The following is a 57,264-nucleotide window of genomic DNA, read 5'->3' as shown; positions in this document are numbered from 1 at the left end:
CTCGATGCTGATCTACTCACTGCTGCACCTGACCGGCTACGACCTGTCGATCGATGACCTGAAGAACTTCCGCCAGCTGCACAGCAAGACGCCGGGCCACCCCGAGTTCGGCTACACCGCCGGCGTCGAGACCACCACCGGCCCGCTCGGCCAGGGCATTGCCAACGCCGTCGGTTTCGCGCTTGCCGAGAAGATCATGGCGGCGCAGTTCAACCGTCCGGGCCACGAGATCGTCGACCACCACACCTACGTGTTCCTCGGCGACGGCTGCATGATGGAAGGCATCAGCCACGAGGTCTGCTCGCTGGCCGGCACCCTCGGCCTGAACAAGCTGGTCGCCTTCTACGACGACAACGGCATCTCCATCGACGGTGAGGTGCATGGCTGGTTCACCGACGACACCCCGCGCCGCTTCGAGGCCTATGGCTGGCAGGTGATCCGCAACGTCAACGGCCACGACGCCGACGAGATCCAGATCGCCATCGAGACCGCGCGCAAGAGCGACCGGCCGACGCTGATCTGCTGCAAGACCATCATCGGCTTCGGCTCGCCGAACAAGCAGGGCAAGGAAGAGTCCCACGGCGCCGCCCTCGGCGATGCCGAGATCGCCCTGACCCGCGAGGCGCTGGGCTGGAACTACGGCCCGTTCGAAATCCCGGCCGAGATCTATGCCGAGTGGGACGCCAAGCAGAAGGGTGCCGACGCCGAGAACGAGTGGAACAAGCGCTTCGCCGCCTACGAGAGCGAGTTCCCGGCCCTGGCGGCCGAATTCAAGCGGCGCATGGCCGGTGAGCTGCCGGCTGACTTCGCCGAGAAGGCCAGCGAGTTCATCCGTGAAGTGGCCAACAAAGGCGAAACCATCGCCAGCCGCAAGGCCAGCCAGAACTGCCTGAATGCCTTCGGCCCGCTGCTGCCCGAACTGCTCGGCGGCTCGGCGGACCTCGCCGGTTCCAACCTGACCCTGTGGAAGGGCTGCAAGCCGGTGGTACAGGAAGATGCCTCGGGCAACTACATGTACTACGGCGTGCGCGAGTTCGGCATGGCGGCGATCATGAACGGCGTCGCCCTGCACGGTGGCCTGATTCCCTACGGCGCGACCTTCCTGATGTTCATGGAGTACGCCCGTAATGCGGTGCGCATGTCGGCGCTGATGAAGCAGCGGGTGATCTACGTGTTCACCCACGACTCCATTGGCCTGGGCGAAGACGGCCCGACCCACCAGCCGGTCGAGCAGCTGGCCAGCCTGCGCATGACGCCGAACCTGGATACCTGGCGCCCGGCCGACACCGTCGAGTCGGCGGTCGCCTGGAAGTACGCGGTCGAGCGCAAGGATGGCCCGAGCGCGCTGATCTTCTCGCGGCAGAATCTGCCGTTCCATGTGCGCGACAACGAAACCGAGGCGGCCATCGCGCGCGGCGGCTACATCCTGAAGAACTGCGTCGGCGAGCCGGAGCTGATCCTCATCGCCACCGGTTCGGAAGTCAGCCTGGCGGTGCAGGCCGCCGACAAGCTGACCGAGCAGGGCCGCAAGGTGCGCGTCGTCTCGATGCCTTGCACCAGCGTGTTCGATAGCCAGGACGCGGCCTACAAGCAACAGGTGCTGCCGGTCGAAGTTGGCGCGCGTATCGCCATCGAAGCGGCCCACGCGGACTACTGGTACAAGTATGCCGGTCTCGATGGCCGCATCATCGGCATGACCACCTACGGCGAGTCGGCCCCGGCCGGCCAGCTGTTCGAGGAATTCGGCTTCACCGTCGACAACATCCTCGCGGTGGCCGAAGAGCTGCTGGAAGACTGATTCGAGCCGCGGTGGATGACTCTGGTCATCCACCCTACGTCACTCCACCTTTCGTAGGGTGGAAAACCCGCGCAGCGGTTTTCCACCGCCAGGATCGACGACTCCCATGGCCAACGCCCGTCCCTACCGCGTCGCCCTCAACGGCTACGGCCGCATCGGCCGCTGTGTGTTGCGTGCCTTCTACGAGCGCGGCGCGGCGTCCGACTTCCAGTTCGTTGCCCTCAACGACCTGGCCGACATGGCCAGTGTGGAGTACCTCACCCGCTTCGACTCCACCCATGGTCGCTTCCCCGGCGAGGTCGGTGTGGCAGGCGATTGCCTGCATCTCAATGGCGACTGCGTGAAGGTGCTGCGCGAGTCGACGCCGGAGGCCATCGACTGGCGGGCGCTCGGCGTCGACCTGGTGCTCGAATGTTCGGGTGCCTACAACACCCGTGCCGGTGGCGAGCGCTTTCTTGCCGCCGGTGCGCCGCGCGTGCTGTTCTCGCAGCCGATGGCCAGCGCCGCCGACGTCGATGCCACGGTGGTGATGGGCATCAATCAGGGGCAGCTCCGCGGCACCGAACGGCTGGTCTCCAACGCCTCCTGCACCACCAACTGCAGTGTGCCGGTGCTCAAGCTGCTCAACGATGCGGTGGGCATCGAGTACGCCTCGATCACCACCATCCACTCGGCGATGAACGATCAGCCGGTCATCGACGCCTACCACCACGACGACCTGCGGCGTACACGTTCGGCGTTCCAGTCGGTGATACCGGTGTCCACCGGGCTGGCACGCGGCATCGAGCGCCTTCTGCCGGAACTCTCCGGGCGGATCCAGGCCAAAGCGGTGCGGGTGCCGACGGTAAACGTCTCCTGCCTGGACATCACGCTGCAGACCGCTCGGGATACCGACGCGCAGACGATCAACCGGGTGCTGCGCGAGGCGGCCGAAAGCGGCCCGCTAAAGGGATTGCTGGCCTATACCGAGCTGCCGCATGCCAGTTGCGATTTCAACCACGATCCGCATTCGGCGATCGTCGACGGCAGCCTGACGCGTGCCTCCGGGCCGCGCCTGGTGAACCTGCTGGCCTGGTTCGACAACGAGTGGGGCTTCGCCAACCGCATGCTCGACGTCACCGAACACTATCTGCGCGTCGCCCACGGAGCCTGACGGGCCGCGCTTGAGACACTGCTGCTTCGAACTTAAGGAAGATCGACATGACCGTTTTGAAGATGACCGACCTCGACCTCTCCGGCAAGCGCGTGCTGATCCGGGAGGATCTCAACGTGCCGGTGAAGGATGGCGTGGTGAAGAGCGACGCGCGCATTCTCGCTTCGCTGCCGACCATCAAGCTGGCGTTGGAGAAGGGCGCCGCGGTGATGGTCTGCTCGCACTTGGGCCGCCCGGAAGAGGGCGTCTACAGCGAGGAAGACAGCCTCAAGCCGGTCGCCGACTACCTGAGCAAGGCGCTCGGTCGTGAGGTGCCGCTGATCAAGGACTACCTGGGCGGCGTCGAGGTCCAGCCGGGCGAGCTGGTGCTGCTGGAGAACGTGCGCTTCAACAAGGGTGAGAAGAAGAACACCGATGAACTGGCGCAGCAGTACGCGGCGCTGTGCGATGTCTTCGTGATGGACGCCTTCGGCACCGCGCACCGCGCCCAGGGCTCCACCCATGGCGTGGCCAAGTTCGCCAAGGTCGCCTGCGCCGGCCCGCTGCTGGCGGCCGAGCTGGACGCGCTGGGCAAGGCGCTGGACAAGCCACAGCGGCCAATGGTGGCCATCGTTGCCGGCTCCAAGGTGTCGACCAAGCTCGATGTGCTCAACAGCCTCAGCCAGATCTGCGACCAGCTGATCGTCGGCGGCGGCATTGCCAACACCTTTCTCGCCGCCGCCGGTTACAAGGTCGGCAAGTCGCTGCACGAAGCCGATCTGCTCGACACGGCCAAGGCTATCGCGGCCAAGGTCAGCGTGCCGCTGCCGGTCGACGTGGTCGTCGCCAAGGAATTTGCCGAGAGTGCCGAAGCCACGGTCAAGGGCATCGACGAAGTCGCCGATGACGACATGATTCTCGACATCGGGCCGAAGACCGCCGCGCAATTCGCCGAGATGCTCAAGGCCTCGCAGACCATCCTCTGGAACGGCCCGGTCGGCGTATTCGAGTTCGACCAGTTCGGCAACGGCACCCAGGTGCTGGCCCAGGCCATCGCCCAGAGCCCGGCGTTCTCCATCGCTGGCGGCGGCGACACCCTGGCGGCGATCGACAAGTACGGCGTGGCCGAGCAGATCTCCTATATTTCCACTGGCGGCGGTGCCTTCCTCGAGTTCGTCGAAGGCAAGGTCCTGCCGGCGGTCGAGGTGCTGGAGCAGCGCGCCAAGTGATCGGCATGCGGGGGCTGCGCTCCCGCGTGAGGGTCGGTGCAGGCGAAACGCTGGCAACCCTGGGCGGGCGATGTGGTCAGTTGCTTAGTCGCGCACCAGGAAAAGGGGATGGTCCATGCGTTTCGCTCTAGTCACCGTATCTGTTCTGGCGCTGGCCGGCTGTGCCAGCGGCGCGCCCGGTTCGGCCTGCGAGGTCATTGACCCACCACCGGCCAGCAGCCCGACCGTGCAGGATAGCCAGCGCCTGGAGATGCAGAGCACCGGCGACCCGACCGCGCCGATAGTCGATGACGCGCAGGATTGTTGAGTGCCGCAGGGGAGCGCCATGAAAGCACTGTTGTCGATCGGCCTGGCGCTGCTGCTGAGCGCCTGCGCGCACTGGCAGTCCGGGCCGGATGCGCCCTTCGTACGCTGGAAGTGCCAAGGGGGCGAGCACATCGCCTGGCGCTATGCGGACAAGGCCCACAGCGCCGTCGACTTGCGGGTCGGCGACAGCGGCACGGTATACCGCCTGCGCAAGGAACCTGCCACGCTCGGGACTTTCTATAGCGACGGCGTGATCGGCTTTCATGACAAGGGCAGCACCGCGCTGGTGTACCGCATGGCCGATGACAAGCTGCTCGCCCAAGGCTGCAGTGCTTCGCTGATCAATTTCTAGCGAGGCCGCGAACACTTGGCGCGCGTCTGGCATTTCTCGGCGCCGCCACTACAATGCCGCGCCGCATCTGCTGCGCTTGAACAGCGTTGGCCGCTGCGGCAGGCTTTACACGATCAAACGACCCCCAAACCGGGAGAAAGGAAACCATGGCACTCATCAGCATGCGCCAGATGCTCGACCACGCCGCCGAGTTCGGCTACGGCGTGCCGGCCTTCAACGTCAACAACCTCGAGCAGATGCGCGCCATCATGGAAGCGGCCGACAAGACCGATTCCCCGGTGATCGTCCAGGCTTCGGCCGGTGCCCGCAAATACGCTGGCGCGCCGTTCCTGCGCCACCTCATCCTGGCGGCGATCGAAGAATTTCCGCACATCCCGGTGTGCATGCACCAGGATCACGGCACCAGCCCGGACGTCTGTCAGCGTTCGATCCAGCTCGGTTTCTCCTCGGTGATGATGGACGGTTCGCTGCGCGAAGACGGCAAGACCCCGGCCGATTACGAGTACAACGTGCGCGTGACCCAGCAGACCGTGGCTTTCGCGCATGCCTGCGGCGTCTCCGTCGAGGGCGAGCTGGGCTGCCTGGGCAGCCTGGAAACCGGTATGGCCGGTGAGGAAGACGGCGTTGGCGCCGAGGGCGTGCTCGATCACAGCCAGCTGCTGACCGATCCGGAAGAGGCTGCCGACTTCGTTGCCAAGACCAAGGTCGACGCGCTGGCCATCGCCATCGGCACCAGCCACGGCGCCTACAAGTTCACCAAGCCGCCGACCGGCGACACGCTGTCGATCCAGCGCATCAAGGAAATCCATGCGCGCATCCCGGACACCCATCTGGTGATGCACGGTTCCTCCTCGGTGCCGCAGGAGTGGCTGAAAGTCATCAATGAATTCGGCGGCGAGATCGGCGAGACCTACGGCGTGCCGGTCGAAGAGATCGTCGAGGGCATCAAGTACGGCGTGCGCAAGGTCAACATCGACACCGACCTGCGTCTGGCCTCCACCGGCGCGATCCGCGAATTCCTGGCGAAGAACCCCAGCGAATTCGACCCGCGCAAGTACCTGGCCAAGACCGTTGCCGCCATGCGCGACATCTGTATCGCCCGCTACGAAGCGTTCGGCACCGCCGGCAATGCCTCGAAGATCAAGCCGATCTCCCTCGAAGGCATGTTCCAGCGTTACGCCAGCGGCGAGCTTGACCCCAAGGTCAACTGAGTCGCAGAGGATAAAAGGAAGGCCCGCTCGATGCGGGCCTTCTTTTTTTCGGAAACCGTTGACCGTGCCGGCCGCGGCTGCCGCGGCTGCCGCAGCGTGGCAGCTAGTGCGCGGCTGCGTCGCCGTTGCCCATCAGCTGCTGGATCTGGCTGCGCAGCGAATCCAGTGAGAAGGGCTTGGCCAGCACCGGTGCGGTGCGCGCGATCGGGCTGCCGGTTTCGTAGATCTCGATTGGATAGCCGCTGATGAAGATCACCTTCATTTCCGGGCGCAGCTTCAACGCCGGCTCGGCAATCGCCACCCCCGACACGCCGCCCGGCAGCCGGAAATCGGTCACCAGCAGATCGAGATGCGGCTTGCTGGCGAGAATCTCGAACGCCCGGTTGGCGCAGTCGGCCTCGATGACCTGATAACCCTCGCTGGCCAGGTAATCGGAAAGCAGGCAGAGAATGTGCGGCTCATCTTCGACGAGCAGCACGACTTTGGAGGAGGTTGAGTTCATAACTGCCATGGGCGTTTCTCGAACTTCGAGCAGGGTTAGCGAACGGCGGGCATGCCAGCAACAGTTGGGCCTCTTCGCAGCGAGCAAGTTCAGCGACCCGGCCGGGCGGTACACGCAAGACCCTTGCCAGTTCGGCCAGGACAGGATGTCGGTCAGTATGCAACGTCCATGTGACAGAGGGAATCAAAGGCTGGCAGGCTGCTACTAATGTACTGTTGGTAGCCCATTCCCTCGACGGAGGCCTTCGTGAGTTCGAACGACCCCTGGATTGGCGTGGCACAGCGCACGCTGGAGCACTACCGAAGCAACGCGGAAACTTTTCGTGAAGGCACCCGCGACCATGATGTCAGCCAGAACATTCAGGCACTGCTGCGTCATCTGCCCGCCGATCGGCGCTTGAGTATTCTCGATCTGGGCTGTGGCCCGGGGCGCGACCTGAAGACGTTCACGGCGCTGGGGCATGAGGCGGTCGGTCTCGACGCGGCCGAGCCGTTCGTCGAGATGGCGCGGCGGGACTCCGGCTGCGAAGTCTGGCAGCAGAATCTCCTGCAGCTTGATCTGCCCGAGGGGCGCTTCGATGGGGTGTTCGCCAACGCGGTGCTGTTCCATGTGCCGAGCCAGGCCCTGCCGCAGGTGCTTGGTCAGCTGTACGCGACGCTGCGTCCGGGTGGCGTGCTGTTTTGCTCGAACCCGCGTGGGGGCAACGAGGAGGGCTGGCAGGGCGATCGCTACGGCGTCTGGTACGACTGGCCACGCTGGCGCAGCCTGGTCGAAGATGCCGGCTTCCTGGCCCTGGAACACTATTACCGACCGGCCGGGTTGCCGCGTGAACAGCAGCCCTGGCTCGCCAGCGTATGGCGTCGGGAAGTGTGAACCACCCCGCAGTTTGCATGCCGTTTGCCCGGACATCTTGCGTAATGCAATGTCACGTATTCAGTGACAATTTGCTAAATACTTGAAAAATAAGGGAAAGTTTTAAAGCGTCAGGCTGGCATGATCGCTGCTCTGTGCTCCCGTGCTGGAAACCAACCGGAGTACACAACAATGACCGCTGCACAGCAATTTCTCACTGCCGCCTTTCCCGAGTTCGATGTCTCGACCACTGCGCGCCCGGACGGTGGGCTGCTGCTGACGCTGAGCAATGACGATCGAGTGATCGCCAAGCGCGCCGTATCGCGAGGCCAGACGCTGTCCACCACGCAGATGCAGTGGCTGGTGAGCTCGATTCGCCGAGACCTGGCATTGGAAGCCGGAATGTCCCCAGCCGTCGCCCACCTGCAGAGCCAGAGCCGTACCGGCCTGCCGACCTACGAGTACGCCTGATGGCGCGGCCCGGGGGCGGGTGTCCCCGGGCCTAGTGAACAGCCTGGAGGATAAGAAGATGAATGCCGTTGACCTGCTGATCGAGGATCACGAACGCCTCAAGGACATCCTGACGCGCCTGACCGAGTCCACCGAGCGTGCGGTCAAGACGCGCACCGAACTGCTGCAGAAGCTGGAAATGGAGGTCACCATCCATACCCAGCTCGAGGAGCAGGTGCTGTATCCCGCCTTCAAGGAAGCCGGCGGCAAGGACGAGCTGAAGATGTATCACGAAGCCAAGGAAGAGCATCGCGCGGTGGACTCGCTGGTGCTGCCTGACCTGAAGAAGACCGATCCGGGCAGCGTCGAGTTCTCCGGCCGGATCAAGGTGTGCAAGGAGCTGCTCGAGCACCACATCGAGGAAGAGGAGTCCGAGATGTTTGCCGACGTGCGCGAACTGTTCGACGCGGCTCGCCTGGAAGAACTGGGCAAGCAGATGGCCGAGCTGCGCAACCGTCTGAAAAAGGACTTCGCATCCCGCCAGGCCGCCTGAGCCAGGCCGGGCGTGTACCGCCAGATGCGGCGCACGCCCCTGCTTGGCTGACATGAGTCAATGAGCCACAGCACCACCACTGGCACCCTTGCCTTCATTTCGCCATCAGTCCAGCGGACGGATGCTGATGGTTGCGCCAGCGCGACATTCGGGTCGCCTTGGCCTGGCAGCCACACTCTATTGGAGCAGGGGAAGCATGGAAGACCAGCTATCGGTGGTGCTGCAGCGCGTCGGCCTCGATCTCGACCGCATCCTCATACGCAAGCGGTTCCTGCAATGGCGTGCAGCCGATCGGGCGAGGCTCAACCAGGCGGCTGCCGACCCGGCCCTGGATCGCGGTCAGGCGGCGTTCGTCGAGCGACTCTACGATCACCTCGCGCAGTTCACCGAAGCCTCCGCATTGCTCGGCCCGCAAGGCAGCATCGAGCGTCTCAAACACAGCCAGACCCAGTATTACCGGCGCCTGCTGGCCGGCCCCTATGACCGAGACTACGTGCGCGACCGTCTGCTGGTCGGGCTGTTGCACGAACGGGCCGGTATCGACCTGGAGTGGTACCTGGGCGCCTATCGCCTCTACCTGTCGCACATGCTCGGCCAGATTCTCGGCGAGAGCGAGCAGGTGGCGCTGTTCGACAGCCTGCTGAAGATCGTCTTCTTCGACATGATCCTGGCGATCGACACCTATGTCGCCGCCGAACGGCAGGCGCTGGAGGACAGCGAGGCGCGCCTGGCGCGCGCCTTGCGCGGCACCGAAGATGGGATCTGGGACTGGAACGTGGAGTCAGACCGGCTCTACGTCTCCGAGCGCTGGACGCAGATGCTCGGCCTCGCGCCCCTCGGCGCGGGCAACAGCCGTGACTGGTTCGAGCGGGTCCACCCGGACGACCTGCCCGTGCTGCGCGAATCCATCAGCCGCCACCTCAATGGCGAAACCACCTCGCTGGCGCAGGAATACCGCATCCGCAGCTGGGACGACAGCTATCTCTGGGTGCTGGTGCGCGGCGTGGCCGAGCGCGATCCGCTCGGTGGCTGGCATCTGGCCGGCTCGCAGACCGACATCAGCGCGCGCAAGGCCGCCGAGGCGGGGCTGCGGCATGCCGCGCGCCACGATGCGCTGACCGGCCTGGCCAATCGGTTGCATCTCGAGGAGCTGTTGCAGGCGGTGCGGCGGCGGCCGCGCAGCCGCGAGTCGGCGCTGCTGTTCATCGACCTGGATCGCTTCAAGCTGATCAACGACAGCCTCGGCCATAACGCCGGTGATCAGGTGCTGGTGATCGTCGCGCAGCGGCTGGCATCCTGTCTGCGTGCCGGGGATCATCTGGCCCGCTTCGGCGGCGACGAGTTCGTTGCGCTGCTGGGCGACCTGGCCTGCGCCGCCGATGCCGAGCGGGTCGCCCAGCGCATGCTCACGGCGCTGCGCCAACCGTTGCAGCTGGGCGAGCGTACGCTCTCGGTCAGTGCCAGCATCGGCATTGCCCCGCTGATGCGCGACGGCCAGCCGCTCGATGCGCTGCAGGCGGCCGACCTGGCCCTGTATCGCGCGAAGTTGGCGGGCAAGGACCAGTTCGCCTTGTTTTCCGACAGCCTGCAGGTCGTCGCGACCCGCCAGCTGGAGCTGGAAAGCGCGCTCGCCCAGGCGCTCGCACGCAACGAGTTCGTCCTGCACTACCAGCCCGTCTGGGCCATTGGCGCGACCGCACCGCAGTTGGTCGGGGCCGAAGCCCTGCTGCGCTGGGAACATGATGGTGTGCTGGTGCCGCCGTCGGAGTTCATCGCGGCGCTGGAGGAATCGCGCGAGATCGTTCGCGTCGGCCACTGGGTCCTGCGTCAGGCCTGCCGCCAGTTGCGGCGCTGGCAGGAAGAAGGGCGTGCGGCGCTGCACTGCGCGGTCAACCTGTCGATCCGCCAGCTGCAGCAGTGCGACTTCTGCGCCATGCTCAACAGCGTCCTGGCCGAGACCGGTGCCGATCCCGGTTCGCTGGTGCTGGAGATCACCGAAACGCTGCTGATGCAGGACAGCGAGCTGGTACAGCGCAACCTGCGCCACGCCGCCGAACTCGGCGTGCGCCTGGCGCTGGACGATTTCGGTACGGGCTATTCCTCGCTCGGCTACCTCAAGCGCTTTCCGCTGCATATCCTCAAGGTCGATCGCAGCTTCATCGCCGGCGCGCCGGGCGATGCCGATGCCGTGGTGCTCAGCCGGGCGATCATCGGGCTCGGCCAGAGCCTCGGGTTGCAGGTGATCGCCGAAGGGGTCGAGCATGGCGAGCAGCTCGATTTCCTGCGTGAGCAGGGCTGCGATTGTGCGCAGGGCTATTTCCTCGCCCGGCCGTTGCGGGCGCAGGATCTGGAAGCGCTGCTGCCGGCGGCGGCCGAGGCGCTCGGGCACTAACCGGCGGTTTATCGGTCTACCTCCCCGTGGATCATAGGATCCAGGTATTGCCGGCTACCGCGCCGGTTCACCCGAAGGAGGTTAACGATGCGTCTGACTTATTTGCTGCCGCCGCTGCTCGGCTTGGTGCTGGTTGGCTGTGGCCAGGAAGAGGAACGCGAGCCGACCCCGCCGCCGGCTACGACTGAACAGCCCGCCACTCCGGCTCCCGCTCCGGAAACCAGCACGCCGGCCACCGGTACCGGCACCACCGGCACGGGCACTGGCACCAACAGCATGCCGTCCGACAGCACCACCGGCTCCGGCACCACCGGTGGCACCGCCGACCCGAGCGGCACCGGCACCACCAACCCGCCGACCGGCACTGGCACCGGAACTGGCAGCAGCCAGTAAGACGGGCGCCGACGCGGCCGCGAGCTTTCGCGGCCGCATGTCTTTCACTCCCAGGAGCGTCCCATGAAGCCCGTCCAGCTACTGCTCTGCGGCGCCGTCGGCGCACTGCTCGTCGCCTGCTCGCCGGAAGAGGAGAAGGATTCCTCGATCGACAATTACGAGCAGAACTCGCAGGAATATCACGACACGGCAGCCGAACCAGCCGGCCCGAACAAGCTCGTGCCGCCGGCCACCGGCACTACCGGCGACGACTGAGCCGGTTCAGACCACCTCGCCGGCGGCATGCCCGGAAGCCCAGGCCCACTGGAAGTTGAAGCCACCGAGCTGGCCGGTCACGTCGAGCACTTCGCCGATGAAGTACAGCCCCGGCGACTTCTGCGATTCCATGGTTTTCGACGACACCTCGCGCGTGTCCACCCCGCCAAGCGTGACCTCGGCGGTGCGATAGCCTTCGGTGCCGGCGGGCACCAGCCGCCAGCTGCCCAGCCGCTCGGCCACCTCGCGCAGCTCTGCCGGCGCGTATTGCTTGAGTGCGCGCGATGCGAACCAGCTGTCGCACAGCAGCACCGCCAACTTGCGCGTGAATACGTCGGCCAGCAGTGTCTTGAGCTCGATATTCGGGCGGGCGAGGGCCTGTTCCTGTAGCCAGCCGAGGGCGTCGAGCCCTGGCAGCAGGTCGATGACCAGTTCGTCACCCGGCTGCCAGTAGGACGAGATCTGCAGCATGGCCGGCCCGCTCAGGCCGCGGTGGGTGAACAGCAGGTTTTCCCGAAAGCTCTGCCCGTTGCAGCTCACCACGCAGTCAACCGAAGTACCGGACAGCTCGCTGCACAGCGCCTTGAGCGCCGGGTCGGTGACAGTGAAGGGCACCAGGCCGGCGCGGGTCGGCAGCACGGTGTGGCCGAACTGGCGTGCCACCTGATAGCCGAAGCCGGTGGCGCCAAGCGTGGGGATCGACAGGCCGCCGGTGGCGATTACCAAGGATTGGCAGTGCGCAGCACCGGCACTGGTCTGTAGCCGATAGCCGCCCTCGACGCGCTCGATCGCCTGCACGCTCGTATCCAGACGCAACTCCACGCCGGTCTCGGTGCACTCCGCGAGCAGCATGGCGAGGATGTCGCTGGACTTGTGGTCGCAGAACAACTGGCCGAGCCTTTTCTCGTGGTAGGGCACGCCATGGCGCGCGACCAGTTCGATGAAGTCCCATTGGGTGTAGCGTGCCAGCGCCGACTTGCAGAAATGCGGGTTGCCGGAGAGGAAGTTGGCCGGCTCGGTGTACAGGTTGGTGAAGTTGCAGCGCCCGCCACCGGACATGAGGATCTTCTTGCCGGCCTTGTTGGCGTGGTCGAGCAGCAGCACCTGTCGGCCGCGCGCCGCGGCGGTGGCGGCGCACATCAAGCCGGCTGCTCCGGCCCCGATGATGATCACCTCGGTCGTCAGCACCTCGTACCTCTTCGTTCACAGCGGTTGCGGGCGCGCATCTTACCCGTTGTGCGAGCTCACGGCTGCGCGTGCGGCTCGGCGGTGCGCTGGCGGATCAGGTGTGCGGCCATGCTACGCAGTGCTGCCAGTTGCCGACAGATCAAGCCGAGTTGGGTCTGCACCAGGCGGTGAGCGTCGTCGATCTCCTCCGGCAACTGCTCCAGGCGTTCGGCCAGGGCTTGCTCGGCCTCCTCGTGGAGGGCCACCGGGCGGTTATCACGCAGTGCCGTGGCGATTTCGTCGAGCGCCGCGCTCAGCCGGGCGCTGGCCTCGTCGAGCAAGGCGTCGCTGGCGTCGTCCGGCAGGGTTTCGCGGTGCGCACCGAGCGCCGAGAGGTAGTTGAGCAGGGTGTGCGAGAGCACCAGGAAACGAAAGCCGGTCTCGGCATCCTTGCGGAAGTGACCGGGCTCCAGAAGCATGTTCGACAGGGTGGTCGACAGCGCCGCATCGGCGTTGTGCGCATCGCGTCGGGCCAGGCGGTAGGCGAGGTCGTCGCGCTTGCCGCTGTCGTACTGGCGCATGATCTGGCGCAGGTACTCGCTGCTGCAGCTCAGCGTATTGGCGACCACCTGGTTGAGCCGGCGGCCCTGCCAGTCCGGCAGCACGAGAAACACGGCGGCGGCGGCGATAAGGCTGCCGAGCAAGGTATCGAACAGGCGCGGCCAGATCAGCCCGTAGCCGTCACCGACCTGGTTGAAGCAGAACAGCACCATCAGCGTGATCGCGGCGGTGGCCAGTGCGTAGCGGCTGCTGCGTGTGGCGAAGAACACCACGCCGGCGATCACCGCGAACAGTGCCTGCAGTGCCGGCCAGGGGAACAGGTCGAACAATGCCCAGCCGGCAACCAGGCCGAGCACCGTGCCGCCGATGCGCTGCACCAGCTTGGTCCGTGTGGCGCCGTAGTTCGGCTGGCAGACGAACAGGGTGGTCAGCAGTACCCAGTAGCCCTGTTCCGGGTGGATCGCGTGCAGCACCGCATAGCCGCAGACCAGTGCCAGCGCCATGCGCAGCGCGTGGCGGAACAGCAGCGAGGTGGGGGTCAGCTGCAGGCGGATACGCCCGAGTGCATCGCCGAGCGACTGTGGCTCGCGATCGAACAGCGAGCTGTCCTGTTCGCCAGCCAGCGCGTCGGGGTTGCTGGCGCTGGCCAGGCGGCTTTGCAGGGCGCCGAGGTTGCCCGATAGCGCGCGCAGCGAACGCAGCAGCCCGCGCCAGGCCGGGTTGTTCTGCTCGCGCAAGTGTTCGAGCGAGGCCTGCAGGTCGGCCAGCGCCTGGGTGTTCTGCTCGTCGTAGACGAACGGCTGGCGCAGCTGGATCGCCTCGGCCAGGGCCTGGCAGGCGCTGGCCTGCAGGCGCAGCAGGCGTTGGCAGCGGAACAGCACGTCGCTGTGGAAGAAGGCCTCGGCGAGCGCCTGGTAGGGGTAGTGCGAGGAGCTGACCCGCTCATGCAGGTCCTGGGCGAGAAAGTAGAGCTTGAGGTAGCGGCTGATCCGGCTGCCGCTGCGTGCCTGGCCCATGCGGTGCAGCAGGGTTTCCTTGGCCGCGTTGAGCGCGCCGACCACCCGGCCGTTCTGCTGCGCGAGCTCGATGCGACGCTGCTCGACGTCGAGCTGGCGCACCGGTTCGAACAGCGCAGCCTTCAGCCGGATGTAGCGCCCCAGCTCGCGATACAACCGGGCCAGGCTTTGCTGTACCGGCTGATGGGCGAACAGCAGGTTCCACAGCACCGAGAGCACGCCGTACCAGGCGGCGCCGGCGACCAGCAGCAGCGGGTCGCGCCAGAAGTCCTCGATCACGCCGTCGCGCTGATCCACCGCGATCATGCTGTAGATCGACAGGATCAGCGTGGCCTGGGCGATGGCGCCGTAGCGCTCGCCGAGCGCGCCGAGCATCACCAAGGCAAACGCCGAGGCGGCCAGGCCGGCGACAAAGGCCAGCGGGTAGGGGAACAGCAACTGCACGGAGACCGCCGCGATGCTGAAGCAGGCGAGCGTCACCAGCAGGGCGATCAGCCGGCCGCGCCAGCTGTCGTCGGTTTCGGCCAGTGCGCTGGCGATGATGCCGAGAAACAGGGGGATCACCAGCGTCGGGCGGTCCAGGCCCCAGCTCAGGGCCATGCTGCCGGCCAGGGCGATGAACACCCGCAGGCTGTAGCCGAACTTCTCCAGCGCCCAGAGGCGACGCAGGGAGTGGCGGATCGAAGGCGTCGGCATGTCGGTGCCTTTTCTGGTCTGCGGTTGCCGGCGCCGCATGGCCCGGCGTTGATTGCGGCACAGCTTATCCGACCGCTCGTCCCTTATCACCGGGCTGCCACCGCGGTGTAACCGGAGTGCCGCAATGGCTTTGCTCTACTCGTGCGCGCCTTCCCACCACACCTACAAAAGGAATACGTGCATGACTCGTGATTATGACCCCGCTCGCCGCAACCTGCTCAAGGGCAGCCTGATCGCCGCCGCCGTCGCCGGCACGCCCTTTCTCGGTGCACTGGACGCCTACGCCCAGCGCCATGCCAGCGGCCAGGGGCGCCACCTGCGTCGCAGCAGCTACGGCCCGATCCGTCCGGTCAAGGACCAGAGCACCGGGCTCGAACTGCTGCAACTGCCCGAGGGCTTCCAGTACCGGACCTTTTCCTGGGCGGGCGACCTGATGGAGAACGGCCAGCCGGTGCCCGGCTACCATGACGGCATGGGCGTCATTGGTGTGCGTCGCGGTGCCCACGGGCCGGAAATCGTCCTGGTGCGCAATCACGAGGCGGGCACCGGCGAGCTGATCCAGGCCAACGGCATCTACGACGGCGTGACCCTGGCCAACGGACAGCGCCCGGCCGGTGGCACCACCAACCTGTACTTCCCGCTTGGCCGTGGGCATGAGGTGCGCACGCTGCCAAGCCTGGGCGGCACGCGCACCAACTGTGCCGGCGGCGTGACGCCCTGGGGCACCTGGCTGTCGTGCGAGGAAACCACCGCTGACTACAGCGGCGTCGGTGGCCGGCGGCACGGCTACGTGTTCGAAGTGACCGCCGATCCGGTGCTCACCACGGGCCAGCCGATCGTGCAGATGGGACGTTTCGCCCACGAGGCGGTGGCGGTGAACCCGCGCAACAGCTACGTCTACCTGACCGAGGATGCGCGCAACGCGGCCGGCTATTACCGCTTCATTCCGGCCAACGCCAGCCAGCAACCCGGCTCGCTGGCCGCCGGCGGCATGCTTCAGGCGGCCCGCGTGCGCAACCTGGCCAATGCCGACCTGCTGACCCCGCGCCCGGGCGACAGCTATCAGCTCGAGTGGGTCGACATTGCCGACCCGGACATGGATCCGCGGCCCGGTGCCAGCGGGCCGTTCTTCCAGGCGCACAACGCCGGTGCGCTGCGCATGAGCCGCGGCGAAGGCATCTGGCACAGTGATGGGCGGCTGTTCATCGTCGACACCAGCGCCGGCGTCGACAGCCAGGGCCGCGCCGGCTATGGCCGCGGCGCGGTATGGATGCACGATCTGCGCAGCGACCGGCTGACCTGCGTGTTCGCCTCCAGCGATCCGGAGGTGGCCAACAACCCCGACAACATCACGGTCAGCCCGCGTGGCGGCGTGCTGATGTGCGAGGACGGCGGCGGCGCCAACGACGAGTTCGGTTTCGGCGAACGTCTGCTCGGGCTGACCCGCAACGGCGAGGCCTACATCTTCGCCAAGAACAACATCGTGTTCGACGATGTTCAGGCGGCGGCGGCCGGCAAGCGTGCCTCCGGCGGCGATTATCGCAATCGCGAGTTCGCCGGGGCCTGCTTCGACCCCAGCGGTCGTTTCCTCTTCGTCAACTGTCAGACGCCAGGCATCACCTTTGCCATCTGGGGGCCGTGGCAGCGCGGTTCGCTGTAACGCTCAGTCGGTCGGCACGGCCCTGCGGCGTGGAACCAGCGTCCAGCCCAGGGTCATGCCGGCCGCTGCCAGCAGTACCGCGGCGATTCCGGCCAGTTGCGCAGGCTGCAGGTGATGGCCGAAGGCGATACGGTCGACGAGGATCGCCATGACCGGATAGATGAACGAGAGGGCGCCGGTGATGTGCGTAGGCAGCCGCTGGATCGCTCCGTACATGAGGATGAAGACCACGCCGGTATGCACTACACCCAGCGTGCCGAGCAGGCTCCAGGTGTACAGGTCGCCGGGCAGCTCGGCGAGATTGGCGAACGGTGCCAGCATCAGCATGCCGACCCCGACCTGGATCAACGCGATCAGATGCGGCGGCACGCCGCGCATCGCCTTGGTCATGAGCACCACCAGCGCGTAGCAAAAGGCGGCGCCCAGCGCGAGGGCGAAGCCCAGCAGGTAGTGGTCGCCCAGATAGCTGGCGCTGGGCTTGGCCTGGACGATCGCCAGTACCCCGCCAAAGGCCAGCAGCAGCCAGCCGAACTTGTCGCGCGTCAGCCGCTCGCCGAACAGCAGCGCCGAGAGGGCGACGAGCATGAACGGTTGCGTGTTGTAGACCGCCGTGGCGATCGCGATGGATGCATGCGAGTAGGCGGCGAACAGCAGCAGCCAGTTGAGCACCAGGGCGACGCCGCCGAGCAGCGCCAGCCCCAGCAGGCGCCAGGTCAGGTAGCCGCGCAGCAGGCCGAAGGCGAGGCAGACGGTCAGCAGCACCGGGGCGCCGAGCACGCAGCGCCAGAACACCACATCGACGACCGGCTGGCCGGAGGCGACGACGAACCAGCCGATGGTCCCGGACAACACCATTGCCGCGCTCATGCGCAGCGAACCCTGCATCAGCTCGCTCATGCCTGCCTCCTCTGTCGAACCGGCACGTTAGCGGCGGCGCGGGCCGCGCTCCATGCACAGTCGGCGCTGGATGCGGCCATACAGTTGCAGGCCTAGAGGATGCGCACCTTCAGCGAGCGGCCCTTGATGCGGCCTTCGCTCAACCGGCGCAGCGCCTTGTCGGCCGCGCTGCGCTCGATGGCGACAAAGGTCTGGTAGTCGAACACGGCGATCTTGCCGACCTTGTCGCCGGCAATGCCCGCATCGCCAGTGAGGGCGCCGAGCACATCGCCCGGGCGCAGCTTTTCCTTGCGCCCGGCCGCGATGCACAAGGTGCTCATCGGCGGGCGCAACGGTTCCTCGCTACGCGGCTTCAGGCTGGACAGCGGGTGCCAGACCAGCGGTGCCTGTTGCAGGTGCTCAATGGCTTGCGCACGGTGCGCTTCGGCCGGCGCCACCAGGCTTGCCGCCATACCCTTGCGGCCCGCACGCCCGGTGCGGCCGATTCGATGCACATGTACTTCCGGGTCGCGCGCCAGTTCGACGTTGATGACCAGGTCCAGGGCGTCGATGTCCAGGCCGCGGGCGGCGACATCGGTCGCCACCAGAACCGAGAGGCTGCGGTTGGCGAACATCGCCAGCACCTGGTCACGCTCGCGTTGCTCCATGTCGCCATGCAGCGGTTGCGCGTAGATGCCACGTGCCTCGAGGTAGTCGACCAGCTCCTGGCATTGCTGGCGGGTGAAGCAGAAGGCCACGCAACTCTGCGGGCGGAAGCACTCGAGCAGGCGCATGACCGCCTCCATGCGCTGCTCCGGCGCGATCTCGTAGAAACGCTGCTCGATCTGGCTGTCGTCGTGCAGCGCCTGCACCTCCACGCGCAGGGGCTCGCGCAGAAAACGCGCGGCCAGCTGTTCGACGTCTTCGGGGTAGGTGGCGGAGAACAGCAGCGTTTGCCGGCGCTCGGGAGTCTGCGCGACGATCTCGGCGATGGCGTCGTGAAAGCCCATGTCGAGCATGCGGTCGGCCTCGTCGAGGACCAGCGTATTGAGCCCGTCGAGCCGCAGCGTGGCCTTGCGCAGATGTTCCTGGACGCGACCGGGCGTACCGACGATGACATGGGCGCCGTGCTCGAGCGAACCGATCTGCGGGCCGATCGGCACCCCGCCGCAGAGGGTCAGGATCTTGATGTTGCCCGCAGCGCGCGCCAGTCGGCGCAGCTCCTTGGCGACCTGGTCGGCGAGTTCGCGCGTCGGGCACAGCACCAGCGCCTGGCAGCCGAAGTAGCGCGGGTTCAGGGGCTCGAGCAGGGCGATGCCAAAGGCCGCCGTCTTGCCGCTGCCGGTCTTGGCCTGGGCGATCACATCCTTGCCCTGGAGCATCGGCGGCAGGCTTTGGGCCTGGATCGGCGTCATCTGGCGATAGCCGAGGGCGTCGAGGTTGGCCTGGGTGGCGGCGCGCAGCGGCAGGCTGGAGAAGGAAGAACTGGACACGGCAGGGATTCCGGGCGGAGGGCGCAGTTTAACAGGTCGGTCGGAATGGCCTGCGGCAAACATTCTGTAAAGCGCTTGGCTGAACCCTGCGCGGCAACATGCATCCGAAAGGCATCACTGGCTTTCACGGGAGACCCGTTTTGCTTCGCCTATTGCCTTTCGCTGCCCTCTTGTCTGTCGCCCCGGTCATGGCCGAAGAGCCGCGTCTCTACGGCCGCTACGAAAACATCCGTGTCGAACCGCTGAGCCAGGTGCTGCCGGCGAAGATGGACACCGGCGCCATGACCGCCTCGCTCTCGGCCACCGATATCCAGCGCTTCGAGCGCGACGGCCAGCCCTGGGTGCGTTTCCGCCTGGCCGTGGAGGGCGCCGGTGACACCTGGTACGAGCGCCCGCTGATCGGCTTCAGCGAGATCAAACAGCGCGTCGAGGAGGGCGGTGTCGCGGCCGAGGGTGAGCCGCCGAGGGCCAGGCGCCCGTTGGTGAGCCGCCGAGGGCCAGGCGCCCGTTGGTGAGCCTCGAGCTGTGCATCGGTGACGAGCGGCGTGAGGCACAGGTCAACCTCACCGACCGCTCGCATTTCGACTACCCGTTGCTGATCGGCGCCGAGACCATTCGCGATCTGCAGGCCGCCGTCGATCCGGCGCAGCGCTACACGGCCGGCCGCCCCAGCTGCTAGCCGCGCGGAATCCGTCGCCTCGCACGCAGCCGCCTCGCGCCAGCTCGGCGCGTGCGGCTGCGTGTAGCTGCGCCGACCATCTGGCGCACTGAAAGCAACACTTGTCGATAAGTATTCGCTATCCGCGGCTGCAATGCTTCGGTAATAGAACTTCGCTAAAACTATCCAGGCTTGGTTAATTAATTCACTTCTGGTTGGATGATTTATTTGTTGGCGATATTCGGGTCGGTGAGCTTTATTTATCGATCAGTGCTGGCCGGCAATCATTTTTATTTAATTAAGCCAGAATTAAGGGCGCCATTGAATGCAATGCCGATTTACAGGGTGGCGCGTCCGGGCAGGGCAGCCGCTTCGCTGGCCGGCTGGCGCGGACGGCCGGCGAACGGATGCGGCAGGGCCAGCTAGCAAGAGGATTTGGGCGTGACCGCCGCGTCATTTTTGGCAAATTGCCTGCATCGTCGGCCGGCCGCACAGGGCGCAGGGCCCGAGCAGCCTTTCTATCGCTGCAATCCGGGCTCTTGAGCGGTTCTGGTCAGACTAAAGTCGGGGGTTTCGTTGCCTTGTACACCTTTGTTAGATTCAGGATGTGGGCTTCCTCCACTCGCGAATAACAATAAGGCGGAGAACGGCTATGGCCGAAGATAAAAACAATGCTGCTGCATACTGGAAGGCGAACGTACGCCTCATAACATGGAGCCTCGTAGTCTGGGCTCTGGTCTCCTATGGCTTTGCGATCCTCTTGCGTCCGTTATTGTCCGGCATCCCTGTCGGGGGAACGGATCTGGGTTTCTGGTTCGCTCAACAAGGTTCCATCATCACGTTCATTTTGATCATCTTCCACTACGCGTGGCGGCTGAACAAACTGGACAAGGAATTCGGGGTTGAGGAGTAACCACCATGAGCCAATATTGGATCAACATGCTGTTCGTGGGCGCCTCGTTCCTGCTGTACATCGGGATCGCGGTCTGGGCTCGCGCCGGTTCGACTAAAGAGTTCTACGTCGCCGGTGGTGGCGTTCACCCCGTAACCAACGGAATGGCGACCGCAGCAGACTGGATGTCTGCGGCCTCCTTCATCTCCATGGCCGGTCTGATCGCCTCCGGCGGTTATGCCACTTCCGTCTACCTGATGGGCTGGACCGGTGGCTACGTGCTGCTGGCCATGCTGCTGGCGCCCTACCTGCGCAAGTTCGGCAAGTTCACCGTCCCGGACTTCATCGGCGACCGTTTCTACAGCCGTGGCGCCCGTCTGGTCGCCGTGATCTGTCTGATCCTGATCTCCGTGACCTACGTAATCGGCCAGATGGCTGGTGCCGGTGTGGCCTTCTCGCGCTTCCTGGAAGTCAGCAACTCCGCTGGTATCTGGATCGCGGCGGCAATCGTGTTCGCCTACGCGGTATTCGGCGGCATGAAGGGCATCACCTACACCCAGGTAGCTCAGTACATCGTTCTGATCATCGCCTACACCATCCCGGCGGTGTTCATTGCCATGCAGCTGACTGGCAACCCGATCCCGATGTTCGGCATGTTCGGCACGCACACCGAGTCCGGTATGCCGCTGCTGCAGAAGCTGAACGAAGTCGTCGTCGATCTGGGCTTCTCCGCCTACACCGCTGACGTCGACAACAAGCTGAACATGTTCCTGTTCACCCTGTCGCTGATGATCGGTACTGCCGGTCTGCCGCACGTGATCATCCGCTTCTTCACCGTACCGAAGGTGGCTGATGCTCGTTGGTCCGCTGGCTGGACGCTGATCTTCATCGCCCTGCTGTACCTCACCGCTCCGGCCGTGGCCTCCATGGCGCGCCTGAACCTGGTCAACACCATCTATCCGGAAGGCCCGCAGGCCGAGGCGATTCGCTATGAAGATCGTCCGCAGTGGGTGCAGACCTGGGAACAGACCGGCCTGATCAAGTGGGAAGACAAGAACGCCGACGGCCGTGTACAGATGTACAACGACGCCAACGCCGCCTTTACCCCGACCGCTCAGGAGCGTGGCTGGAACGGCAACGAGCTGACCGTGAACAATGACATCATCGTTCTGGCCAACCCGGAAATCGCCAACCTGCCGAGCTGGGTCATCGGTCTGATCGCCGCGGGTGCCATTGCCGCTGCACTGTCCACCGCTGCCGGTCTGCTGCTGGCCATCTCCTCGGCCATCAGTCATGACCTGATCAAGACCCTCATCAATCCGAAGATCAGCGAGAAGAACGAGATGCTGGCGGCCCGTCTGTCCATGACTGCCGCTATTCTCCTGGCCACCTACCTGGGTCTGAACCCACCGGGCTTCGCGGCGCAGGTCGTGGCGCTGGCGTTCGGTCTGGCTGCATCGAGCCTGTTCCCGGCTCTGATGATGGGTATCTTCTCCAAGCGCGTGAACAGCAAGGGTGCCGTCGCCGGTATGGTGGTCGGTGTGGTAAGTACCGCCGTGTACATCTTCCTGTACCTGGGCTGGTTCTTCATCCCTGGCACCAACAGCCTGGCCAACACGCCTGATCAGTGGTGGATGGGTATCTCTCCGCAGGCCTTCGGTGCCGTCGGTGCGATCCTGAACTTCGCTGTAGCCTATGTCGTATCCATGGCTACCGAGGCTCCGCCGAAGGAGATCCAGGATCTGGTCGAGAGCGTACGTACGCCCAAGGGCGCTGGTGCGGCTGTCAGCCACTAAGCGATAATCCAAGCCGACGTCAGATGCTGCATCTGACCCCCGGTTGAAAGACAAGTCGGGCTTCCTATTGGAAGCCCGATTTTTTTGAAAGGAAGTTGCGTATGTTCTGGCATCTCATTGCTGCGGTCGTCGCTGCCTTCTCGGGTGCGGGGATTGCGCTCCTGTTGCGTACGCTGACTCGCAAGCGTCTGCCGAAGTGGATCATTCCGGCGTTCGCCGGGCTGGGTATGTTCACGTACACGATCTATTACGAGTACACCTGGTTCGGAGCCACCCAGGCGCGCCTGCCGGCCGGCTCGGTCGTGGTCGCCGAGGAAAAGGGCAGCATGTTGTGGCGCCCCTGGACGCTACTGTTCCCCATGCCGCTGGGCTACACGGTGCTCGATGGCGCCAACGCCCAGGTACAGGACACCCCGCAGGGTCGCGTGGGCCGCTTCGTCCTGTATCGCTTCGAAAAGCGGAGCCTGATCGCCACGGTGACAAGTGACAAGTACCAGCTGATCTGCGCCGAGAAGGCCATGTTCCGGCTTAACAACGAAGGCCAGGCAAAGATGGAGAGCCTGACCGAACTGCAGGCCGATGATCCGCTCTACCAGGCGATCTGCGCGGGCGACCGGCCCTAGCGACAGGCCTGTTCCCCCTCCCTGACGCGACGCGCGAGTCGGCCGCCTTGGCCCGACTCGAGGCGGCTGCAGCCAGCCAGTATCAAACGCTTGCGCTGCTTGCCGGCATCACCGCGACATCGATGGCCCAGCGCGCTCAGAACGAGTGCAACGCCGCCTTGCGCGAACGCTGCCAGCACCGGAGGCGATGCGCCAGGTCATCCATCGACTCGAGCCCCATGCGCCGTGCGCGATTCATCAGGATCAGCGCGATCTGCGCTGTGGCCATGGCGTCGGCGGCGGCGTGGTGGCGCTGCGGAATGTCGATGTGGAAGTAATCCAGCCAATGGTCCAGCCCGCCGCGGTGAATCATGGCGTGGGAGAACAGCATCGGGGCCAGGTCGGCCACATCGAGAAAGGCATTCTTGAGGGTGAAACCGAGGTCCTTTTTCAGCGCGCGGGCGAGCATGCGCTGGTCGAAGGGCGCATGGAAGGCGAGGATCACGCTGTCGCCGGCAAACTCCATGAAGCTGAGCAGCGCCTCGGCGGGTGGCAGCCCCCTGGCCAGCTCGCTGGGCGCAATGCCATGGATCAGCACGCTCTCGGTGACCTTGACCTGGCGGTTGAGCGTGCACTCGAACTGCTGCGAGAAATCGATGGCACCGTTCTCGATGACGACCGCACCGATGGAAATGACCAGATCACGCTTGAGGTGCAGCCCGGTGGTTTCCAGGTCGAGCACGACCATCCGCTGCTTTGTCAGGGCCACCGGGCCGATGGGCGCCGGCTGCTTCAAGGCCGCCAGCCGTTCCTGCTGGTCGAGCGTGAGTTTCGGACCGCGAGGCTGGAACCAGGTCATTTTCATAACAGGTAACGCAGCGCCAGGCTGGCCTGCAAGCGCTGCGCCTGGCGGAAGGATTCGCGCAGGATCCGCCGATCAAGGGCGTTGAGCGTGTCGGGATCGAGCCGGTTGGAATAGCTCGCGCCATCGCGCGCCTGCTGCTGATGATGCTGCATGCGGGTCTGCTGGATGAAGTGGTAGGCCTCTTCGTAGGCCGCGCCGTCCTTCTCCTCGATGATGCCCTTCTCGGCGAGCTGGTGCAGACGGTCGAGGGTGTTGCACGCATCGATCCCGTTGGCCAGCGCCAGTAGCCGGGCGCCATCGACGAACGGCGTTAGCCCCTGCACCTTGAGGTCGAGCGTGGCCTTGCCGTCGCCCTTGCGGGTGACGACGAAGTCACGGAAGCGGCCCACCGGGGGGCGGTGGCGCAAGGCATTCTCGGCCATCATGCGTTGGAACAGGCGGTTGTCGGCGATCTCCTCGAGCAGGTCGCGGCGCAGCTGCTCGCAGCCGTCCTCCGGCCCCCAGACGGCGCGCAGGTCGAAGAAGATGGTGCTGCTGAGCAGGTTCTCCGGGGTCGCCTCGCGGATGAACGAGCTGAACCGGCGCCCCCATTCCTGGCGTGACAGGCACAGCTCCGGGTTGCTGGCCATGATGTTGCCCTTGCACAGGGTGAAGCCGCAGGTATCCAGGTCGCGGTTGATGCGCTCGGCCAGCGGCAGCAGCCTGCCGCGGATCAGCGCCGCTTCGGCGGCGTCGCTGGCTTCGAAGAGCATGCCGTTGTCCTGGTCGGTATGCAGCGTCTGTTCGCGCCGCCCCTCGCTGCCGAAGCACAGCCAGGTGAACTCGATGCCCGGATCGCCCAGCTGTTCGATGGCCAGCTCGATCACCCGGCTGACGGTATGGTCGTTGAGCAGGGTGATGATATGAGTGATCTGTGTGGACGAGGCGCCGTGCGCCAGCATGTTGTCGACCAGTTGCTTGATGCGGCTGCGGATAAGTACCAGCGACTCGACCCGATCGGCATGGCGGATGGTCTGCGCCAGGTGCACCAGGTCGACGCGCTGCAGCGAGAACAGGTCGCGCTCGGAGATCACGCCGCAGAGCAGGCCGTTCTTCACCACGCAGACGTGCGCGATATGCCGCTCGGTCATGGCGATCGCCGCATCGAAGGCGGTAGCGTCCGGCGGCAGGTGGAACGGCTCCTGGGTCATGAACGCCGAGATCGGCTGGTCCAGATCGCCTTGCTGCGAGCCGATCACCCGGCGCAGATCGCGCAAGGTGAAGATGCCCAGCGGATGTTTCTCGTCATCGACGATGACGATACTGCCGACATTCTCCGCATGCATCAGCCCGACCGCTTCGCGCAAAGGCAAGGCCGGCGCGCAGGATACCGGATGATGACGGGCCAGCTCGCCGATCGCCGTCTCCAGCGAGTACTGCTCGCCCAGGCTCTCGACGGCGCGCATCTGCGCCTGCTGGTTGACCAGGTCGAGCAGGCTGCTCACCCCGCGCATGGCGAAGTCACGGAACACGTCGGAGGTCGATACCAGCTTGACGAAGGCCGGCTTGCTCAGCAGCAGGCAAAAGGTGTCTTCGGCGGCCAGGTGGGCGGTGCGGGTGGCGCGCTCGCCCATCAGCGCAGCCATGGGGAAGCATTCGCCGACGGTGACCTCGAAGGTCGTTTCGGTGCCACGCTTGGCCGTGTGCGGCCGCTGCCCATGCACGCGGCCCTGCTTGACGATGTAGAAGTATTCGACCACGCCATCATCGGGGGCGATGATGCAGTCGCCTTCGGCGTAAAAGCGCAGTTCGCAGTTCTCCACGAGGTAGGCGAGATGCGGTGCCTCCATCTGGTCGAACGGAGGGTACTTGCGCAGGAACTCCATCGTCCCGTGGACGTTCTGCAGGACCGCGGTCTTTCCGGCCTCGGCGAAGGCATCGGCTTTACTCATGGTTTGCTTCCACTTTTTGTCCATGTTCGGCTGCGGCCCGGCCCGGGCACATTGGACGTAAGTCTAGTCGCCCGTTGGCGGCGCCAGCCTGATCGGAGTCAGTGCGAAGTGCATTGCGTCGGCCCATAAAAAAACCGCCCCGAAGGGCGGTTCTTTCTGCAGCGGCTAGGCGAGTTACAGGCCGTTCTTGGCCTTGAACTCGCGGCGGCGGCGGTGCAGCACCGGCTCGGTGTAGCCGTTGGGCTGCTTGGTGCCTTCGAGGACCAGCTCCAGGGCAGCCTGGAAGGCCACGCTGTTGTCGAAGTCCGGCGCCATCGGGCGGTACAGCGGGTCGCCCTGGTTCTGACGATCGACCACCGGCGCCATGCGCTTGAGGCTTTCGATCACCTGATCCTTCGTCACCACGCCATGGCGCATCCAGTTGGCCACGTGCTGGCTGGAGATGCGCAGGGTGGCGCGGTCTTCCATCAGCGCGATGTCGTTGATGTCCGGAACCTTGGAGCAGCCGACGCCCTGTTCGACCCAGCGAACCATGTAGCCGAGGATGCCCTGCGAGTTGTTGTCCAGCTCGTTGCGCTTTTCTTCCTCGCTCCAGTTGGTGTCTTTTGCCAGCGGGATGGTGAGGATGTCGTCGATCGATGCCTTCTCGCGCTTGGCCAGTTCGGCCTGACGCGCCTGCACGTCGACCTTGTGGTAGTGCATGGCGTGCAGGGTCGCGGCGGTCGGCGACGGGACCCAGGCGGTGTTGGCACCGGCCAGCGGGTGGCCGACCTTCTGCTCGAGCATCGCGGCCATCAGGTCAGGCATGGCCCACATGCCCTTGCCGATCTGCGCGCGGCCCTTGAGGCCACAGGCCAGGCCGACGTCGACGTTGTTGTTCTCGTAGGCGCTGATCCACTTCTCGCCCTTCATCGCCGCCTTGCGCACCATCGGGCCGGCTTCCATGGAGGTGTGGATTTCGTCGCCGGTGCGGTCGAGGAAACCGGTGTTGATGAACACCACGCGCTCGCGCGCTTCCTTGATGCACGCCTTGAGGTTGATCGTGGTGCGACGCTCCTCGTCCATGATGCCCATCTTCAGCGTGTTGCGCGCCAGGCCGAGGACGTCCTCGACGCGGCCGAACAGTTCGCTGGCGAAGGCCACTTCTTCCGGACCGTGCATCTTCGGCTTGACGATGTACATCGAGCCGGTGCGGGTGTTCTTGCGGGTGGTGTTGCCCTTGAGGTTGTGCACCGCGATCAGGCTGGTGAACAGGCCGTCCATGATGCCTTCGGGCACTTCGTTGCCGTCCTTGTCGAGGATGGCATCGTTGGTCATCAGGTGGCCGACGTTACGGATGAACAGCAGCGAGCGGCCATGCAGGGTCAGCTCGCCCTGGCCGTCGGCCTTGGTGTAGACGCGGTCCGGGTTCATCGCGCGGGTGATGCGCTTGCCGCCCTTTTCCAGCTCCTCGACCAGGTCGCCCTTCATCAGGCCGAGCCAGTTGCGGTAGACGACCGTCTTGTCGTCGGCATCGACGGCGGCGATGGAGTCTTCGCAGTCCATGATGGTGGTCAGCGCCGCTTCCATCAGGACGTCCTTCACGCCGGCCGCGTCGGTCTGGCCGATCGGGCTTGCCGGGTCGATCTGGATTTCGAAGTGGATGCCGTTGTTCTTCAGCAGCACGGCCTGCGGGGCGCTGCTATCGCCCTGGAAGCCCTGCAGCTGCGCCGGGTTCTTCAGGCCGGTGGTGCTGCCATCCTTCAGCGAAACGACCAGCTTGCCCGCTTCGATGCGGTAGCCGGTGGAGTCGACGTGCGAGCCGCTTTCCAGCGGCGCGGCTTCATCGAGGAAGGCGCGGGCGTAGGCGATGACCTTGTTGCCGCGGATCTCGTTGTAGCCCGGGCCCTTGGTCGCGCCGTCTTCCTCGGAGATGGCGTCGGTGCCGTACAGGGCATCGTACAGCGAGCCCCAGCGCGCGTTGGCCGCGTTCAGGGCGAAGCGCGCGTTCATGATCGGCACCACCAGCTGCGGGCCGGCCATGTGGGCGATCTCTTCGTCGACGTTCTCGGTGGTGGCCTGGAAGTCCTCGGCCTCGGGCAGCAGATAGCCGATCTCCTGGAGGAAGGCCTTGTAGGCGGCGGCATCGTGGGCCTGGCCGGCGCGGGCCTGGTGCCAGGCGTCGATCTTGGCCTGCAGTTCGTCACGCTTGGCGAGCAGGGCGCGGTTCTTCGGGGCCAGGTCGTGGATGACGCGGTCGGCGCCGGACCAGAAGGCGGCGGCATCGATGCCGGTACCGGGAATCGCTTCGTTGTTCACGAAGTCGTACAGGACTTTGGCGACCTGCAGGCCACCGACTTGAACGCGCTCAGTCATTACTCGCCTCTCTTGGTTCTTTTATCCAAACGGACAAAACATTTCTTGTAGTCCGGGTCGGCGGATACTACATGAAGCCGCTGCGAAAAGCAGTCCGCCGTCGGTAGCGCAACGCCCGGCCAGGCGCGCTGGGCTGCTATACCTATGAGGCCCTTTTTTCCCGAGCCAAGGAGCCCCCGATGGACCATCTCGTGCTTACCGTCATCGCCCAGGATCAGCCCGGACTCGTCGAGCGCCTGGCGCAGTGCGTCGCCGCTCACGGTGGCAACTGGCTGGAGAGCCGTATGTCGCGCATGGCCGGGCAGTTCGCCGGCATTCTGCGCGTGGCCGTGCCGCCGGAAGCGCACGCCGACCTCAGTGCGGCGCTGCAGGCGCTGCAGGCGCAGGGCATTCGCGTGCTGCTGGCGCCCAGCGGCACGGAGCCGGCCCCCGGCTGGCAGCAGATTCAGCTGGAACTGGTCGGCAACGACCGCCCGGGCATCGTGCGCGACATCACTCGCCTGCTGGCCGAACACGGCGTCAACCTGGAAAGCCTGGACACCGATGTGCTGCCGGCGCCAATGAGCAGCGAACTGCTGTTCCACGCCGACGCCCGGCTGGCGGTGCCGCCGGGGCTGGCGCTGGATCAGCTGCAGCAGCGCCTCGAGACCCTTGCCGACGACCTGATGGTCGAGCTCAGCCTGCAGCCGGCCGAGTGACCGGCGCCCGGCGCATCAGCCGCCAGGTGTCGATGCTGTAGACGGCGAGCCCGGTCCAGATGAAGAAGAACGCCACCTGGCGTTCGGCCGGGAACGGCTCGTCGAACAGCTGCACGGCGAGAATCAGCAGCAAGGTCGGGGTGATGTACTGCAGGAAGCCCAGCGTCGAGTAGGGCAGGTGGCGCGCCGCGGCGTTGAAGCACAGCAGCGGCACCAGGGTCACCGGTCCGGCAGCCATCAGCCAGAGCGCTTCGGGCGTGGTCCAGAAGGCCGGCTCGGTGCTCGGCCCGCTGCCGAACAGCAGCAGCCAGCCGAGCGCCACCGGCAATAGCAGCCAGGTCTCGACCACCAGCCCCGGCAGCGCCGCCACCGGCGCCTGCTTGCGCAGCAGACCATAGGTGCCGAAGCTCAGCGCCAGTGCCATGGAAACCCAGGGAAACTCGCCCAGGCGCAGTAGTTGCAGACAGACTCCGGTGGCGGCCAGGCCGACCGCCACCCACTGCAACGGGCGCAGGCGCTCGCGCAGGATCGCCAGCCCGAGCAGCACGTTGACCAGCGGATTGATGTAGTAGCCCAGACTGGCCTCGACCATGTGGCCATGGTTGACCGCCCAAACATAAATCAGCCAGTTGGTGGCGATCAGCAGGCTGGAGATCGCCAGTACGCCGATGCGCCGTGGATGCTCGAGCAGCTCGCGCAGCCAGCCGGGGTGGCGCCAGAGCAGCAGCACCAGGGTGCCGAACAGCGCCGACCAGATCGCCCGCTGGGTGACGATCTCCAGTGCGGCGAAGCGCTCGATGGACTTGAAGTACAGCGGGAACATGCCCCAGATGCCGAAGGTGACGAGCCCCAGCAGGTAGCCTTTACGCAGATCGGCGGTTGCCATGAGAGCCTTCTCGGGCAGCGGAAAAGCCGTTCATTGTGCGCCTTTGTCGCAGGCGGAGGAAGCGTCCGCCGGCAAACACCGGCGGCCCCGACACGCTGTCGAACCCCTGCGGCGCGGTTCGACGGAACGCCGGGCTGGTCGCGCTCGTCTCACCTTCATCATTCACTCGTCCGACAGGCCTGGAGATAGACCATGACCCTCGAGAACAGAGTCGCGCTGGTGACCGGCAGCACCCAGGGCATCGGCCGCGGTATCGCGATACGGCTGGCGCAGGCCGGTGCAGACGTGGTGATCAACGGCCGCGACGATGACGAGGATGCACGTGAAAGCGCCGAGCGGGTGCGTGCCGAGGGCCGTCGCGCCTGCGTGCTGGCTGCCGATGTGGCTGACGCCGAGCAGTGCCGCTGGCTGATCCGCGAAGCGGTGGCGCAGATGCGCCGGCTGGACATCCTGGTCAACAATGCCGGCATCCAGAGGCATGCGCCCTTCCTCGAGGCCAGCGAAAGCGACTTCGACCAGGTGCTCGGGGTGAACCTGCGCGGGCCGTTCTTTCTGTCCCAGGCGTTCGCCCGGCACGTGCGCGAGGTCGGCCATGGCGGGCGCATCATCAACAACAGTTCGGTTCACGAAGAGCTGCCGCACCCGAACTTCAGCAGCTATTGCGCGAGCAAGGGCGGGCTGAAAATGCTCATGCGCAACCTCGCGGTCGAACTGGCGCCGCTGGGCATTACCGTCAACAACATCGCTCCGGGCGCCATCGAAACACCGATCAACAGCGCGTTGATGCAGCAGCCGGAGAAACTCGCCGGCCTGCTCGACAACATCCCTGCGCGGCGGCTCGGACAGCCGCGAGACGTGGCCGGCGCGGTAGCCTTTCTGGCCTCGCCCGAAGCCGACTACATCACCGGGGCTACACTGGTGATCGATGGCGGCCTGCTTTGGAATTACAGCGAGCAATGACCGAAAGCGATTCCTCTCACCCCTTCGCCCATGATCTCTCGACGGTCTCGGCGGCCGACACGCTGTCGCCGGCCGATCGTTACCAGGAGCTGTTCGTCGCCGTGCAGATGCAGCGGGTCTTCGCCGACAGCAAGACCTTCGTCGACTGCGCACCGCGGCGTCACCCGGAGGAGATTCTCGAGGACTATCGCGCCTGTACCGGCACACCGGGCTTCGACCTGGCGCGCTTCGTCGCCGAGAACTTCAGCCTCTACCAGTTGCCGCACAAGGCTTTTGTCGCCAACCCGGACGACAGCCTGAGCGAACACATCGACCGCCTCTGGCCGGTGCTGACCCGCCATCCGCGCGAACATCCGCCGTACTCCTCGCTGCTGCCCTTGCCCTACGACTATGTGGTGCCCGGCGGCCGCTTCACCGAGCTGTACTACTGGGACTCGTACTTCACCATGCTCGGCCTGGACGAAAGCGGGCATTGCGAGCTGCTGCGCGCCATGGCGGACAACTTCGCCTACCTGATCGACACCTACGGCCATGTGCCCAACGGCAACCGCACCTATTACCTGGGGCGTTCGCAACCACCGGTGTTCGCGCTGATGACCGACCTCTTCGAGGAAACCGGCGTGCACCGCGCCAGCAACTACCTGCCGCAGCTGCGCAAGGAGCACGCCTTCTGGATGCACGGCGGCGAGGGGCTGCAGCCCGGCCAGGCGCACCGGCGCTGCGTGCGGCTGGCCGACGGCAGCCTGCTCAACCGCTACTGGGACGAACGCGACACGCCGCGCGAGGAGTCCTACCGCGAGGACGTGGAAACCGCGGGTCGCTCCGCTCGCCCGCACTACGAGGTCTACCGCGATCTGCGGGCCGGCGCCGAGTCGGGCTGGGATTTCTCCTCGCGCTGGCTCGACGACCCTTACCGGCTCGACAGCATCCGCACCACCTGCATCCTGCCCGTGGACCTCAATGCCTTTCTCTACAAGCTCGAACGGCAGATCGCCCGCCTCAGCGCGGTACGCGGCCAGCATGCCTGCGCCGAGGTGTTCGCCACACAGGCCGAGACGCGCCGCCAGGCGATGGATCGCTACCTCTGGAGCGACACCCGCGGGGCCTATTTCGACTATGACTGGGTGCGTCGGCAGCCGCGCGACAACCTGACCGCCGCCACGCTGGTGCCGCTGTTCGTCGAGCTGGCCAATGGGCACCAGGCGGCGCGGGTGGCTGACATCGTGCGGCAGCGCCTGCTGGCGCCGGGCGGTCTGCGCACTACCGAGGTGCTCGGTAGCGGCGAGCAGTGGGACAGCCCCAACGGCTGGGCGCCGCTGCAATGGATGGCCATCCGCGGGCTGCAGCGCTACGGCCACCAGTCGCTGGCGCTGGACATCGAGCAGCGCTGGCTGACGATCGTCAGCCACCTGTTCGAACGCGAGAACAAACTGGTGGAGAAATATGTGCTGCGCCCCTGTACCGAACATGCCGGCGGCGGCGAATACCCCCTGCAGGACGGCTTTGGCTGGACCAACGGCGTGACCCGCAAGCTCATGCAGGAAGACCCGCTGCACCGGGCCAACCGCTGCCGCGCAGGGCGCTGCGAACTCGACGATCAGCCGCGGCGGTAGGTCAGCAGGACGATGGCGCACACCACGATCAACCCGCCGACGAGCTGGATCGGCTCCAGCGCCTGCCCCAGCAGCAGCCAGCCGAGCAGCAGCGTGGCCAGCGGCTCGACATTCAGGGCTGGCGCGTTGGCTGGCATGTCCAGCCGCGGCATGCTGACGAAAAGGGTGGTGAAACCGGTGCCGTAAAGCACCACCAGCGCCGCCAGGCCGTACCAGCCGGCCGGCTCGCGCGGCAGAGTCAGGCCGCCGGGCAGCAGTTCGACGGCACCGGCGAGGCTGGCGGCAATGAACACCACCAGCATGGTCAGCATGCTGCGCACCGGGCCGCGCACTGCCGAGAGCTTGCGGTCGGTGACCCAGAGCGCGCTGGCGAAGGCCAGCGCGGCGCAGAAGGCCAGCAGCACGCCCGGCAGCCAGCCGGCCTCGGTGGGCTGCGCGCCGAGCACCCGCCCGGGCACGTCGAGCACCAGCAGCAGGCCGAAGACGATCAGGCTCATCAACGAGAGCGTCCGCGCGGTTGGCCGCGGCCCGCCGAGCAGCCAGCTCAGCAGCGCCAGCAGCAAGGGGAAGACGTTCGCCACCAGCAGCGCCACCGCGACCGGGATGCGCGCTACCGCCGAGTACAGGCAAAGGCTCTGCAGCGCGATGAGCAGGCCCAGCAGCAACTGCCAGCGCGCGGTGGCTCCCGGCAGACGCAGCGGTTCGCGGCGCGACAGCACGATGATCGCCAGCACCAGCAGGGTGCCGCCGGAGCGCAGCATCACCGCCAGCAGCACGCCGGCGCCATGGTCGAACGCCAGCCGGGCGGCGACATGGTTGGCGCCGAGGATGCAGCCCAGGCACAGCAGCAGGCCGACGGCCAGATGGCGCGGTAGCGGTACGACGGAGGGGGAGCCGGGCAGGGACATGGGTCTCTCGTGGCTGGGCAGAAAAAAAGCCGACGTCAGCCGGCCCGTGTCAGTGGACGCCGGTCAGGGACGTACGTAGGGATTGCCGGCGATTGGCGAGAGATCCAGTCGGCCCTTCTCGACGAAGCGCTGCGTGCCGAACAGGCCGCCGGCGAGCTTGCCGCGCAGTACGTAGGGGACTTCGTCCATGCCGATATGCTCGGCCAGGCCGAGTGCCTGGCGCGCCACGGAAAACGCCGAGATGCTCACCGGCACCTGCAGCAGCGCTTCGCCGAAACGCGGCACCGTGCCCTGCTGGTCGCTCACCCCGCTGGCCAGGCTGCGGCCGTTGACCTCCAGCGACAATGCCACGCCGTTGTAGTCGATCGGCGTGGTGTTGGGGTTCTGCAGGCGCAGCTTGACCAGGAAGCGTACCTCCAGGCCTTCGCCCGGAAGTGGCTCGATGCCGGCGACCTGCACCGCCAGCGGGTCGCGCGCGGAGAACAGCGCGCAGGAGGTGAGCGACATTGCGAGCAGCAGAAGGGCCAGCAGCCGCAGCGGTGCCCGGCAGATGGCGGTGTGAATCGGCGGCATGCGGGTTCCTCGTGGCGAAGGGAGACAAGGATAGACGAGCGCGGCCGCTGGCCTGAACCCCCGGCGCGCTACTCTCTCTGAGTTAGAAGGCCAATTCGATCGCCAGTGCCAAGAGCAGGAGTCCGCGATGCGTATCCATCATCTGAACTGCGGTTGCATGTGCCCCCTCGGTGGCGCGTTGTTCGACGGTTTCAGCAAGGGGCTGACCGCCAGCCTGGTGTGTCACTGCCTGCTGATCGAAACCGACCATCACGGCCTGGTGCTGGTCGACACCGGCTTCGGCCGCTGCGACGTGCTCGAGCCGCGCCGGCGTCTGAGCGGCCTGTTCCGCGTGCTGAACAACATTCGCCTGGATCAGCGGCTGACCGCGATCGAGCAGGTCAGGCAGCTGGGCTTCGCCGCCGAGGATGTGCGCCACATTCTCCTGACCCACCTGGATTTCGACCACGCCGGCGGCCTGGAGGATTTTCCCGAGGCGCAGGTACACGTACTGCAGCGCGAGATCGATGCCGCCCGCGGCACTCACAGCTTTCTCGGCCATCGCCGCTATCGGCCTGCGCAATGGGATCAGGTCCGTCACTGGCAGTTCTACGAGCCCGGCGGTGATCTGTGGTTCGGTTTCCAGGCGGTGCGCCAGTTGCGCGGCCTGCCACCCGAGCTGGCGCTGATCCCGTTGACCGGCCATACCCACGGCCACGCCGGCGTCGCCGTGGATACCGGCGCGGGCTGGCTGCTGCATGCCGGCGACGCCTATTTCTATCGCGAGGAGGTCGGCCAGGCCGAGCCGCGCTGCACGCCCGGGCTGCGCTTGTACCAGCGCCTGATGGAGGTCGAGCGCACCGCACGGTTGGCCAACCAGAATCGCTTGCGCATGCTGTCGCTCGAGCACCGCGACGAGGTGCAGCTGTTCTGCAGCCACGATGCGCTGGAGTTGCAACGCATGCAGGCCAAGGCCTCTTGAGCGCGGCGCAGGTGATGCGCTGGGTGCGCTGGACCGGGCTGCTGGCCTGCTCGCTGGCAGCGCTCGGTTATCTGGCCCAGGGCCGCTACGATCTCGCCGGAGTGTTCGCGTCGCTCGCCGTGCTGTCGTGGATCAACATTCGCCGCAAGCGCGACGAGACCGGTGCCCGAAAGGAGTAGCACCGGCGACGTGCGACTTTCCGCCAATGGTCGTAGCCGCGGCCGTCTGGGACAGTGCGCGGGCCAGGCCTGCCTGGCGTGTCGGCGCTCACGAGGCGGCCGGCATCGGCGTCCGATTCGCTGCGATGTTGCAGTCGCTCGGCGTCTCTTCCTCTCGCGTCCATGACGCACAGACGGCTCACACAGCCGTTGCGGCCTGACGATCGCTGCCCATCGGTGGCGATCGCCGTTTCGCCGCTCTCCCGCTCCGCTGGTGGGTGGAACCCGCCGCCGCCCGGGCAGGTCGATTGTTGCGCAGGCTCCTGGCGAGCCGAATTCGACTGACGGAGACTCTGATGGACCTGATCCGCATCATCATCGCGATACTGCTGCCGCCGCTTGGCGTGTTCCTGCAGGTCGGCTTTGCCGGCGCGTTCTGGCTGAACATTCTGCTGACTTTGCTCGGCTACCTGCCGGGCATCATCCACGCGGTCTGGATCATCGCCCGCCGCTGAGGCCAGCGGCCGGTAACCGCCGGCCCGCTCGGGAAAAACCATCCGCACCCTGCAGTGGCGCTGCCCGGCAGGGTGCTTTTGTGCTCGGCCGGGTGGCCGTGTAAAGTCGAACGCTTTTCGCCGCGGAACCAAACGCGCGCGCAACACTCAAGAACAGGCCGGAAACGGAGCGCCATGATCGTGCCCACGCACGACGGCCGATGCAGGCTGCATCGGCTGGTGAAATGGCTGCCGGAAAGGAAACCAGATGAGCGATTCCTTCGTCGATCAGAGCAACTTCAAGCGCATCCTCAACCGCAACGTGACCGTTCCGCTGGGCTTCGGTTTTCTTAGCGCGTTTTTCTTCTGCGCCATCGTCTATTACCTGTTGAGCGTGAGTCATTGGGTCGAGCGTTCGGTGCAAGGCGTGGCCTACGCCCACGAGGCGCAGAAGATGCTCAACGACATCGAAGCCTCGATGCGCGGCTATCTGATCGCCGGCCAGGCGCCTTTCCTCGAGCCCTACCAGCGCGAACTGCCGCTGTTCGAGGAACAGCTGAACCTGATGCGCGACTATTCGAAGGACAACCCCGAGCAGCTGGCGCGCGTCGAGCGCATCGCGATGCTGCATGGGCAATGGCTGACCTTTTCCGAAGAGGTGATCGGCCGGCGCAGCCAGGGGCAGCCGGTGGTCGAGGCGGTGCAGAGCAAGCGCGGCCTGGAATTGAAGGAAGAACAGCGCCGCCTGCTCAATGATTTCATCGCCCGCGAGCGGCAGATCCGTGCCGACCGCACCGATGTCTCGGAGGTGGTGACCACCGCGCTGATCGGCGGTTTCCTGCTGTTCAGCCTGATCTTCAGCGGCCTGCTGGTGTATTCCGGGCGGCGCGACCTGCTGACGCTGTCACGGACCTATTCCGAGTCGCTGGAAAGACAGAAGGCCCATGCCGCCGACCTGGAGAAGCAAGCCTGGTATCGCACCGGCCAGTCGCAGCTCAGCGACGCGATCATCGGCGAGCTGACCCTGCCGGCGCTGGGCCAGGGCATTCTCACCTTTCTCTCGCGCTACCTGGAGGTGGCCGTCGGTGCGCTCTACGTTGTCCAGGATGGCAAGCTGCAGCGGGTCGCCGAATTCGCCTACGAGGCCGACCAGCTGGAGCGCAACCGGACGCTGGAGATGGGCGTCGGTCTGGTCGGTCAGGCCGCGCTGGAGCGGCGCCCGATCGCGCTCGAACAACTGCCGGCGGACTATCTGAAGGTGAACTCGGCGCTGGGCGCCACGGCGCCACGCTCGGTACTGATCGCCCCGGTCGAGGACAGCGGCATGCTCAATGCGGTGATCGAGCTCGGCTTCCTGCGCCCGCTGCGTGAGCAGGACTGCGAGCTGCTGCGGCGCATCGGCAGCAGCATCGGCTCGGCCATCGAGGCGGCGCGCTACCGCCAGCGCTTGCAGAAGGTGCTGGCCGAGACGCAGCAGCTCAATGAAGAGCTGCAGGTTCAGCAGGAGGAGCTGCGGGCGGCGAACGAGGAGCTCGAGGAGCAATCCAGCGCGTTGCGCGAGTCGCAGGCCCATCTCGAGGAGCAGCAGGCCGAGCTCGAGCAGACCAATGAGCAGCTGGCCGAGCAGGCCGACATCCTGGCTCGCCAGCGCGACGAGATGGACGAGAAGAACAACCGCCTGCGCGAGGCGCAGCTGATGCTCGAGGAGCGGGCCGAAGAGCTGCAGCGGGCCAGCCGCTACAAGTCCGAGTTTCTCGCCAACATGTCGCACGAGCTGCGCACGCCGCTGAACAGTTCGCTGATCCTTGCCAAGCTGCTGGCCGACAACCCCGAGGGCAACCTCAGCGACGATCAGGTGCAGTTCGCCCGTTCGATCTACTCGGCGGGCAACGACCTGCTGGCGCTGATCAACGACATCCTGGACATCGCCAAGGTCGAGGCCGGCAAGCTCGACGTGCATGCCGAACTGACCCTGCTGCCGCGCCTGGCCGACGGCCTGCGCAGCCTGTTCCTGGCGCAGGCGCTGGAGAAGTCTCTGGCGTTCGAGGTCACGCTGGCCGAAGGCCTGCCGGACGGCCTCTACACCGACCGGCAGCGGCTCGAACAGATACTCAAGAACCTCCTGGCCAACGCCTTCAAGTTCACCGAGCAGGGGCAGATCACCCTGCGGATCGCCCCGGCGGCCGGCGGCCAAGTGGCGTTCAGCGTCAGCGACACCGGCATTGGCATCCCGCCCGAGCAACAGGAAGCCATCTTCGAGGCCTTCCGCCAGGCCGACGGCACCACCAACCGGCGCTATGGCGGCACCGGCCTGGGCTTGTCGATCTCCCGCGAGCTGGCGCAGCTGCTCGGCGGCACCATCGAGGTGCAGAGCCAGCCCGGTGCCGGCAGCACCTTTACCCTGCTGCTGCCGGAACAGTACCAGCCGCGGGTCGGCGAGCAGCCGGAACAGGCGCCCGTGCCGCCGGCCCCCGCAGCGCCCGCGCGCCTGCCGATCAATCCCCCGGCGCCGGCGGCGGAACCTGCCATCCTGCCGCCACCGGTCAGCGAGGCGCTCGCCGACGACCGTGACGCCTATCCGTTCGACGGCCGGGCGGTACTGATCATCGAAGATGAGCCGCAGTTCGCCGGCATCCTGCGCGACCTGGCGCACGAACTCGGCTACAGCTGCCTGCTCGCGCAGAATGCCGATGCCGGCTTCGAGGCGGCCGAGCGCTACCGGCCCGACGCCATCCTGCTGGACATGCGTCTGCCGGACCATTCCGGGCTGACCGTGCTCGAGCGGCTCAAGGAAAATCCGGCGACCCGCCACATCCCGGTTCACGTGGTCTCGGTCGAGGACCGCAAGGAGGCGGCGATGCAGATGGGCGCGGTCGGCTATGCGCTCAAGCCGACCACCCGCGAGGAGCTCAAGGATGTGTTCGGCCGCCTGGAGGCCAAGCTGTCGCAGAAGGTCAAACGCATCCTGCTGGTCGAGGACGATGCCCGCCAGCGCGATAGCGTGTCGCGGCTGATCGAGGACGTGGACGTCGAGATCACCGCGGTGGAATTCGGCGCCCAGGCGCTGGAGCGGCTGCGCGATACGGTGTTCGACTGCATGATCATCGACCTCAAGCTGCCGGACATGGACGGCAGCGAACTGCTCGAGCGCATGGCCCGCGAGGAAATCTGCTCGTTCCCGCCGGTGATCGTCTATACCGGGCGTAACCTGACCCGCGACGAGGAGGCGGCGCTGCTCAAGTACTCGCGCTCGATCATCATCAAGGGCGCGCGCTCGCCGGAGCGCCTGCTCGACGAGGTCACGCTGTTCCTGCACAAGGTCGAGTCGGACATGCCGCCCGAGCGCCAGCGCATGCTCAAGAGCGCGCGCAGCCGCGAGAAGGCCTTCGAGGGCCGCAAGATCCTGGTGGTGGACGACGACGTGCGCAACGTCTTCGCCCTGACCAGCGCACTGGAGCAGAAGGGCGCACTGGTGGAAATCGCCCGCAATGGCCGCGAGGCCATCGACCGGCTGCAGCACGATGGCACCATCGACCTGGTGCTGATGGACATCATGATGCCGGAGATGGACGGCTTCGCGGCCACCGAGGAGATACGCAAGGACCCGCGGCTGGCCAAGCTGCCGATCATCGCGGTGACCGCCAAGGCGATGAAGGACGATCAGGACCGCTGTCTGCGCGCGGGTGCCAACGACTATCTGGCCAAACCGATCGACCTCGATCGGCTGTTTTCGCTGATCCGCGTCTGGCTGCCGAAGGTGGAGCTGCTCTGAAATGCCCGACCGCACCATGGAGATCGAGCTCAAGCTGCTGATCGAGGCGATCTACCTCAAGTACAGCTACGACTTTCGCGAGTACTCGGCCGCCTCGATGAAGCGCCGCGTGCTGCTGGCGCTGCGGCAGATGCGCTGCGAGAACGTGTCCGAGCTGCAGCGGCGCATTCTCTATGACGCGACGGCGTTCATGGAGCTGCTGCAGTACCTGACGATCCCGGTCAGCGACATGTTCCGCGACCCCGGCTATTTCCTCGCGCTGCGCGAGCAGGTGGTGCCTCTGCTACGCACCTATCCGTCGCTGAAGGTGTGGGTGGCCGGGTGCAGCACGGGCGAGGAGGTCTATTCGCTGGCGATCCTGCTGCGCGAGGAAGGCCTGCTCGAGCGCACCATCCTCTACGCCACCGATATCAATCCGCAGTCGTTGGAGCGCGCCCGCCAGGGAATCTTCCCGATCAAGCACCTGCGGCAGTACACCGAGAACTACCAGCGCGCCGGCGGCAAGCGCAGCTTTGCCGATTACTACACCGCCGCGTATGACTCGGCGATCATGGACAAGAGCCTGAAGGAAAATGTCACCTTCGCGGACCACAGCCTGGCGACCGACAGCGTATTCTCCGAAACCCAGCTGATTTCCTGCCGCAACGTACTGATCTATTTCAATAAACCGCTGCAGGATCGGGCCTTTGGCCTGTTTCACGAATCGCTTTGCCACCGTGGCTTCCTCGGGCTGGGCAGCAAGGAGACCGTCGAGTTCTCCGGTTGCGCCGATCTCTACGAGCCTTTCGACAAGCAGGAGCGGATCTTCCGCAAGCTATGAACCGCGTGATCGTCGCCTCTCTCGCCGGCCGTGAGCCGCCCCTCGAAGCCGTGGTCATCGGTACCTCGGCCGGTGGTCTGGCGGCGCTCAGCCGCCTGGTCAGCGGGCTGAGCAGCCACTTTCCGCTGCCGATCCTGGTGGTCCAGCACGTACCGGCCGGCACACCGACGCAGCTTGCCGAGATCTTTCAGCGCAAGACCGGGCTGCGGGTCAAGGAAGCCGACGAAAAGGAGGCACTGCGGCCGGCAACGCTGTATTTTGCTCCCCCCGGCTATCACCTGCTGCTCGAGAGCGACCGCAGCCTCTCGCTGAGTCAGGATGACGCCGTGCATTTTTCCCGTCCGTCGATCGACGTGCTGTTCGAATCGGCGGCCGACGCCCTGGGTCCCGCATTGCTTGGCATCCTTTTGACCGGTGCCAACGAGGATGGCGCCGCCGGCCTGGCGGCGATCCATCACGCCGGTGGTCTGACCATCGTTCAGGATCCTGCCGAGGCCGAGGTCGACACCATGCCTCGTGCCGCACTCCAGCGCTTCGCGCCGGATTACCTACTGCCCCTGCGCGACATCCACCAGCTGTTGCGCGAACTGGAGTGACCGATGCCCGACCACACCGTTGAGGCAAACCTGCTGATCGTCGACGACCTGCCGGAGAACCTGCTGGCACTGGGCGCCCTGCTGCAGATGCCGGGCATTCGCGTGCACCAGGCCGAATCGGCCGAACAGGCGCTCGAGCTGCTGCTCAGGCACGAGTTCGCCCTGGCCATTCTCGACGTGCAGATGCCGGGCATGGACGGCTTCCAGCTGGCCGAACTGATGCGCGGCACCGAGCGCACCAAGCAGATCCCCATCGTCTTCGTCAGCGCCGCCGGGCGCGAGCTGAACTACGCCTTCAAGGGCTACGAGAGCGGGGCGGTGGACTTCCTGCACAAGCCGCTGGATGCCCATGCGGTGCGCAGCAAGGTCAGCGTGTTCGTCGATCTGTACCGCAGCCGCAAGGCGCTTTCGCGTCAGCTCGAGGCGCTGGAAAAGAGCCGCCGCGAGCAGGAGGTGCTGCTCGATGAACTGCGCAGCACCCAGGCCGAGCTGGAAAGCGCCATCCGCATGCGCGATGACTTCATGTCGATCGTCTCGCACGAGCTGAAGACGCCGCTCAACACGCTGATCCTCGAGGTGCAGCTGCGCCGGATGCAGCTGGCACGCAACAACTTCGCGGCGTTCACCGAGGACAAGCTGCGCAGCATGGTCGACAAGGACGAGCGCCAGGTACAGAGCCTGATCCGCCTGATCGACGACATGCTGGATGTCTCGCGCATCCGCACCGGCAAGCTGTCGATCCGCCCGCACGAGGTCGATCTGGTCGGCCTGGTGGGCAACGTGGTGGAAAACTTCGCCCCGCAGATGGAGGCCAAGGGCTGCAGCCTGCAGTACCAGCAGTGCGAGCCGATCGTCGGGGTCTGGGACGGGTTCCGTATCGAACAGGTGGTGGCCAACCTGCTGACCAATGCGATGCGCTATGGCGCCGGCAAGCCGGTGCAGGTGAGCGTATCGCGAGTGCCGGACGGCGCCTGCATCCAGGTCCGCGATCACGGCATCGGCATCAGTGCGAAAAGCCTGTCGCGCATCTTCCAGCAGTTCGAGCGTGCCGAGGGCAGCGAGTGCAGTGCCGGGCTCGGGCTCGGGCTGTACATCGCCGAACAGATCGTCAAGGCCCATGGCGGGCGGATTCAGGTGGAAAGCGAGGAGGGCAAGGGTTCGCTGTTCAGGGTGACCCTGCCGGTCTAGTGCTCGCCGCGGTCGTTCCCCGGCCAGCGGCAAAGCCGCGCCACCGGACGGGCCCGGTGACGCGGCGCGGGTCAGACGATCGGCGCGCGCCAGTCGTCCGAGCCGGAGGTGCCGGAGACCTCGTGGGTCCAGACGATCTTGCGGTAGGTGAAGTAGACGTCTTCCAGATGCGTGAAGTGCGCCATGTTCGGGTCCTGGCAGTTCGGCATGCGCGACTGCACGTCAACGATCACCGCATCTTCCAGTTCGATGGTGTAGTAGTGCTCTTGGGTTCCGGTGGCCGAGGTGCGGTACCACTCCAGGCGGCACTTGGACAGGCGCTCGCCGGAGGTCAGGGCGTTGAAGATCAGCGGCGACGACTTGTCGAACACCTTGGTGATCATCAGCGGCTTGTGCACGCGCTGGCCGGTGGGCTGGCCCGACTGCGGGTCGCGCGGGATGATGACCTGATGCTGAAAGGCCTGCACCAGGATCTGGTCTTCGTGTCCTTCCTGGAAAATGTTGCCGACCGAGTCCTCGGTAAAGGTGCCAGCCGTGATCAGGCCTTGCTTGGTGCCTTCGAGGGACAGGTACGCGGGTGTTGGCATGAGTGCTCTCCTTGCTTGTGGGGTCGTTGCCAGAGTGGCGAAAAGACCCAGTCAAGTGTCATGCCTGTTTGAAAAATCGCATATATATCAGTTGCTTAGGCTTTTTGTGTCGAGGCGGCTGCGCGCCTGCTGTGCAGCGCTTCGCATGTCATTGTGCAAGCCATTGCGCAGCGGCGGCGGAAAGCTGCGCACATGGCCGTCACCCCGCGCCGGGCGGCGCTGGCGGCCGTTTTTCGGGGCCGGCGACGGGGTCGGTTGCGCAACAACTGGCACAGTCAGGATGAGCAGCTGATCGCCAGATGCTTGCCCCACTCCGGTGGTGGTTCGGCGTAGCGCTCACGGCCGGGCTGCTCGTCGAACGGGCGGCTGAGTACCTCGTGCAGCTCGCGCACCGGCGCGTAGTCGCCACGTTCGGCAGCCTCGATCACCTGCTGGGCCAGATAGTTGCGCAGCACGTAGCGCGGGTTGACCGCGTGCATGCGCGCCTGGCGCGAGGCCTGGTCGAGCTGCCCCTCGGCGGCCACGCGGGCGCGATAGGCCTCGGCCCAGCGGTCGAACCCGCTGAGGTCGACGAAGTCCTCGCGCAGCCGTCGCAGCGCCTGCTCCGGCTCGCTGTCGCCGAGTTCGCGGAAGAATCGGGTGTAGTCCACGTGGCTGCCCTGCATCAGCCCGAGCAGTGTCTGCACCAGCGCCTTGTCGGCTTCCTCGGCACGGGTCAGGCCCAGGCGGCGGCGCATCAGGTCGAGCCACTGCGCCTCGTAGAGCGGCAGGAACAGCGCCATGGTCTCCTGCAGCGCGGCGACCTCGACGAAGGGAGTCAGGGCCTGCGCCAGCGCGGCGAGGTTCCAGTGGGCGATCGGCACCTGGTTCTCGAAGGCGTAGCGTCCGGCATCGTCGGAGTGATTGCAGATGAAACGCGCATCGAAATCATCGAGAAAGGCGTAGGGCCCGAAGTCGAAGGTGATGCCGAGAATCGACATGTTGTCGGTGTTCATCACCCCGTGGCAGAAGCCGTAGGCCTGCCAGTAGGCGATCAGCGTCGCGGTGCGTTCGAGCACCTCGCGGAAGAACGCCCGATACGGTTCGGGATGTTCCAGGCACTCGGCGAAGTGCGCGCCGAGCACGTGGTCGAGCAGATCGCGCAGGGCGTCGTGCTGGCGCGTGTAGTAGAAGAATTCGAAGTGGCCGAAGCGCACATGGCTCTGCGCCAGGCGCAGCAGCATGGCGCCGCGTTCGGGGCGCTCGCGGTAGACCGGCGTGCTCGAGGAGGTCACGCACAGCGCCCGGCTGCTGGGGATGCCCAGCGCGTGCAGGTGCTCACTGGCGAGAAACTCGCGAATCGATGAACGCAATACGGCACGGCCGTCGCCCATGCGCGAGTAGGGCGTCAGGCCGGCTCCCTTGAGGTGCAGGTCCCAGTACTGCCCGGCTTCGTTGCGCACTTCGCCGAGCAGCAGGCCGCGACCGTCCCCCAGCTGCGGGTTGTAGGCGCCGAACTGGTGGCCGGAGTAGACCATCGCCCGCGGCTCGGCGGTGGCCCAGATCTTGTGTCCGGAGAACAGCTGCGTGAACAGCGGCTGTTCGGCTTCGTCCGCTGGCAGATCGAGCAGGGCCATCGCCGAGCGGCTGGCGACCACCAGTTGCGGGTCGTTCAGCGGTTGCGGCTCGATCGCCGTGGAAAAGGTGTCGCCCAGGCGGGCGAAACGGTTGTCGAAATGCAGTTCGGTCAGGGTCTTCACACGCGGCTCCGTGCCGCCGCTGGTGTCGGCGACGTGGCGGAACGCCCGCCGGGCGAGCGGTTCCGCGTTTCAGGTGATTTGAAGCTTAGGCCTATTCGATCCCGCGGGGTTCGCTGGCCGAGATCGGCACGGCCTGCGGCTGCGGCAGGTTCAGCTCATGGCCGTTGCGGTCCTTCAGGTGCACGTCGAGCTGGCGGAAGGCGATGACGATGCCCTGCTCGCGGAACTCGCGGTCCAGGCGCCGGTTGATCTCGTCGATCACCGGGTTGCGGTCGCCAAGGTCGCGCACGTGCAGGCGCAGCTCGTGTTCCAGCCGGCTCTCGCCGAAGTTGAGAAAGAACACCTGTGGCTCCGGGTCCTTCAACACCCGCGGGTTTTCACGCGCGGCGGCGAACAGCAGTTCGCGGACCCGTTCGAGGTCCGAGCCGAAGCGCACGCCGATGCGCAGGGTGACGCGGGTGACAGTATCGCTCAGCGACCAGTTGAGCAGCTGATCGGTGACGAAGGTCTTGTTCGGAACGATGATTTCCTTGTGGTCGAAATCGGTGATGGTCGTCGCGCGGATGCGGATGCGGCTGACCGTGCCGGAGAGGTTGCCGATGGTCACCACGTCGCCGATGCGCACCGGCTTCTCGAACAGGATGATCAGGCCGGAGACGAAGTTGGCGAAGATCTCCTGCAGGCCGAAGCCCAGGCCCACCGAGAGCGCCGCCACCAGCCATTGCAGCTTGTCCCAGCTGACCCCGAGCGTGGACAGCGTGGAGACGATGCCGGTGCCGACCAGGGTGTAGGACAGCAGCGTGCCGGTGGCATAGGCGCTGCCCGGCGCCAGGCGCATGCGCGAGAGCACCAGGACCTCGAGCAGGCCCGGCAGGTTGCGCGCCAGGATCACGGTGATGAAGGCCACCGCCAGGGCGCCGAGCAGGTCGTTGAGGCTGATCGTCGAGGTGCTGAGGGCCTCGCCGGTGCCGCTGGTGTATTCGTAGAGCGTGACGTTGTCCAGGTAGGAGACCACCGAGATCAGATCCGACCAGACCCAGTACAGCGCCACCAGGAACAGGCCAAAGGTGGCCAGGCGGGTCAGGCGCAGCGACTGCTGGTTGACTTCCTCGATATCCAGCCCCGGCTCCTCGATGGTTTCGGGCTGCTCGGCGGTGCCGTTTTCCTCGGCTGCCTGGCGCTTGGCCACGGCGCGCTGGTAGGCCAGGCGGCGCGCGGCGATGGTCAGCGAGCGCACCAGCGTCGCCTCCAGGGCCACCCAGATCATCATCAGGTAGAGCGTGTCGATCAGGCGGTCGGTGAGCTTGAGCGCGGTGTAGTAGTAACCGAGCCCGACGACCACGATCAGCGCCAGCGGCAGCAGGCTGAACAGCACGCCGAGGAACAGCCGCGCCGGCGGCGCGTTCTCGGTGGCCGGCCCCTTGAGCAGGATGCGCATCAGACGCCAGCTCATCAGTGCATAGCAGGTCAGCACCACGACGAGGCCGAGCACGTCGTCGGCAAGATTGGCCGGTTGCTGCTCGGCGATGCTGACCACTACCACCAGCGCCAGTACGACCAGGCCCAGTCGACGGATCTCGTTGCGCAGAAAGGCCACCTGCGGATGCGACCAGCGGAAATGCAGCTCGGCCACGCGGCCTGGCGAGAGCATGCGGTAGGCGGTGTAGAACACCAGCCAGGCCTGCGCCATCTGGTACAGCGCCGCGCCCAGCCCGAGGTTCTGGCCGCGCGCATCGATCTGCAGCAGATAGCCGCATAGCGCCAGCAACAGCGCGCCGGGCAGCGCCAGCAACACATTGAGCAGCAAGGCCAGCGGCGTGTGCAGCTGGCTGTCGTTGCGGAAATGGCCGATGTCGCGGCTCAGTGCGTCGAGCTTGGCGTTGATCGCCCGGCGCCGCCAGAGCAGCACGGCGATCGACAGCAGCAAGGGCAGGAACAGCAGCGGGCGCTCCTTGAGCCCGGCACCCAGCTCGCTCACTACCGCAGCCCAGGGAATGCTGCCGAGCTGGCGCTCGAGGCGCTGCGGGGCGCTGGCCAGCCAGCTGAAGTCCAGCGGCTTGTTGCTCGGGATCCAGAACATCTGCTCGTCGAGCGTCGCGCTGAGCGCCCGCGCGGTGTCGTGCAGCTGCTTCTGGTTCAGCTGCAGGGTGATCGACTCGTTGAGCAGGGCATTGAGTTCGCGGTTCAGGCGGTCGAGCAGTTCACTGCGGGTGCGTACCAGGTCGAGCAGGGCGGCGCGCAGCTCCGGGGTCACCTGCTCGGCCGGCTGGTCGGCAAGCAGCTTGTCGACATAACTCTGTGGGTTGCCGGCGCGGTCGCGCGCCTGGTTCAGCTCGAACTGGTAGAGGCGCAGGTCGGCGATTTCGTCAGCGAGGTTCTTATCCAGCTGCACCTTGGGCAGGTTCAGCTTCTGCTGATAGAGGATCTTCGACAGCAGCAGGCTGCCCTCGAGCACGGCGATCTGTTCCTCCAGCGCGCGGTCGGTCTGCGTCAGCGTGTCCAGCTGCTGGCGCGCGCGCAGGTTCTCCTGGTTCAGCGCATTGAGCCGCTCGGTGGCGCGCAGCAGGTAGTCGGAGAGTTTCAGGTTCTCGGCGCTTTCGGCGGCCAGCAGCTTGTCGGAGCCGGCCTGCTGGGCCTTGGCCGACAGCTCGGCGACGGTCTGCTCGGATTCGGCGCGGCGCTTCTCGTTGATCAGCGCCTGCAGGGCCTGCGCTTCCTGCTCGGCCCGTGCGATGCGCTCGGCCAGCAGATCCCGGCGCGCCTTGCCGAGGTCCTGCAGCAGGCTGTTGCCGGCCAGTTCCTGTCGGCGCAGCTCGATCTGCGCGGTGAGCGCGGCGATCTCGGCCTCGATCAGTGCGCGCTGCTCGTCGCTGAGCGCCTTGCCGTTGTCGCGCCCGCTTTTCAGCTGCGCATTGAGCGTCTGGATACGCGACTGGGCATTAGCGATCTGCGACTGCGCCCGCTCCGGGCGGGTCTGTGCGGTGATGATCAGGCTGTTCGCTTCGGTCAGCTGCTTCTGCCAGTCCGACAGCTCGGTCAGGCGCTGCGCCAGGCGCTGCTCCAGCGCCTCGACCGAAAGCCCGGCATGGCGTTTGGCCGGGTCGGGCGTCGGCCCGGCCTTGAGCTTGCCGAGGTCGCGCTGCGCCGTTTCGATCTCGCGCGGCGCCTGGGCGAGCAGGCGCTTGAGGTCCTCGAGCTGCTGGGCGCTGGTTGCGGCCTGGTCCTGCTGCTGTTGGGCCTGCTCGGTGAGGCTCGGCTGGGCCGGCTTGCTCTCGCTTTCGGCGCTTGCCTGGTTGCCGCTCAGGGCGTCGAGCGGCTGTGCCTGCAGACCTGGCGCGAAGCCGGACAGGGTGAGCAGGAGGGCCAGCAGGAACGTGCGCAAGGGAGCCATGAATGCCATCTGGGAGGTCGAACGAGCGATGAGTCTACGGGCTGCGCCGGGGCAGCGCGAGCCCGTAAGATCAACCGCAATCCGGTTGGTTCACAGCAGCAGTTGAGGGCCGGGTTTCTCGCCTTCGGGGAAGCGCAGGCCGACCTTGCGAACCTCGCCGCCCTCCATTGCCGCGACCGTCCAGGTCAGGCCGTTCCACTCGACCTGGTCGCCGACCACCGGCTGGCCGCCGATCTGCTCGGCAAGGAAGCGGCCGATCTGGCGACTGCCATCGACCTCGCCGAGCTTGAGCCCGTACAGCGCTGCAAGGGCACTGAGTTCGGCCTCGCCCTCGAGGATGAAGTCGCCGAAGAAACGCATGTCCTGGCCCCGCTTGGGCGCCTGGCTGAACAGCTTGCCGAGCGCCGGCAGGTCTTCTTCATGGCCGATCACGCAGAGGATGTCGCCGACCTGCAGCCGCGTGCTGCCGGACGGGTGCAGCAGCTCGGTGCCACGAAACAGTGCGGCGATGCGGGTGCCCGGCGGCATCTTCAATTCGCGCAGGGCGGCGCCGACGCACCATTTGGAGGCGCTCAAGCGGTAGATGAACAGCTCCCACTGGCTGGTGGTATGGACCTGCAGGCCGGTACGCGAGATCGGCAGTGGCGAGGGCGGAACCTCGACCTTGGCCTTTTTCGCCGCCCACGCCAGCGTCGAGCCCTGCAGCAGCAGGGACACCAGGACGATGAAGAACGCCACGTTGAAGAACAGCTGGGCATTTTCCAGTCCGGCCATCAGCGGGAACACCGCCAGGATCACCGGCACGGCGCCGCGCAGGCCGATCCAGGATATGAACAGCCGCTCGCGCAGATGGAAGCTGCGAAACGGCAGCAGGCTGACGAACACCGCGAGCGGGCGGGCGCAAAGGATCATCCACAGCGACAGCGCCAATGCCGGCACGGCGATCGGCAACAGATCGCTGGGCGTGAGCAGCAGGCCGAGCACGAGGAACATGCCGATCTGGCTGAGCCAGGCCAGGCCGTCGAGCATGTGCAGGATGCCATGCCGGTTGCGGATCGGCCGGTTGCCCAGCAGCAGGCCGCAGACGTAGATCGCCAGGATGCCGCTGCCGCCGACCGCGCTGGACAGGGCGAAGATCATCAGGCCGCCGGCCACCGCCAGTAGCGGATAGAGCCCGTCGGCTACCGAAAGACGGTTGATCAGTTGCAGCAGCAACCAGCCACCGGCCAGGCCGAGCAGCGTACCGATGCCGAACTGCTGGACCAGCTTGAGCAGGAAGTCCCAGCTGAAGCCGGTCTGGCCGGCCAGCAGCATGTCGATCAGCGCCACGGTCAGGAACATGGCCATGGGGTCGTTGCTGCCCGATTCGATCTCCAGCGTCGAGCCGACCCGCTCGTTCAGCCCCTTGCCATTGAGCAGGTTGAACACCACGGCGGCGTCGGTGGAGCCGACGATCGCGCCGATCAGCAGGCCCTGCAGCAAGGGCAGCTCGAATAACCAGGCGGCGGCCAGGCCGGTCAGGCCGGAGGTGATCGCCACGCCCAGCGTCGCCAGGGAAAACGCCGGTTTGAGCGCGACGCGGAAGGTCGCGGTGCGTGTACGCATGCCGCCGTCGAGAAGGATTACCGCCAGCGCCAGGTTGCTGATCACAAAGGCCAGCTGATAGTCGTTGAAGACGATGCCGCCGACGCCATCGACACCGGCCAGCATGCCGACAGCGAGAAAGATGACGAGGATGGGGACGCCGAGCTTGGCCGATAGCGAACTCAGCAGAATGCTTGCCGCAACCAACAAGGCACCAATGAAAAACAGGTGGTTGATGTTGCCGACGTCCAAATGAGCGCTCCGATAGATACTGACTGGCCGCGATCATGCTAACGGCTGGTTATGCATGAGACGTGCCAGTCATTGTAACCCGATGTTTTGACGGACAGTCAAAAAACGCCCCGCATCGGCGGGGCGCTTCGGGTGGAGAGCTCGTCGATGCTAGAACCAGGCGTCCTGCATGGCGAGGCAAGTGTCGTCGCGCGCCTCGAGAAGGGCAAGCTCCGGCGCGCAGGCCGGGACTTCCCAGGTGAGGAACAGGCGCGCCGCCTGCAACTTGCCGCGGTAGAAATCGGCGTCCGCCGGCTGGCCGCCGGCCAGGCCCTGCTCGGCGCGGATCGCCTGTTCCAGCCAGCGCCAGCCAACCACGGCATGGCCGAATACCTTCAGGTACAGCGCCGAGTTGGCCAGGGTCTGGTTGACCTTGCCGGCCATCAGGTCGCCGAGCAGTGCCTGGGTCACGCGGGTCAGGCCGGCGAGGTGCTGCTCCAGCGGCTGGCGCAGTGCGCTCAGCGAGTCGTATTCGGCGGCGCGTGCGCAGCAGGCCTGGATCAGCCCGAGCAGCTGGCGCAGGCCGGCACCCTTGTTCTGCATCAGCTTGCGGCCGAGCAGGTCCAGCGACTGGATGCCGTGGGTGCCCTCGTGGATCGGATTAAGGCGGTTGTCGCGGTAGTACTGTTCCACCGGGTATTCGCGGGTGTAGCCATGGCCGCCGAGGATCTGGATCGCCAGTTCGTTGGCCTTGAGGCAGAACTCCGAGGGCCAGGACTTGACGATGGGGGTGAGCAGGTCGAGCAGCTCGCCCGCGTTGCGCCGCTCTTCGTCGCTCTCGGCGGTCATTTCGTCGTCGACCAGCCGCGCCGAGTACAGGCCGAGATCGAAGGCGCCTTCGACGTAGGCCTTCTGCAGTAGAAGCATGCGCTTGACGTCGGTGTGCTCGATGATCGCCACCTGCGCCGAAGCCGGGTCCTTGCCGTCCGGCAGGCGACCCTGCGGACGCTCGCGGGCGTAGTTCAACGAGTAGAGGTAGCCGGCGTAGCCGAGCATGATCGCGCCCATGCCGACGCCGATGCGCGCCTCGTTCATCATCTGGAACATGTAGGCCAGGCCCTTGTGCGGCTCGCCGACCAGATAACCGACGCACTCGCCGTTGTCGCCGAAGTTCAGCGCGGTGCTGGTGGTGCCGCGCCAGCCCATCTTGTGGAACAGCCCGGCGAGCAGCACGTCGTTGCGCTTGCCGAGGCTGCCGTCGTCGTTTACCAGGAACTTCGGCACGATGAACAGGCTGATGCCCTTCACCCCGGGCGGCGCGTCCGGCAGCTTGGCCAGCACCATGTGCACGATGTTTTCCGACAGCGGGTGGTCGCCACCGGAGATGAAGATCTTGTTGCCCTTCAGGCGATAGCTGCCGTCGCCGGCCGGTTCGGCGCGGGTGCGGATGTCCGACAGCGAGGAGCCGGCGTGCGGCTCGGTGAGCGCCATGGTGCCGAAGAAGCGGCCATCGATCATCGGCTGCAGGAACAGGCGCTTCTGCTCGTCGGAGCCGAAGGCCTCGATCAGGTGGGCCGCGCCCATGGTCAGCATCGGATAGGAGCTGGTGGCGATGTTGGCCGACTGGAAGTGGGCGAAGCAGGCGCGCGACAGCAGGTTGGGCAGCTGCATGCCGCCGTCCTCGAAGCTGCGCCCGGCGTTGTGGAAACCCGCCTCGATAAAGGCATCGACCGCCGGCTTGACCTCGGGAATCAGCACCGCCTCGCCGTTCTGGTAGACCGGCTCGTGCTCGTCGGACTTGCGGTTGTGCGGGGCGAAGTACTTCTCGGCGATGATGCGCGCCGTGCCCAGCGCCGCGTCGAAGGTCTCGCGGCTATGCTCGGCGAAGCGCTCGCGCCGGGTCAGCGCCTCGGCGTCCAGCACTTCGTACAGTTCAAATGCCAGGTTGCGCTGGCAGATCAGGGTCTCGGGCATGGTGGCACCTCCGGTTCTTGTGCGGCCGAGTCTAAGGAGCGCCCGCGCGCGCTGCCTAGCTCCATACATTCGGGTGATGGAGCCATAAAACCGGCCGTCTTCTGGCATCCTGCGCGGTAACCGAGGAGGACGACATGGCCGACAACGAGCTGACCACGCGCAAGAACGATCATCTGGACATCGTCCTCGATGCCTCGCGCCGCCGCGCCTCGGCATCCGCGGGCTTCGAAGCGTTGCGCTTCGAGCACTGCGCCTTGCCCGAGCTGGACCTCGACGCGATCGACCTGGGTACCACGCTGTTCGGCCGGCCGCTGGCGGCACCCCTGCTGATCAGCTCGATGACCGGTGGCGCGGCGCGCGCCGAGGCGATCAACCGGCATCTGGCCGAGGCCGCACAGGCGCTTGGCATCGCGCTGGCGGTGGGCTCGCAGCGGGTGGCGCTGGAGGCGGGCGATGCCAACCAGGGGCTGACCCGCGAGCTGCGTCGGTTGGCGCCGGACGTACCGCTGCTCGGCAACATCGGCGCCGCGCAGCTGGTGCTGGGATATGGCGTGGACGAGGCGCGGCGGGCGGTGGAGATGATCGAGGCCGATGCGCTGATCATCCACCTCAACCCGTTACAGGAAGCCGTGCAGCCGGGAGGCGACCGCGACTGGCGCGGCGTGCTCGGCGCCATCGAGGCGCTGGCGCCGCGGCTCGAGGTGCCGCTGGTGGTCAAGGAGGTCGGCTGCGGGTTGTCGCCCGCGGTGGCGCGGCGGCTGCTCGATGCGGGTGTCGCCGCGCTCGATATCGCCGGCCTGGGAGGTACCAGCTGGGCCGCGGTGGAGGCGGCGCGGGCGACCAATCAGCGGCAGCGGCTGGTGGCCGAAGCCTTTGTCGACTGGGGCACTCCCACGGCCGAAGCGCTTCGCCAGGTGCGCCAGGCCTGCCCCGAGGCCCTGTTGATCGGCTCCGGTGGCATCCGTGACGGCGTCGATGCGGCCAAGGCGATCCGTCTTGGCGCCAACCTCGTCGCCCAGGCCGCCGCCGTGCTGGAAAGCGCGCTGCAGTCGAGCGAGGCGGTGGTCGAGCATTTCCGCGCGGTCATCGAGCAGTTGCGAGTCGTCTGCTTCTGCACCGGCTCGGCCGATCTCGCCGCGCTGGCGCAGGCGCGGCTGATCGATACGGGCGGTTGATCAGCTGCGCCAGCCGGCCGCCAGTTCGCGGGTCAGCTCGGCGGCGGGGACTTCCCGGCAACCGCTGGCGTTCTGTCCGGCCCATAGCGGCGTGCAGTGATCCAGCACGAGACGCTCGGTCTTGGCACGCAACGCGGCGATGGCATTGCCGGCCAGGGGGAACTCCGGCACACCGTCGGGCAGCGGGCCGAGCTCACGCATGAGGCGGTTGAGGATGCCGCGCGCCGGCCTGCCGGAAAACACCGTGGTCAACGCCGTGTGCCGGGCACGCGTACTCTTCAGCGCCGCGCGGTGCAGCGCATTGGTGCGGCTTTCCGGGCACAGCAGGTAAGCGGTGCCGAGTTGAACGCCGGCCGCGCCCAATGCCTGCGCGGCGGCCACTCCCTGTGCATCGGCGATGCCGCCGGCGGCCACCACCGGAACATCCAGTGCGGCGACCAGCTGCGGTAGCAGGGCAAAGGTGCCGAGCTGGGTAGTCAGGTCTTCGCTGAGAAAGATGCCACGATGGCCGCCGGCCTCGAGCCCCTGGGCGATCACCAGGTCGACGCCGTGCTCCTGTAGCCAGAGGCCTTCTTCGAGCGTGGTGGCGCTGGAGGCGATCCTAGCGCCGGTGGCACGGGCGCGCTGCAGCAGGTCTGGCGTTGGCAGGCCGAAATGGAAGCTGATCAGTGCCGGCCGATGGCGTTCCAGCACTTCGGCCATCGTCGCGTCGAACGGCTGGCGGGTCGCCTCGCCGGGGATCTGCGCCGGGTCGACACCGAATTCGGCGAAATAGGGCGCCAGCAACCGGTGCCAGGTTTCGATGCGCGCCGGGTCATGCGGCGGAGTCTGATGGCAGAAGAAGTTGACGTTGTAGGGCCGGTCGGTCAGCGCTTCGAGGGCGCTCAGCTCCGTTTCCAGGCCGGCGGCATCGAGCATGCCTGCCGGCACCGAGCCCAGGCCTCCGGCCTGGCACACCGCCGCGGCGAGCTGGTGGTTCTGGGCACCGGCCATGGGGGCCTGGATGATGGAGTGCTGTATGCCAAGTAGATCGCGCAGGTTCATGGTCGGCTCCGTGGTGATGGGTGGATATGCCTGACACTCTAGCCGCAGCCTACCCATAGGGACACGTCAACGGTCATGAACGGCCTGCGCAGCGGCGGGCCGCGCGAGTAAACTGCGCGCCTCTCGAGGAGCGATCAGATGAACTACCGCCACGCCTTCCACGCCGGCAACCACGCCGACGTGCTCAAACACCTGGTCCTGAGCCGGATCTTCGCCCTGCTGGCGCGCAAGGAGGCACCGCTGGCCTATCTCGACAGCCACGCGGGCGTAGGGCTCTACGACCTGGCCGGCGACCAGGCCAGCCGTACCGGCGAGTGGCTGCAGGGCATCGCGCGCATCTGGGCCGAGCAGGCGCGGCCGGCACTGCTCGATGACTATCTCGGCGTGATCTGCTCGCTCAACCCGGACGGCGCGCTGCGCTACTACCCGGGCTCGCCGGAACTGGCGCGGCAGCTGACCCGCGAGCAGGATCGGCTGCAGCTCAACGAGAAGCATCCGGAGGATGGCGCCCTGCTCAAGGACAACATGTCCGGCGACCGCCGCGTCGCGGTGCACCGGGGCGAGGGCTGGCATGTACCGCGGGCGCTGATGCCGACCCGCGAGAAGCGCGTGGTGCTGCTGATCGACCCGCCGTTCGAACAGGCCGACGAACTGAGCCGATGCGTCACGGCGCTCAAGGAAGCGCTCGGCCGCATGCGCCAGACCATCGGCGTGATCTGGTTTCCGATCAAGGACGAGCGTCAGCTCAAGCGCTTTTATCAGGACCTCGCCCGCAGCGGCGCCCCGAAACTGCTGCGCGCCGAACTGTTCGTCCACCCCGCCGACGACGCCAGCCGCCTGGCCGGCTCGGGCCTGGCCATCGTCAACCCGCCGTGGGGGCTGGAGGAAGAACTGCGAGAGCTGTTGCCCTGGTTGGCCGAGCAGTTGGCGCAGAGCCAGGGTGGCTGGCGGCTGGACTGGCTGATCGAAGAGGCCTGAGCCGCTGAGATCGCCGCCTGGTGGACCGCCACCCGGTGGATCGCCACCCGGTGGATCGATAAAGCGCGATCCAGCCTACGCAGACGCCTGGATTCGTAGGGTGGATGTCGTTTTTCACCCCACCGTCACGGGGCTGAAGTCGCACCGCTAGGCCGTCCTCAGAACAGTCTGAGCGGCTCTTCCTGCAGCGCCGACATCTGCTCGCGCAGGATCAGCACCTGGTCGCCCCAGTAGCGCTCGCTGCCGAACCAGGGAAAGCTCATGGGGAACGCCGGGTCGTCCCAGCGCCGCGCCAGCCAGGCGCTGTAATGCAGCAGCCGCAGGGCGCGCAGGGCCTCGATCAACGGCAGCTCGCGCGGGGCGAAATCGTGGAATTCCTGGTAGCCATCCACCAGTTCGGCCAGTTGGCCGAGCCGTTCGTGACGCTCGCCGGCGAGCATCATCCATAGGTCCTGTACGGCCGGCCCCATGCGGCAATCGTCCAGATCGACGAGGTGGAAGACTTCGTCGCGGGCGAGGATGTTGCCCGGGTGGCAGTCGCCATGCAGGCGAATCGGCGTGAATTGCACCTGGGCAAAGGTGTCCTCGATCCGCTTGAGGAGGTCGCGTGCCACCGATTCATAGGCCGGGCGCAGGCTGCGGGGGACAAAGTCGCCCTCGAGCAGGGTGGTGAGCGAATCATGGCCGAAGTTCTGCACGCCGAGGCTTTCGCGGTGCGCGAACGGCCGGCTGGCGCCCACCGCATGCAGGCGCCCGAGCAATTGGCCGAGGCGATAGAGTTGATCGAGGTTGCCCGGCTCTGGCGCACGACCGCCACGCCGCGGGAACAGGGCAAAGCGAAAGCCGGCGTGTTCGAACAGCGTCGTACCGTTGCGCGCGAGCGGCGCCACCACCGGCACCTCATGTTCGGCCAGCTCCAGGCTGAACTGGTGCTCCTCGAGGATCGCCGCATCGCTCCAGCGGGCGGGGCGGTAGAACTTGGCGATCAGCGGTTCGGCATCCTCGATGCCCACCTGGTAGACGCGGTTCTCATAGCTGTTGAGCGCCAGTACACGGGCGTCGCTGAGAAAGCCGAGGCTTTCCACGGCATCGAGGACCAGGTCGGGGGTGAGGTTGTCGAAGGGATGGGACATGACCGGCTCCGCGAGTTGGGCCGTGCAGTGTACGTAGGGCGTGAATCTCGCGCAGCGATTTCCACCGTGCACGACGACACACTCAATCCCCCGGCTTGGGCGTTCGGGCCAGGCAGTAGACGTCCACCCGCGCCGCGCCGGCTCGCTTGAGCAGGCGTGCCAGTGTGCTGGCGGTAGCTCCGGTGGTGAGCACGTCGTCGACCAGGGCGAAGTGCCGCCCGCGCACCTGGGCATCGCTCGCCAGGGTGAACGCGTGGCGCAGGTTGCGCCGGCGACTGGCCGCATCCAGCCCCTGCTGCGGTGCGGTGTCCTGGCTGCGTCGCAGCAGGGTCGTGTCGACCGGCAGTGCCAGCGATGCACCCAGCCAGGCGGCGAGCATCCTGGCCTGGTCGAAACCGCGCTGGCGCAGACGCCGGCGCGCCAGCGGCACCGGCAGCAGCGCATCCGGGCGTTCGAGCCCTTCGCTGAAGGCGTGCCGCAGATGGCCCGCGAGGCCGTCGGCCAGGACGCGACCCAGAGGCCAGCGCGCCTGGTGCTTGAAACGATTGATCAGGGTGTCGACCGGAAAGGCGAAGCGCCAGGGCACCTCCACCCGATCATAGGCGGGCGGATGGCGCAGGCATTCACCACACGCCAGGCCCGCGGTCGGCAGTGGCAGGGCGCAGATCGCACAGTGACCGGCAAGCCAGGGCAGCTCTCGTTCACAGGCGTGGCAAAACGCTCCGTCGCCGATGGCCTCGTCACACAATAGGCAAAATTGCTCAATAGTTAGCCACTTGTAAACCATGATTCCATTCCTGGTTGACAGCTCCGGGGCCTTGGCTAACCATTCCGCATCCGTGCCAGGCCCGCGAGCCGCTATTTATTACAAGGAACAGCCATGAGCGCCACGTCCGCTTCCGTCATTCGCCACGACTGGACCCTCGAGGAGGTCAAGGCGCTCTTCTCCCAGCCCTTCAATGACCTGCTGTTCCAGGCCCAGACGGTGCATCGCCAGCATTTCGACGCCAACCGCGTGCAGGTCTCCACGCTGCTCTCGATCAAGACCGGCGCCTGCCCGGAAGACTGCAAGTACTGCCCGCAGTCCGGCCATTACAACACCGGTCTGGACAAGGAAAAGTTGATGGAAGTGCAGAAGGTGCTCGAGGCCGCCGCCGAGGCCAAGGCCATCGGCTCGACGCGCTTCTGCATGGGCGCGGCCTGGAAGCATCCGTCGGCCAAGGACATGCCCTACGTGCTGAAGATGGTCGAGGGCGTCAAGGCGATGGGCCTGGAAACCTGCATGACCCTCGGCAAGCTCGATCAGGAGCAGACCCGTGCCCTGGCCGCAGCGGGCCTGGACTACTACAACCACAACCTGGATACCTCGCCGGAGTTCTACGGCAACATCATCACCACCCGCACCTACGCCGAGCGTCTGGAGACGCTGAGCTACGTGCGCGAGGCGGGGATGAAGATCTGCTCGGGTGGCATCCTCGGCATGGGCGAGTCGCTGGACGACCGCGCCGGCCTTTTGATCCAGCTGGCCAATCTGCCCGAGCATCCGGAATCGGTACCGATCAACATGCTGGTCAAGGTCAAGGGCACGCCGCTGGCCGAAGAGCAGGACGTCGATCCGTTCGACTTCATCCGCATGCTCGCCGTGGCGCGCATCATGATGCCGAAATCCCATGTGCGCCTGTCCGCCGGGCGCGAGCAGATGAACGAGCAGATGCAGGCCCTGGCCTTCTTCGCCGGCGCCAACTCGATCTTCTACGGCGAGAAGCTGCTGACCACCGGCAACCCGCAGGCCGACAAGGACATGCAGC

General features: G+C 66.2%; 48 protein-coding genes and 1 pseudogene (2 of these 49 cut by a window edge). 30 read left to right on the top strand and 19 right to left on the bottom strand.

Annotated features, from left to right (window positions below; translation table 11 throughout):
- The 6 genes from tkt to fba form a co-directional block, all read left to right on the top strand.
- Window positions 1-1,798, top strand: the 3' portion of a protein-coding gene (gene tkt / locus CL52_RS18515) for a transketolase (RefSeq protein ID WP_043222353.1). Its footprint begins 200 nt before the window's first position; the window shows 1,798 of its 1,998 coding nt (coding positions 201-1,998); the start codon falls outside the window, past its left edge; its stop codon occupies window positions 1,796-1,798.
- Window positions 1,799-1,904: 106 nt separating this feature from the next.
- Window positions 1,905-2,951 (top strand): erythrose-4-phosphate dehydrogenase, encoded by a 1,047-nt coding sequence (epd, locus tag CL52_RS18510; RefSeq protein ID WP_043222352.1) that lies wholly within the window; start codon window positions 1,905-1,907, stop codon window positions 2,949-2,951.
- Between the two features lie 47 nt (window positions 2,952-2,998).
- Complete coding sequence (locus CL52_RS18505) at window positions 2,999-4,159, top strand: phosphoglycerate kinase (RefSeq protein ID WP_041108322.1); 1,161 nt, start codon at window positions 2,999-3,001, stop codon at window positions 4,157-4,159.
- 115 nt (window positions 4,160-4,274) lie between these two features.
- Window positions 4,275-4,466: a hypothetical protein gene (locus tag CL52_RS18500; RefSeq protein ID WP_043222350.1), complete on the top strand. Its 192-nt coding sequence runs from the start codon at window positions 4,275-4,277 to the stop codon at window positions 4,464-4,466.
- 18 nt (window positions 4,467-4,484) lie between these two features.
- Window positions 4,485-4,817: an MliC family protein gene (locus CL52_RS18495; RefSeq protein ID WP_041108632.1), complete on the top strand. Its 333-nt coding sequence runs from the start codon at window positions 4,485-4,487 to the stop codon at window positions 4,815-4,817.
- A 146-nt stretch (window positions 4,818-4,963) separates the two neighbouring features.
- Complete coding sequence (gene fba / locus CL52_RS18490) at window positions 4,964-6,028, top strand: class II fructose-bisphosphate aldolase (RefSeq protein WP_043222348.1); 1,065 nt, start codon at window positions 4,964-4,966, stop codon at window positions 6,026-6,028.
- A gap of 103 nt (window positions 6,029-6,131) precedes the next feature.
- On the opposite strand, the gene CL52_RS18485 is transcribed toward fba, so the two are convergent.
- Complete coding sequence (locus CL52_RS18485; protein WP_041108316.1) at window positions 6,132-6,530, bottom strand: response regulator; 399 nt, start codon at window positions 6,528-6,530, stop codon at window positions 6,132-6,134.
- 246 nt (window positions 6,531-6,776) lie between these two features.
- On the opposite strand from CL52_RS18485, the gene CL52_RS18480 reads away from it, so the two are divergent.
- The 6 genes from CL52_RS18480 (at window position 6,777) to CL52_RS18455 (ending at window position 11,425) form a co-directional block, all read left to right on the top strand.
- Complete coding sequence (locus tag CL52_RS18480; RefSeq protein ID WP_043222346.1) at window positions 6,777-7,403, top strand: class I SAM-dependent methyltransferase; 627 nt, start codon at window positions 6,777-6,779, stop codon at window positions 7,401-7,403.
- A gap of 171 nt (window positions 7,404-7,574) precedes the next feature.
- Window positions 7,575-7,853, top strand: coding sequence for a DUF3509 domain-containing protein (locus CL52_RS18475; protein WP_041108314.1), 279 nt, complete (start codon window positions 7,575-7,577; stop codon window positions 7,851-7,853).
- A gap of 58 nt (window positions 7,854-7,911) precedes the next feature.
- Window positions 7,912-8,385, top strand: a complete 474-nt coding sequence (locus CL52_RS18470; protein WP_043222343.1) for a PA2171 family ribosome-binding persister protein — start codon at window positions 7,912-7,914, stop codon at window positions 8,383-8,385.
- A 196-nt stretch (window positions 8,386-8,581) separates the two neighbouring features.
- The gene (locus tag CL52_RS18465; RefSeq protein WP_043222341.1) at window positions 8,582-10,777 is read left to right on the top strand and encodes a putative bifunctional diguanylate cyclase/phosphodiesterase; all 2,196 of its coding nucleotides are present in this window, start codon (window positions 8,582-8,584) and stop codon (window positions 10,775-10,777) included.
- A gap of 87 nt (window positions 10,778-10,864) precedes the next feature.
- Complete coding sequence (locus CL52_RS18460) at window positions 10,865-11,170, top strand: hypothetical protein (RefSeq protein WP_041108309.1); 306 nt, start codon at window positions 10,865-10,867, stop codon at window positions 11,168-11,170.
- A 63-nt stretch (window positions 11,171-11,233) separates the two neighbouring features.
- Window positions 11,234-11,425 (top strand): hypothetical protein, encoded by a 192-nt coding sequence (locus CL52_RS18455; RefSeq protein WP_041108307.1) that lies wholly within the window; start codon window positions 11,234-11,236, stop codon window positions 11,423-11,425.
- Between the two features lie 6 nt (window positions 11,426-11,431).
- On the opposite strand, the gene CL52_RS18450 is transcribed toward CL52_RS18455, so the two are convergent.
- Both CL52_RS18450 and yccS read right to left on the bottom strand, forming a co-directional pair.
- The gene (locus CL52_RS18450) at window positions 11,432-12,613 is read right to left on the bottom strand and encodes a BaiN/RdsA family NAD(P)/FAD-dependent oxidoreductase (protein WP_043222338.1); all 1,182 of its coding nucleotides are present in this window, start codon (window positions 12,611-12,613) and stop codon (window positions 11,432-11,434) included.
- A 56-nt stretch (window positions 12,614-12,669) separates the two neighbouring features.
- Window positions 12,670-14,865, bottom strand: a complete 2,196-nt coding sequence (gene yccS, locus CL52_RS18445) for a YccS family putative transporter (RefSeq protein WP_043222336.1) — start codon at window positions 14,863-14,865, stop codon at window positions 12,670-12,672.
- Window positions 14,866-15,046: 181 nt separating this feature from the next.
- Here yccS and CL52_RS18440 point away from each other — a divergent pair, with 181 nt between their 5' ends.
- Entirely contained in the window at window positions 15,047-16,525 is a 1,479-nt protein-coding gene (locus tag CL52_RS18440; protein WP_043222333.1) for an alkaline phosphatase PhoX, read from the top strand.
- A 3-nt stretch (window positions 16,526-16,528) separates the two neighbouring features.
- Here CL52_RS18440 and CL52_RS18435 read toward each other — a convergent pair whose 3' ends face one another.
- Together CL52_RS18435 and dbpA are read right to left on the bottom strand one after the other, a co-directional pair.
- Window positions 16,529-17,422 (bottom strand): DMT family transporter, encoded by an 894-nt coding sequence (locus tag CL52_RS18435; RefSeq protein ID WP_043222331.1) that lies wholly within the window; start codon window positions 17,420-17,422, stop codon window positions 16,529-16,531.
- 92 nt (window positions 17,423-17,514) lie between these two features.
- Window positions 17,515-18,894 carry an ATP-dependent RNA helicase DbpA gene (gene dbpA, locus CL52_RS18430; protein WP_041108297.1) on the bottom strand — a complete coding sequence of 460 codons (1,380 nt, stop codon included), beginning with the start codon at window positions 18,892-18,894 and terminating at the stop codon, window positions 17,515-17,517.
- Window positions 18,895-19,034: 140 nt separating this feature from the next.
- Between dbpA and CL52_RS18425 the strand changes: the two are divergent.
- From CL52_RS18425 to CL52_RS18410, 4 genes and pseudogenes are all read left to right on the top strand, one after another.
- Window positions 19,035-19,573, top strand: a pseudogene (locus tag CL52_RS18425) (ATP-dependent zinc protease family protein).
- A 631-nt stretch (window positions 19,574-20,204) separates the two neighbouring features.
- Window positions 20,205-20,465: a DUF4212 domain-containing protein gene (locus tag CL52_RS18420; protein WP_041108293.1), complete on the top strand. Its 261-nt coding sequence runs from the start codon at window positions 20,205-20,207 to the stop codon at window positions 20,463-20,465.
- Window positions 20,466-20,470: 5 nt separating this feature from the next.
- The gene (locus CL52_RS18415) at window positions 20,471-22,240 is read left to right on the top strand and encodes a sodium:solute symporter family protein (protein ID WP_041108291.1); all 1,770 of its coding nucleotides are present in this window, start codon (window positions 20,471-20,473) and stop codon (window positions 22,238-22,240) included.
- A 101-nt stretch (window positions 22,241-22,341) separates the two neighbouring features.
- Complete coding sequence (locus tag CL52_RS18410; RefSeq protein ID WP_043222329.1) at window positions 22,342-22,863, top strand: hypothetical protein; 522 nt, start codon at window positions 22,342-22,344, stop codon at window positions 22,861-22,863.
- A 136-nt stretch (window positions 22,864-22,999) separates the two neighbouring features.
- On the opposite strand, the gene CL52_RS18405 is transcribed toward CL52_RS18410, so the two are convergent.
- The 3 genes from CL52_RS18405 to CL52_RS18395 form a co-directional block, all read right to left on the bottom strand.
- Complete coding sequence (locus tag CL52_RS18405) at window positions 23,000-23,707, bottom strand: 3'-5' exonuclease (RefSeq protein WP_041108287.1); 708 nt, start codon at window positions 23,705-23,707, stop codon at window positions 23,000-23,002.
- Entirely contained in the window at window positions 23,704-25,638 is a 1,935-nt protein-coding gene (locus CL52_RS18400; RefSeq protein WP_043222326.1) for a putative nucleotidyltransferase substrate binding domain-containing protein, read from the bottom strand. Before CL52_RS18400 ends, CL52_RS18405 begins: the two co-directional genes overlap by 4 nt.
- Window positions 25,639-25,812: 174 nt before the next feature.
- Window positions 25,813-27,993, bottom strand: coding sequence for a malate synthase G (locus CL52_RS18395; protein ID WP_043222324.1), 2,181 nt, complete (start codon window positions 27,991-27,993; stop codon window positions 25,813-25,815).
- A 179-nt stretch (window positions 27,994-28,172) separates the two neighbouring features.
- Between CL52_RS18395 and CL52_RS18390 the strand changes: the two genes are divergently transcribed.
- The gene (locus CL52_RS18390) at window positions 28,173-28,691 is read left to right on the top strand and encodes a glycine cleavage system transcriptional repressor (protein WP_043222322.1); all 519 of its coding nucleotides are present in this window, start codon (window positions 28,173-28,175) and stop codon (window positions 28,689-28,691) included.
- On the opposite strand, the gene rarD is transcribed toward CL52_RS18390, so the two are convergent.
- Window positions 28,669-29,577, bottom strand: coding sequence for an EamA family transporter RarD (gene rarD, locus CL52_RS18385; protein WP_043222320.1), 909 nt, complete (start codon window positions 29,575-29,577; stop codon window positions 28,669-28,671). The genes CL52_RS18390 and rarD overlap by 23 nt on opposite strands.
- 192 nt (window positions 29,578-29,769) lie before the next feature.
- On the opposite strand from rarD, the gene CL52_RS18380 reads away from it, so the two are divergent.
- A complete protein-coding gene (locus CL52_RS18380) occupies window positions 29,770-30,537 on the top strand; it encodes an SDR family NAD(P)-dependent oxidoreductase (RefSeq protein ID WP_043222317.1) in 768 nt (255 codons plus the stop codon).
- Window positions 30,534-32,150, top strand: a complete 1,617-nt coding sequence (gene treF, locus CL52_RS18375) for an alpha,alpha-trehalase TreF (RefSeq protein ID WP_041108275.1) — start codon at window positions 30,534-30,536, stop codon at window positions 32,148-32,150. Before CL52_RS18380 ends, treF begins: the two co-directional genes overlap by 4 nt.
- Here treF and CL52_RS18370 read toward each other — a convergent pair.
- Both CL52_RS18370 and CL52_RS18365 read right to left on the bottom strand, forming a co-directional pair.
- Window positions 32,135-33,058, bottom strand: coding sequence for an EamA family transporter (locus CL52_RS18370; RefSeq protein WP_043222315.1), 924 nt, complete (start codon window positions 33,056-33,058; stop codon window positions 32,135-32,137). The genes treF and CL52_RS18370 overlap by 16 nt on opposite strands.
- 63 nt (window positions 33,059-33,121) lie before the next feature.
- Entirely contained in the window at window positions 33,122-33,631 is a 510-nt protein-coding gene (locus CL52_RS18365; RefSeq protein ID WP_043222313.1) for an LEA/WHy family protein, read from the bottom strand.
- Between the two features lie 127 nt (window positions 33,632-33,758).
- On the opposite strand from CL52_RS18365, the gene CL52_RS18360 reads away from it, so the two are divergent.
- The 7 genes from CL52_RS18360 (at window position 33,759) to CL52_RS18330 (ending at window position 41,620) form a co-directional block, all read left to right on the top strand.
- A complete protein-coding gene (locus tag CL52_RS18360) occupies window positions 33,759-34,592 on the top strand; it encodes an MBL fold metallo-hydrolase (protein WP_041108269.1) in 834 nt (277 codons plus the stop codon).
- Window positions 34,589-34,771 (top strand): hypothetical protein, encoded by a 183-nt coding sequence (locus CL52_RS18355; protein WP_043222310.1) that lies wholly within the window; start codon window positions 34,589-34,591, stop codon window positions 34,769-34,771. The genes CL52_RS18360 and CL52_RS18355 overlap by 4 nt, the downstream gene beginning before the upstream one ends.
- 335 nt (window positions 34,772-35,106) lie before the next feature.
- A complete protein-coding gene (locus tag CL52_RS20900; RefSeq protein ID WP_041108265.1) occupies window positions 35,107-35,265 on the top strand; it encodes a YqaE/Pmp3 family membrane protein in 159 nt (52 codons plus the stop codon).
- Between the two features lie 247 nt (window positions 35,266-35,512).
- Window positions 35,513-39,016: a response regulator gene (locus CL52_RS18345; RefSeq protein WP_043222308.1), complete on the top strand. Its 3,504-nt coding sequence runs from the start codon at window positions 35,513-35,515 to the stop codon at window positions 39,014-39,016.
- Window position 39,017: 1 nt separating this feature from the next.
- A complete protein-coding gene (locus CL52_RS18340; protein WP_043222305.1) occupies window positions 39,018-39,836 on the top strand; it encodes a CheR family methyltransferase in 819 nt (272 codons plus the stop codon).
- Window positions 39,833-40,432, top strand: a complete 600-nt coding sequence (locus tag CL52_RS18335; RefSeq protein WP_043222303.1) for a chemotaxis protein CheB — start codon at window positions 39,833-39,835, stop codon at window positions 40,430-40,432. Before CL52_RS18340 ends, CL52_RS18335 begins: the two co-directional genes overlap by 4 nt.
- Window positions 40,433-40,435: 3 nt before the next feature.
- Window positions 40,436-41,620, top strand: coding sequence for a hybrid sensor histidine kinase/response regulator (locus CL52_RS18330; protein ID WP_043222301.1), 1,185 nt, complete (start codon window positions 40,436-40,438; stop codon window positions 41,618-41,620).
- Window positions 41,621-41,691: 71 nt separating this feature from the next.
- Here CL52_RS18330 and CL52_RS18325 read toward each other — a convergent pair whose 3' ends face one another.
- The 5 genes from CL52_RS18325 to CL52_RS18305 all read right to left on the bottom strand — a co-directional run bounded on the left by CL52_RS18325 (window position 41,692) and on the right by CL52_RS18305 (window position 51,126).
- Window positions 41,692-42,207 carry an Hcp family type VI secretion system effector gene (locus CL52_RS18325; RefSeq protein WP_041108256.1) on the bottom strand — a complete coding sequence of 172 codons (516 nt, stop codon included), beginning with the start codon at window positions 42,205-42,207 and terminating at the stop codon, window positions 41,692-41,694.
- Between the two features lie 275 nt (window positions 42,208-42,482).
- Window positions 42,483-43,946 (bottom strand): protein adenylyltransferase SelO, encoded by a 1,464-nt coding sequence (gene selO, locus CL52_RS18320; protein WP_043222298.1) that lies wholly within the window; start codon window positions 43,944-43,946, stop codon window positions 42,483-42,485.
- Window positions 43,947-44,037: 91 nt separating this feature from the next.
- Window positions 44,038-47,337: a mechanosensitive channel MscK gene (gene mscK / locus CL52_RS18315; RefSeq protein WP_043222296.1), complete on the bottom strand. Its 3,300-nt coding sequence runs from the start codon at window positions 47,335-47,337 to the stop codon at window positions 44,038-44,040.
- A 90-nt stretch (window positions 47,338-47,427) separates the two neighbouring features.
- Window positions 47,428-49,173 (bottom strand): potassium/proton antiporter, encoded by a 1,746-nt coding sequence (locus tag CL52_RS18310; RefSeq protein WP_043222294.1) that lies wholly within the window; start codon window positions 49,171-49,173, stop codon window positions 47,428-47,430.
- Window positions 49,174-49,323: 150 nt separating this feature from the next.
- Window positions 49,324-51,126, bottom strand: coding sequence for an acyl-CoA dehydrogenase (locus tag CL52_RS18305; protein ID WP_043222292.1), 1,803 nt, complete (start codon window positions 51,124-51,126; stop codon window positions 49,324-49,326).
- A gap of 134 nt (window positions 51,127-51,260) precedes the next feature.
- Between CL52_RS18305 and fni the strand changes: the two genes are divergently transcribed.
- Entirely contained in the window at window positions 51,261-52,301 is a 1,041-nt protein-coding gene (gene fni / locus CL52_RS18300) for a type 2 isopentenyl-diphosphate Delta-isomerase (protein ID WP_043222288.1), read from the top strand.
- On the opposite strand, the gene CL52_RS18295 is transcribed toward fni, so the two are convergent.
- Window positions 52,302-53,345, bottom strand: coding sequence for an NAD(P)H-dependent flavin oxidoreductase (locus CL52_RS18295; RefSeq protein ID WP_043222284.1), 1,044 nt, complete (start codon window positions 53,343-53,345; stop codon window positions 52,302-52,304). It lies immediately after the preceding gene.
- A gap of 138 nt (window positions 53,346-53,483) precedes the next feature.
- Between CL52_RS18295 and CL52_RS18290 the strand changes: the two genes are divergently transcribed.
- Window positions 53,484-54,323 (top strand): 23S rRNA (adenine(2030)-N(6))-methyltransferase RlmJ, encoded by an 840-nt coding sequence (locus CL52_RS18290; RefSeq protein ID WP_043222281.1) that lies wholly within the window; start codon window positions 53,484-53,486, stop codon window positions 54,321-54,323.
- A 158-nt stretch (window positions 54,324-54,481) separates the two neighbouring features.
- Here CL52_RS18290 and CL52_RS18285 read toward each other — a convergent pair whose 3' ends face one another.
- Both CL52_RS18285 and CL52_RS18280 read right to left on the bottom strand, forming a co-directional pair.
- Window positions 54,482-55,456 carry a serine/threonine protein kinase gene (locus CL52_RS18285; protein WP_041108244.1) on the bottom strand — a complete coding sequence of 325 codons (975 nt, stop codon included), beginning with the start codon at window positions 55,454-55,456 and terminating at the stop codon, window positions 54,482-54,484.
- 82 nt (window positions 55,457-55,538) lie between these two features.
- Window positions 55,539-56,243: a ComFC family protein gene (locus CL52_RS18280; protein ID WP_043222279.1), complete on the bottom strand. Its 705-nt coding sequence runs from the start codon at window positions 56,241-56,243 to the stop codon at window positions 55,539-55,541.
- A gap of 93 nt (window positions 56,244-56,336) precedes the next feature.
- Here CL52_RS18280 and bioB point away from each other — a divergent pair, with 93 nt between their 5' ends.
- On the top strand, window positions 56,337-57,264 hold the 5' portion of the coding sequence (gene bioB / locus CL52_RS18275; protein WP_041108240.1) for a biotin synthase BioB. It continues 128 nt past the right edge of the window; 928 of the gene's 1,056 nt are visible here — the first part of the coding sequence; the start codon lies at window positions 56,337-56,339; its stop codon lies beyond the right edge, outside the window.

Origin of the sequence: Stutzerimonas balearica DSM 6083 (assembly GCF_000818015.1) — a bacterium.
Lineage (GTDB): Bacteria > Pseudomonadota > Gammaproteobacteria > Pseudomonadales > Pseudomonadaceae > Stutzerimonas > Stutzerimonas balearica.
The sequence above is the reverse complement of the archived record's forward strand: the minus strand, read 5'-3'. Positions and strand labels throughout refer to the sequence as shown.

Bases quoted from the DNA above. Each gene is read 5' to 3' on its own strand.
- epd (WP_043222352.1), top strand. From the start codon at position 1,905: ATGGCCAACGCCCGTCCCTACCGCGTCGCCCTCAACGGCTACGGCCGC.
- CL52_RS18505 (WP_041108322.1), top strand. From the start codon at position 2,999: ATGACCGTTTTGAAGATGACCGACCTCGACCTCTCCGGCAAGCGCGTG.
- CL52_RS18500 (WP_043222350.1), top strand. From the start codon at position 4,275: ATGCGTTTCGCTCTAGTCACCGTATCTGTTCTGGCGCTGGCCGGCTGT.
- CL52_RS18495 (WP_041108632.1), top strand. From the start codon at position 4,485: ATGAAAGCACTGTTGTCGATCGGCCTGGCGCTGCTGCTGAGCGCCTGC.
- fba (WP_043222348.1), top strand. From the start codon at position 4,964: ATGGCACTCATCAGCATGCGCCAGATGCTCGACCACGCCGCCGAGTTC.
- CL52_RS18485 (WP_041108316.1), bottom strand. From the start codon at position 6,530: ATGAACTCAACCTCCTCCAAAGTCGTGCTGCTCGTCGAAGATGAGCCG.
- CL52_RS18475 (WP_041108314.1), top strand. From the start codon at position 7,575: ATGACCGCTGCACAGCAATTTCTCACTGCCGCCTTTCCCGAGTTCGAT.
- CL52_RS18470 (WP_043222343.1), top strand. From the start codon at position 7,912: ATGAATGCCGTTGACCTGCTGATCGAGGATCACGAACGCCTCAAGGAC.
- CL52_RS18465 (WP_043222341.1), top strand. From the start codon at position 8,582: ATGGAAGACCAGCTATCGGTGGTGCTGCAGCGCGTCGGCCTCGATCTC.
- CL52_RS18460 (WP_041108309.1), top strand. From the start codon at position 10,865: ATGCGTCTGACTTATTTGCTGCCGCCGCTGCTCGGCTTGGTGCTGGTT.
- CL52_RS18455 (WP_041108307.1), top strand. From the start codon at position 11,234: ATGAAGCCCGTCCAGCTACTGCTCTGCGGCGCCGTCGGCGCACTGCTC.
- yccS (WP_043222336.1), bottom strand. From the start codon at position 14,865: ATGCCGACGCCTTCGATCCGCCACTCCCTGCGTCGCCTCTGGGCGCTG.
- CL52_RS18440 (WP_043222333.1), top strand. From the start codon at position 15,047: ATGACTCGTGATTATGACCCCGCTCGCCGCAACCTGCTCAAGGGCAGC.
- CL52_RS18435 (WP_043222331.1), bottom strand. From the start codon at position 17,422: ATGAGCGAGCTGATGCAGGGTTCGCTGCGCATGAGCGCGGCAATGGTG.
- CL52_RS18420 (WP_041108293.1), top strand. From the start codon at position 20,205: ATGGCCGAAGATAAAAACAATGCTGCTGCATACTGGAAGGCGAACGTA.
- CL52_RS18415 (WP_041108291.1), top strand. From the start codon at position 20,471: ATGAGCCAATATTGGATCAACATGCTGTTCGTGGGCGCCTCGTTCCTG.
- CL52_RS18410 (WP_043222329.1), top strand. From the start codon at position 22,342: ATGTTCTGGCATCTCATTGCTGCGGTCGTCGCTGCCTTCTCGGGTGCG.
- CL52_RS18405 (WP_041108287.1), bottom strand. From the start codon at position 23,707: ATGAAAATGACCTGGTTCCAGCCTCGCGGTCCGAAACTCACGCTCGAC.
- CL52_RS18400 (WP_043222326.1), bottom strand. From the start codon at position 25,638: ATGAGTAAAGCCGATGCCTTCGCCGAGGCCGGAAAGACCGCGGTCCTG.
- CL52_RS18395 (WP_043222324.1), bottom strand. From the start codon at position 27,993: ATGACTGAGCGCGTTCAAGTCGGTGGCCTGCAGGTCGCCAAAGTCCTG.
- CL52_RS18390 (WP_043222322.1), top strand. From the start codon at position 28,173: ATGGACCATCTCGTGCTTACCGTCATCGCCCAGGATCAGCCCGGACTC.
- rarD (WP_043222320.1), bottom strand. From the start codon at position 29,577: ATGGCAACCGCCGATCTGCGTAAAGGCTACCTGCTGGGGCTCGTCACC.
- CL52_RS18380 (WP_043222317.1), top strand. From the start codon at position 29,770: ATGACCCTCGAGAACAGAGTCGCGCTGGTGACCGGCAGCACCCAGGGC.
- treF (WP_041108275.1), top strand. From the start codon at position 30,534: ATGACCGAAAGCGATTCCTCTCACCCCTTCGCCCATGATCTCTCGACG.
- CL52_RS18370 (WP_043222315.1), bottom strand. From the start codon at position 33,058: ATGTCCCTGCCCGGCTCCCCCTCCGTCGTACCGCTACCGCGCCATCTG.
- CL52_RS18365 (WP_043222313.1), bottom strand. From the start codon at position 33,631: ATGCCGCCGATTCACACCGCCATCTGCCGGGCACCGCTGCGGCTGCTG.
- CL52_RS18360 (WP_041108269.1), top strand. From the start codon at position 33,759: ATGCGTATCCATCATCTGAACTGCGGTTGCATGTGCCCCCTCGGTGGC.
- CL52_RS20900 (WP_041108265.1), top strand. From the start codon at position 35,107: ATGGACCTGATCCGCATCATCATCGCGATACTGCTGCCGCCGCTTGGC.
- CL52_RS18345 (WP_043222308.1), top strand. From the start codon at position 35,513: ATGAGCGATTCCTTCGTCGATCAGAGCAACTTCAAGCGCATCCTCAAC.
- CL52_RS18340 (WP_043222305.1), top strand. From the start codon at position 39,018: ATGCCCGACCGCACCATGGAGATCGAGCTCAAGCTGCTGATCGAGGCG.
- CL52_RS18335 (WP_043222303.1), top strand. From the start codon at position 39,833: ATGAACCGCGTGATCGTCGCCTCTCTCGCCGGCCGTGAGCCGCCCCTC.
- CL52_RS18330 (WP_043222301.1), top strand. From the start codon at position 40,436: ATGCCCGACCACACCGTTGAGGCAAACCTGCTGATCGTCGACGACCTG.
- CL52_RS18325 (WP_041108256.1), bottom strand. From the start codon at position 42,207: ATGCCAACACCCGCGTACCTGTCCCTCGAAGGCACCAAGCAAGGCCTG.
- mscK (WP_043222296.1), bottom strand. From the start codon at position 47,337: ATGGCTCCCTTGCGCACGTTCCTGCTGGCCCTCCTGCTCACCCTGTCC.
- CL52_RS18305 (WP_043222292.1), bottom strand. From the start codon at position 51,126: ATGCCCGAGACCCTGATCTGCCAGCGCAACCTGGCATTTGAACTGTAC.
- fni (WP_043222288.1), top strand. From the start codon at position 51,261: ATGGCCGACAACGAGCTGACCACGCGCAAGAACGATCATCTGGACATC.
- CL52_RS18295 (WP_043222284.1), bottom strand. From the start codon at position 53,345: ATGAACCTGCGCGATCTACTTGGCATACAGCACTCCATCATCCAGGCC.
- CL52_RS18290 (WP_043222281.1), top strand. From the start codon at position 53,484: ATGAACTACCGCCACGCCTTCCACGCCGGCAACCACGCCGACGTGCTC.
- CL52_RS18285 (WP_041108244.1), bottom strand. From the start codon at position 55,456: ATGTCCCATCCCTTCGACAACCTCACCCCCGACCTGGTCCTCGATGCC.
- CL52_RS18280 (WP_043222279.1), bottom strand. From the start codon at position 56,243: ATGGTTTACAAGTGGCTAACTATTGAGCAATTTTGCCTATTGTGTGAC.